This window comes from Colwellia sp. Bg11-12, from assembly GCF_014076955.1.
Lineage (GTDB): Bacteria > Pseudomonadota > Gammaproteobacteria > Enterobacterales > Alteromonadaceae > Colwellia_A.
In genome coordinates this window covers 1-57,671 of sequence record NZ_JACGUZ010000061.1, presented here as the reverse complement: position 1 = coordinate 57,671, position 57,671 = coordinate 1, and the positions used below count along the sequence as shown (strand labels likewise).

The window sequence follows — 57,671 nt, the reverse complement described above, 5'->3', positions numbered from 1 at the left end:
TAATTAATAATGTCATCTGATGACTAAAGACTTTAGAGACCAATTATGAATTTAACTAAAATTGCTTTTACTTACCGAAAATCCATCTTAATGGTGCTGGCATTATTACTCATCAATGGTGTTTTTGCCTATTTGACTTTACCCGCACAAGAAAATCCAACCATTACCATTCGCAAAGCGATTGTGACAACTTCTTATCCAGGGATGGCACCTGAACGTGTTGAGCAATTAATTACCCGAGCCATTGAAAAAGAAATAAGAAAAATCCCTGAAGTTGAAAAATTAACCTCTACCTCGATGACTGGCCAATCAGTGATCCACGTTGAAATTTACGATCGCTATTTTAATCTAGATAACATTTGGCAAGACTTACGTAATAAAGTTAAGCAAGCGCAATTGAATTTACCCGAGGGTACTCGTCCGCCTTTTGTTAATGATTCTTTTGGTGATGTTTCTGTGGTGACTTTAGCCTTAACCGCTGACGGTTTTAATTTAGGTGAAATGTATGATGTTTCTAAACATATTCGCGATAATTTATACAGTGTTTCCGGCACTAAGAAAGTTGATATTATTGGCGCTCAAGCTGAGCGAATATATCTTGAAGTAAAAACGGCTAAACTTGCTCAGCTGGGTATTTCGCCGCGCAGTATTATCAGCGAACTACAAAATCAAAATATTATTAGCCCCGGCGGACAAATTGATACGGGTTTACGTTCAATTGTGGTGGAGCCAACGGGCAACTTTTCTTCCCTTGAAGAAATAGGTAATACCCATATCAGTATTACGGGTACTGACGATACTATCGCGCTAAAAGATATTGTTAATTTGCGCCAAGGCTATATTGATCCGCCAGATAAACCCGCATACTTCAATGGTGAACCAGCCATTATGTTTGCCGTTTCAATGCTTGAAAAATATAACTTATTGGAATATGCGCCAAGAGTCAAAGACATGGTTTCGCAGATTGAGAACACTTTACCTATAGGTTATAAAATCAATATTGCGACGTATCAAGCCGATCAAGTTCAAAAATCTATCCAAGGTGTATCAATCAATGTAATACAAACATTAGTCATTGTTTTATTAGTTGTTATCTACTTCTTAGGATTACGTACCGGTTTAATTGTTGGCTCGATTGTCCCTTTTGTAATGTTAACGACTTTGGCAATTATGCAATTTACCGGCATGACATTAGAGAAAATGAGCTTAGCGACACTTATTATTGCGCTGGGTTTACTGGTTGATAACGGTATTGTCATCGCTGAAGATTTTAAAAGACGAATCGAGCAGGGCATAGACCGCTTTGATGCTATGTGCCAAGGGGGTAAAGAGCTTGCGATGCCTTTACTCAGCTCATCAGTGACGACCATTTTATTCTTCTTACCGTTAATGCTTGCTGAACATGTTGCAGGTGAATTTACCCGCTCGGTATCGCTTGTTATATTAATTACTTTAATGACTAGCTGGGTTTTAGCCTTGTGCGTAACTCCCACACTTTGTTACTTCTTTATTAAAGTTGAAAATAATGGCGATAAAGCGGTAGATAAACCGACAGAAAATTCAACAACATTTTATCAAGTATATGAAAAGTTCCTGCATTGGGTTTTAGCTCATAAAGCGCTTTTTATGGCAATGATGGTCATCACGTTAATCATATCTCTTAGTGGCTTTGGCTTGTTAAAAAAGCAGTTCTTTCCTGACTCTGACCGCACTCAAGTAATGATGTACATAGATTTACCTAACGGTACATCAGCGAGAGAAACTAATCGTCAAATGCACGATGTGTTTACTTGGTTGGACGATAAAGCGCATTTTCCTGAAATTACTAACTATTCTGGTTATTCTGGTTTTAATGGTCCACGTTTTGTCTTAACACTGAACCCCGAAGATCCAGCAAATAACAAAGGCTTCGTTGTTATTAATGTTAAAGATGGCACACAATTAAATACTTTTGTGAATAAACTTCATAACGGTATTATTGAAACTTTCCCCAATGTTTCAGGCCGTGTTAAGCGTATGTTTGCGGGACCTTCTGATTCTAGTTCTATTAGTATTCAAGTAAAAGGTCCTGATAAAGACATTTTATATGAAAAAGCTAAAGAAATTATGGCGGTATTACAATCGGTTCCTTACACTAAAAATGTGCGTACTGATTGGGAAAACCGTATTGTTAAAATGCAGGTTAAAATTGATCAACATCGAGCACGTCGCGCAGGTGTAACCTCTTCTGATGTAGCCACTGCATTACAAGGTTATTTCAGTGGTGCTAATGTTACAGAGTATCGCGATGGCGATGATATTATTCCTGTGGTGTTTCGAGCAGAAGAAGAAGAGCGTTTTAATTTAGATAGGCTTAGAACTGTTTCAATATTCTCAAACCAATCAGGATTATCAGTACCTTTATTTCAAGTGGCTGATTTTATACCTGTTAATCAGTATGCAAAAATTCAACGTGAAAACATGTTTACGACTATCACAATTGAAGCCAGTAATACCGAAATGACCGCTGAAGATTTAAAAGTGATTATTGATGCTGATATCGAAGCACTAAAAGCCGATTTACCGGTCAATCATTTAATTGAATATGACGGTGTTATTGTGCAGTCAAAAGAAGCACAACAAGCTCTTGGTGCTAGCATGCCGATGGTTATTGGTTTGGTGTTAGTGTTATTGGTCATGCAATTTAATTCGTTTCGCCGAGCTTCAATTATCGTTCTGACCATCCCTTTGTCACTCATTGGTGCCGTTGTTGGTTTATTAGTGATGAGTGCACCTTTTGGTTTTATGGTGACGTTAGGTATCTATAGCTTGGCAGGTATTATTATTAACAATGCGATTGTCTTAATTGACCGAATTGAAATAGAACGCAAAGAACATAAAAATGACTACCAAGCCATTGTTAATGCATGTTTAACACGCTTGCGACCTATAACGATGACGACAGTAACCACGATTATGGGCTTGTTGCCGTTGTTAATGGACTCAATGTCAATGTTTTATGGTATGGCTACAGTATTAGCCTTTGGCTTAGGTGTTGGCACTATTTTAACGTTAGCCGTTGTGCCTGTATTGTATGCCAGTTTCTTTAAGATCAGTCGATGATAGTGCATGTCTTACTCGTTGAAGATGACTTAGACTTAGCGACAACCGTTATTGATTATCTCGAATTGGAAGGTATAACCTGTGATCACGCAGCTAACGGTATTGCGGGACTAAAGCTTATAAACACTCATCATTTTGATGTCATGATCCTCGATGTTAATATGCCGCGCATGGATGGCTTAACGGTTTGTAGAAAAATGCGAGAGCAGGGCAACAACACACCTATTTTGATGTTAACTGCTCGAGATACATTAGATGATAAACTGGCTGGCTTTGCGGTAGGTTCAGATGATTATTTAGTTAAACCATTTGAAATGAGAGAACTTATTGCCCGTATTCATGTGTTAGCAAATCGCCGCAGTGGTCAAACGAACCTATTATCACTGTTCGGTCTTGACGCTGATTTTGGCGCTAAAACATTAAAACGGCAACAACGTACGTTACAATTGTCACCAACAGGTTGGAAAATCCTTGAAGTACTGATGCGAAAATCGCCTGAGGTTGTTTCAAAAAAACAACTATTACAATCTGTTTGGGGACATGAGCTACCAGACAGTGACAGTTTGAAAGTCCATTTATTTAAATTGAGACAACAAGTCGATACCATCAATGAAATTAAGCTTATTCATACGGTGGCGGGACAAGGTTTTGTTTTTCGTGCATGATGAGATTAATGAACATTATAATAGATACTTTATAGTTAATAATTGATATGAGTAAAACTAAGAAAAAACCGCAAACCCTTCGTCGATACGTTTTAAAAGTACAAAGCATGATTGCCTTAATTATCGTGCTTAGTTACACCTTAGTGATTAACTTTTATTTTATTCATGGGCTTGATGAAGCTAACTTTCAGGATCTTCATTTAGAAAGTAATGATTTTGCACGTCAATATCAAAAAAATATCGACCATCCACTGCCTAATACAATTCACTTTCAAGGTTTCTTAGGTTGGAAAAATCTTCCCATCGAAATACGAGAGCACTTTGCTGTCTTTGAAAATGTAAAAAAAATGGCGATGGATAACATTCGACTATTCAGTGAAGACACTTTTATTTCATGGCCAGAGCAGGCTATTTTTGTTATTGCACAGCCATTATTTGATGGTAAAATTTTTTATTTAGTACGAAAAATAAATATTAAACAATATGATGCCTTAAGCCAAATGGGAATCAGTAAAATGTTCCAGCTAACGTGGCCAATCGCATTAATATTCTTGTTAGTGATGCATTTCTCTGTCCAGTTATTACTTAAACGAACGTTAAAACCCTTTTACCGTATTGGTGATTGGGTTGAAAGTTTAACCCTTGAAAATGTTGAACAAGATACGCCAAACTTTGAATTCTATGAATTAACAGCGATCGCTGTTCAACAGCAAAAAGCGCTATTAAGGCTCAGTGCTATGATTGGTAAAGAACAAGACTTTTTACGACATGCAAGTCATGAGTTACGAACCCCGATAGCGGTTGTTAAAAGTAACAGTGAATTATTAACCCGAATATTCTCTAGCGAAAATAATAAAGACAAAGGTGAACAGTCTTTAGCCCGTATCAGTAGGGCAGCACTCAATATGCAACACACCACAGAAACACTATTATGGCTCAGCCAGGAACACTCCATTGAGCAAAGCAATCAACATACATTGGCTTTAGTCGAAATAGACTTAAATTTGATGATTAACAACTTGGTTGAAGATAATGCGTACTTATTACAAAGTAAAAAAGTTGAAATAACACTTAAACTAACGCCTACTCATATTAAGGTACTTGAAACACCTTGTCGTTTGATCCTCAACAACTTAATTCGCAATGCATTTCAATATACAGCGGAAGGCGAAGTTATTATTCAATGTAGCCAAGGCCTCGTTATCGTTGAAAATATTAATATAAGTGAAGGTGACTTTGATCACAGTGGTGCTGATTACGGTTATGGTTTAGGTTTAAGGTTAGTTGATAAAATCGTCAATAAGATGCATTGGTCATACCAAAATAATGATGTAAGTGGAGGCCGTAAAGCGATCGTTGATTTTCGAACCCCTATTTAATTTACCTGATTTCATCTTTATCGAGATGGGTTAATGTCTTGGCGTAGTACCTTAATGCCCTTTAGGCTAAGTCACACAAACTTATTACACCCTATTCATCGCGAAGTTAATTATTAGATAATAACATCCATATCGACTAATCATTATCAATGGAAAATAACATAAAGTAGAATTAATACACCAATTACCTAATACCCATACCACTTAAATAACTCATCTGCTAACGTTTATTTCAGTAACCACCATACAAGTTCTTCACCATCAATGAGTTGAGTTAGCTCATCTACTAAAGAATATCAGTAAAATATTGTTATTAAGCGATCAGTGACTATAATTTTATAGATATCTTTTATAGGACTAACTTAATGAAAAAACATTTAATATTGGTAACTACTTTACTTACAATGTCTTCATCTGCGTTCGCTGACTGGTCATCAACAGTTACAGTAGCAAGCGATTATCTTTTTAATGGTGTTAGCCAAACAGATGAGGGACCAGCACTTCAAGGAAGTCTTGATTGGTCAGGTGCGGGTGGTTGGTATGCGGGTGGTTGGGCGTCAAATGTTGATTTTGGTGATGATACGAATATTGAAGCAGATGTTTATCTTGGTTATTACACGGCGGTAAATGATATCGTTAATCTTGATGTTGGCGTTGCTCAATATACTTATAACGGCGCAAGCTATAGCTCTGACGGTAACTATACTGAGATATATACTAAATGGAATTTTGGCGCTACCGATTTAAACTTTTGGTATGCTTGGGATTACTTTGGAACAGGTGCAGGTCATTACATTGTTATGTTAAATCATACTTTTACCATTAATGATGAGTTAACTTTATTAGTGGGTATTGATAGATCGACCAGCTTAGATGATGACAAATGGCAATGGGAGCTCGGTGACGATAGTTATAACCACTGGCAAGTCACCAGTAATTTTAGCACGAATGGTTTCGATTTTTCTTTGGGCATTCACGGAACTGATTTAGACACTTATGGTGACACTGCTTTACTGCTTACTGTTGCCCGTACCTTTCAATTTTAGGAGTTTTCATGTTTCATAAATTAATAAAAACTATTTTGATTTTATCTTTTAGTGCACCCGCGTTTAGCGATACCGTCCATCTAACCTCGTTAACTTGGCCACCATATTCAGGAAAGACTTTAAATGAACAAGGCGCTTCAGTTGCTGTAGCTAAGGCTGCGTTTAAGGCAATGGGGCATGAGTTGAAAGTTGATTTCTTCCCTTGGAGCCGTGCTGTAAAACTTGCATCGCAACCAGACTCAAAATATGCAGGTTACTTTCCTGAGTATTACTATGAGTCAAATGAGTTTTCATTTTCTAATCCGATGGGGAAAGGCCCTTTAGGATTAATTGAAAACAAGAAAAAACCGATAGTATGGTCTGCGGTTAAAGATTTAACGCAATACAAAATTGGCGTAGTGCAAGACTATGTGAATACGGCTGAAGTTGATGCATTAATTGCTAGTGGCGAAATAAAAGCGCAAACCGCTACCTCTGATGAAACCAATATTCGTAAAGTTGCGGGTGGTCGAATTGATGCTGCGGTTATCGATACCAATGTTTTTAGTTACTTACTAGCGAATAGCAAAGACTTAGAAAAGGCGCAAGAACAAGTACAGATGAATGCTAAGTTGTTGACAGAAAAAGAATTGTTTGTTGCCTTTAAAAAGAGTACCGAAGGTCAGCAATGGTTAGCTATCTATAATGAAGGGTTAAAGAAGATTGATATTACGGCGGTGATGAAAAAATATTTGAATAAATAGGACCTTATGTCAATTTTACATAAAGAATAGTTTTCAGGCTAACTCAATAGATTGCTGTATTTACGCACTTTGTTCTTAATGAATATGACATCAGTTGATTAAAATCAGATGTGCGTAATTCACACAATTATACACTATACAAGGTTAATACGATGAAACTAGTTATTGGTTTACTTACTATTATTATTTCACTGCCAGCTTCTGCAGCGACAGTTACTATTCGTGCGGACGACTGGTTTCCTATGAATGGCGACCCTAGTAGTGACAAGCAAGGCTATATGATTGATATGGCTACAGCAATTTTTACAGCAGCAGGACATACAGTTGATTATAAGGTAATGCCATGGGAAAGGGCGGTAAACTCGGTTCGTGAAGGTAAATTTGACTGCGTTGTTGGAGCGTACCCTGAAGATGCACCCGATTTTATTTTTCCTTCCTTGAACTGGGGAATGGATGGTACGGGATATTATGTTAATAATACATCAACTTGGCAGTTTACGGGGTTTGATTCGCTATTAACTCAAAAAGTAGGTGTTATTAGTGGTTATGCTTATGGCGAAGAGTTTGATGCGTTAATAAAAAGTCGACCAGATGTTTTTAAAGATGTTTCAGGAACCGATGCTTTGGAAAAAAACTTCAAAAAACTTGTCAATAATCGAATTGATGTTGTCGTTGAATCTGTTTCAGTAGCGAATGCAAAATTAAAAGAACTTGGTTTTAATGAAGCACTAAAAAGCGCAGGGACTAACGTTGAGAAAGCCCCTATTTACATTGCTTGTTCACCTGCAAAACCGACCAGTAAAATGTACATTGAATTAATCGAGAAAGGTACACAAACACTTAGAGAATCTGGACAGCTTAAAGATATTCTAGATAAATATGGCCTGCAAGACTGGCAGTAAAGAGGTATAAAAATTATATGAACGTTACTAAATCTATTTCATTTAAACTTATTTTTTCAGCATTGATTATTGTCACTACACTCGTCATTTCTTTTGGCGTGTATGATTATATGGCACAAAGTAATCTACTGAAAAGTAAGCAAATAAATCAACTTTCTTTGGTCGAATCTCGATTGAAACTTAATTTGCCTTCTGCTGTTTGGAATTATGAAGAAGATCAAATGAAGGGTATTTTAAACTCTGAGCAACAATCAGAAGATATCGCTTTAATAGAAATAACCAATGAAGATAAAAAAACAATATCTCAATCAAAAGGAAAGAAAACAAAGGAAGCGATCACTTTTAAGTTACAACATCTTGAAGACGGTCAAAGTACCAGTGTTGGTAATGTTACTTTGTTTATTGACAGTTCTTCAATAGATATCGAGTTGTCATCTTTAGCTTCTCGCATCATTGTTAAAGGAGTCTTACTTGACGTATTTTTAATTTCAGCGATCTACTTTTTATTCGCTAAACTAGTAACGCAGCCTTTAAGTGAAGTTGCCAATGCTTTAGAGAATATTGCGCGCGGAGAAGGCGACCTAACGCAGCGATTACGCGTTAAACGTGAAGATGAAATAGGTCTTGTTGCAGAGTCATTCAACGTCTTTGTAGATAAAATTCAATTACTTGTTCAATCTATTCAATTATCAGTAAAGCAGACTTCAGAGGTGTCAAAAAATGTATATCAAGCTTCTGAGGCCAGTCGTGGGCATTTAGAGAATCAGCAGTCGGAAACTGACCAAGTAGCGACTGCGATTACAGAAATGTCAGCATCAGCAAAAGAGATTGCCCATAACGTACAATTAACTGCAGGATCAGCAGATCAAGCAAACCAAGATGCACGAGCGGTATCCGCTATTATTAAAGAGTCTATTGAGTCGATAAATGGCTTATCAGATCACCTTAATGAAGCTACCAATGTGGTTGGTGCACTTGAGGATGATGTTAAAGGCATTGTTTCAGTCTTAGATGTGATTCGCGGAATTGCTGAACAAACAAACTTATTAGCGTTAAACGCTGCTATTGAAGCTGCTCGTGCAGGAGAGCAAGGGCGTGGTTTTGCTGTGGTTGCAGACGAAGTTAGAGCTTTGGCCAGTCGAACTCAAGAAAGCACCGCACAAATTCAGCAGACCATTGAACGTTTACAAACAGGGGCTAAATCAGCTGTTCATGTTATGGAAGATAGTCAGGTTAAAAGTAAGGCGTCGGTTGAAAATGCACTCAGTTCAGGTGAGTCTATTAGTAGCATTTTAAGCTCTACAGAACAAATTACTGAAATGGCGACGCAAATTGCCTCGGCGGTTGAAGAACAAAGTACTGTCGCAGAAGAGTTAAGCAGCAACGTCAATAGAATTGTTAGCGCAGGTCATAGCAGCTTAGAGCAATTAAATGCGATGACAAAAAATTCTCAACTGATGCAAAGTTCTTCAGATGAGCTTAATAAATTAACCCAACAATTTAAAGCTTAGTTAAATTTATGGGCGTATGATTCTATTATAGATAGATTTTAATCAAGTAATTGAAGGGAGATGCTTTAATAACCATGGTGTTCCCCTTCGCGCTTAAAGACTGATTATAATTTGCTAACAACAAATTATAATCAGTTTTTTTTATCTGTGTCCTTAAAGTAATCTTAATGATTAAAGTGGCTTTAAAGGTTTGGTGGGAGTGCCATCCTTAATATGCTCAGTTATAGCCACTATGGTCTGTCAAAGTTTTTTGAATTAAGCGCACACAGATGCTGTGTTCGCTATGGGGGCTTTTCTTGATTGCTTTAAGTGATTAAAGCCGTTAAAGTTTGCCTAATTCCTACCAGAGTAATATCCCTTAATGCGCAGATCTTCGTACCCGTCACCTGAAAATACCACCATTAATTGGCGAGTGCTAAAGTCACTTATTCCCTACCTACTTGAATTTAAAGTGCGTATAGGTTTTGCGTTGTTTTGTTTGGTGTTAACTAAACTCGCGAGTGTTTATCTCCCTTTTATCTTAAAAGATATTGTTGACGGACTTGATGCTCAACAAGAAAACAATATTTTCATTGTGCCTTTTGCTTTAGTCGCCGCTTATGGTTTAGTGCGTTTAACTATTGTGTTACTTGCAGAAATACGCGACACCTTATTTGGTCGTGTTACTGAACGAGCGATCCGCCGTATAGGTTTGAAAGTTTTTGAACATTTACATCAACTTGACCTAGACTTTCATTTGAACCGTCAGACAGGTGGACTCTCGCGAGATATTGACCGTGGCACGTCTGGGGTTAACTTCTTAATGCGCTTTATGGTCTTTAATATTGTGCCAACCTTACTCGAAATAGTGATGGTTATTACTATATTATGGGTCAATTATGGTATTTGGTTTGCGTTGATCACAGGTCTCTCTATTACGTGTTACATCGCTTATTCTATTTATGCAACTGAATGGCGAACTAGGTATATTCGAGCGGCAAATAAAGCTGATTCATCGAGCAACACACGTGCAATAGACAGTTTGTTAAATTATGAAACGGTCAAATATTTTACCAACGAATCTTATGAATCAAACGCCTACGATATTCAATTAGCCGACTGGGAAAAAGCCAAGATGCAAAACCGTTTATCGTTGTTTGCATTAAATGGTGGTCAGGCCATTATTGTGTCGTTAGCGATGACGGCAATGTTAGCATTAGCCGCTTACCAAGTGACCCATCAACAAATGACTTTAGGGGACTTTGTCCTGGTTAACGCTTTTATGATGCAATTGTTTATACCGTTGAACTTTTTAGGTTTTGTCTATCGAGAAATAAAAGGCTCTTTAGCAAATATTGAACAAATGTTTACGTTATTACAAAAAGTACCTAAAGTTGTTGATGGTAAAAACGCGAAAGAATTAACGTTAATTAATGGTGCGATTAAATTTGATAATGTTAGCTTTTTTTATGATGAGACAAGACCTATTTTAAAGAATGTTTCATTTGAGGTTAAAGCCGGTCAAAAAGTGGCTGTCGTTGGAGAAAGTGGCTCTGGAAAATCAACCTTGGTTAAACTACTTTTCCGTTTTTACGACTGTCAACAAGGACGAATTGAAATAGACGGTGAAGCTGTAATTGATATAACTCAGCATTCACTCAGAAAAAATATCGGGATTGTGCCACAAGATACCGTGTTGTTTAATGAAAGTTTATTTGAAAATGTTAAATATGGGAATGTGAATGCGAGCAGCGCGGAAGTAGAGGAAGCTGCGAGGTTGTCACACCTCAGTGAATTTATTAGTTCATTACCCAACGGCTTTGATACCGTTGTCGGCGAGCGTGGTTTAAAACTTTCAGGAGGCGAAAAACAACGGGTTGCTATCGCTCGAACTATCTTGAAAAATCCAGCTATTTTAGTGTTTGATGAAGCAACTTCGTCGCTTGATAGTCATTCTGAACAAGCTATTTTAAAAGCAATTAAAGACGTTGCTAAAGATCACACCAGTCTAGTGATTGCGCACCGATTATCTACGATTGTAGATGCAGACAACATTATTGTTCTGCACAAAGGGGAAATAATTGAACAAGGTGATCATCAAACGCTGCTAAGCAAGCAAGGTCATTATGCTAATATGTGGCAATTACAGCAAAACAACGCTTAATCAAAATTTGTGAGTTAAAAATGATTAATAAACAAATGAGCACTGCTGATGTTTTACAAACACAGCAGTGGTTAGAAGAAATTATTATTGGTTTAAATTTTTGCCCTTTTGCGAAAAAAGAGTTTGTGAATAACACTATTCATTATCAACTTTGTGAGGCTAAAAAAATAACCTTAGCGTTAGAAGAGTTAACCAAGCAATTTGAAAAGTTGGTGCACGAACCTAATGTAGAAACAACATTATTGATCTTTAATGAAGGTTTTAAAAGCTTTGAAAACTATTTAGATTTACTCGACCATGCTAATGATCTATTAATAGCATTAGGCTATGAGGGGGTCTTTCAACTCGCTAGTTTCCATCCTGATTATTATTTTGAAGGTCAACCGTTCAATGCAGCTTCTAATTATACTAATCGTTCACCATTACCAACCATTCATTTAATTCGAGAAGCGAGCATGGAAAAAGTGTTGTCTGTTTATAAAAATCCAGAGAATATACCTGATAATAATATTGTTTTGGCTGAAAAAAAGGGCACTCATTACTTTCAAACTATTTTACAGCGCATTGCTAAATCTCACTCATAGTCTCATTATTTCTTGTAGATAATTTATGCTGTTTTCCAATATGAAACCAACTTGCTATAATGTTAAAAATTTAAAGAAAGGTAGTCATTTTTGTGGATGAAAAAAAAGTAGTACAAATGGGTGGTAGTATAGAAAAATCACTAAAGGGTGAATATACCATCGATGTTTCTTCAGTCTTAAAAGAAGCTTGGCAGTTAACACTTCAATCTCGTATTGCTATTAATTTAGGTTTGTTTTTCACCCTTGTGTTAGGTGTTATTGTGTCACTTTTGATCAGTAATGCGATGGGAGGAATTGAACAGGTTATTCAAGACCCGCAGTCGACGACATTATTAAATATCGTGGTCACTATGATCATCTATCCCTTTTTAGTAGGGGTGGAAATGATGGGGGTTTTCCATGCCGTCGGCTTAAAGACCAATAGTAAATTGATCTTTGCTTTCTTAAAAAGAGGAAGTTGGGTCGCTGTTTGTGCGTTGCTAACGTCAGTATTAGTAACCTTAGGAATGAGTTTGTTTTACTTACCCGGTATTTATTTAGCTGTTGCTTTATCACTCACCTTACCTTTAGTGGTAGAGAAGAAACTATCTCCAATAAAAGCGATTGTTTTGAGTTTACAAGTTACACGCTTTCAATGGTTTAAGTTACTCGCCATTTATACATTTTTGTTTTTAGCTTTGTTTTTATCAATATTGCCGTTAGTGATTATTGCTAACACTCAATTTTCAGTGATTGGTGTTATGTTTTTCTTAATCGCATTAACTTTTCTAGCACCACTATTTTATAATGTTAAAGGTATTTTATACCGTGAGATTTTTGGTATGCAGCTGCAAGCAATTGATGTACCAGCGAACCAAACAAGTGACACATTTTCAGCTTAAATCTCTACAGACATCAATATGATTGTCAGTAAAAAGGACACTATGAAAATTCAAACTATTTTAAAAATGTTATTAATAAGTGCATTAGTTATTGGACTTGTTGCACCTTTTACATTTCTCAAACCGACACTTAACCCTCCGCCATTGGTTGTTAATAAAGTTGTACCCGTGGTTGTGGTCAAAGAAAAAGTTGTTGAGCAACCCCTTCATGATGTAAACATACCTAACTTTGCCTCTATTCGTGATGTAAAAGCTAAAAAACGTCAATTTTTTCAATATATTTATCCAGCTATTGTAAAAGAGAATAGAAATTTGCTTGCCTTAAGGCTTGAAGTTTTGACTATGATTGAAGTGCTTTTTCTTGAAGAAAATCTTTTAGACGAGCAACAAGCATTACTTGACCGGTTAATAAAAAAGTATAAAGTGAGTGAGAAATATTCGCCATTACAACAGCTTAATGAGTTACGGTTACGTATCGATGTAGTGCCTATCGAGTTAGCGTTAGTACAAGCCGCGAATGAATCTGCTTGGGGAACATCTCGATTTGCTCGGATAGGTTTGAATTTTTTTGGCATGTGGTGCTATAAGAAAGGTTGTGGCATGGTGCCAAGTGGCAGAGATACCGGTGCTAAACATGAAGTGGCCGCATTTAATAGTGTCGAACATGGTGTGCAACGTTACTTACATAATATTAATACCAACCATGCTTATGGTGTTTTTCGCACTATCCGCGGACAGTTGCGCGCACAAAAGCAGCCGTTGTCTCCGCAAATATTAGCGACTGGTTTAATGCGTTATTCAATTCGTGGCACTGACTACGTGTTAGAAATTACTGAAATGATCCGTCATAATAAAACCTACTTTGACAACATACGAGCAAAGATAAAAACTATTTAGTGGTACTTAGCGATAAACTTACCACTAAAATTTATTGATTTTAGCCTTTTTATAAATGAAGCTTAACTAATAGGCTGACAACGCTTTGATTATCTAATCCGTTAATGCCATATTTATTATGCCAGTAGGAATATTCGATACCAACCTCCATAACTTTTCTCTTTGAGAAGTTATGGCTTAAATCCCATTTCAACTGCGGGTTGAAGTGAAACTCTGCACTGTGGTCATCAACCGCTGACGACCAATCAATAAAACCATCCAACATAAAATCTTGTTCACCGACACTAAACGGATACCCCCAAGAGAGCGTGAGCTGAATATCATTATCCGTATTATCATTGCTAGCATGGTACAAGTTTGTATTTACAAAGGCAAAGCCACTTATATCCCAAGCCGCGCCTAGGCCAAGTAAGTAACTATTGAAAGCAAAACCCACTCCATTATCATTACTGGTGTTATGCTCCCAAGTACTCGCTATATATAAATCTTTAATAGGTCCGAAGGTTAATTCTTTATTGGTTAAATAACTCATACTTAATCGCGGTGACAATTCACCATAGGTTGAGTCGAATTTACCATTGTTTGCATCACTACTCGCTGTAGTTCTATCAACAAAGAAGAAGGTATCACCCCAGTTATGACCTGATATATGCTCAAAAGTGATGACATTAACATTATCATTACCAAGTAGTTCAAAATCACTGGTATTTTTCAAATAGCTAATGCTGTTTTCACTCCATAACGTTTGGGCTGAAGATAAAAATGCTAGTGACGACAATATACTCATAACAGCTAACTTTTTTGAATATGTCAGCAACAAATTATTCATAATAATTGACCCTATAAATTACGCAAAGAAAATAAATTTAACTAAAAATAAACTCGCCAGTATGATTAAACTCATATTAATTTTATGAAAATGTCCACTAAATAAACGTACAGCAACATAGCTGATAAAACCAAAAGCAATACCATTAGCAATAGAGAAGGTTAAAGGCATGGTTATACATATAACCGCAACAGGAACCGCTTCTGATAAATCATCCCAATCAACATTAACAAGTCCTGCAAGCATTAGCACTGCAACGTAAAATAATGGGCCAGCAGTTGCATAAGGCGGTACCATCGCGGCAAGAGGAGAAAACAAAAGTGACAATAAAAATAAAACCCCTACCGTTACTGCGGTTAAGCCTGTTCTACCACCGGCACTAACACCTGCGGTACTTTCTACATAGCTCGTTGTGGTTGAAGAGCCGAGTACTGCACCTGCAATGGTTGCTGTTGAGTCTGCTAACAGTGCTTTGCCCAAACGAGGTAAACTACCATTTTCATCGAGGAGGTTGCCACGTTGTGCCACAGCAATTAAAGTACCTGAGGTATCGAATAAATCCACAAACAAAAAAGCAAATATAACACTTATCATACTCACTTCTAATGCACCAATAATATCAAGCTGCATAAAAGTGGGCAGTACAGAGGGGGGCATAGATATAATACCTTGATAGCTGACATCACCAATGAGTATGCCCAATGCCGTTATAACGAGTATCGATATCATGACAGCACCATTGATACCTCGATTGACCAAACCAACAATAAGAAATAATCCAATGGCGGCAAACACCGCTTGAAAAGACGTTATATCACCTAATGTTAATAGTGTCGCGGGGCTGTCCACCACAATACCTGCATTCTTTAAGGCAATAAAAGCAAGAAACAATCCGATACCCGCAGCAATGCCAAAACGTAATGAATGTGGAATTGAGTTGATGATCCATTCGCGAATATTAAACAGGCTAAGTAATACAAAAAAACAACCAGAGATGAATACACCACCTAAAGCGATTTGCCAGCTATAGCCCATTTCTAGCACTACGGTATAGGTGAAAAAAGCATTCAATCCCATACCAGGCGCTAATGCGATAGGGTAATTAGCTAACAAGCCCATCACAAAACAGCCAATAGCAGCAGCAAGACATGTTGCAACAAATATTGCCCCGTGGTCCATCCCTGTATTTGCCAACATCGCAGGGTTAACAAAAATAATGTAAGCCATGGTTAAAAAAGTCGTCAAACCCGCAATGATTTCTTGTTTTACATTCGTGCCGTGTTCCGTTAATTTGAAAAGTTTTTCAAGCATATTTTTAGCCAGGTATTATTATTTTATTTCGATAATATTCAATGCGTTATTAAATGATAGATTATTTTTTGAATTATGCTCAATATTAATGTTATCGGTTAATTGAGGAGCAACGATAAGTTCATCATCAAAAGCGATATCACCGCCATTGATAACCCCTGATTGAGCATTAATAGCTTTAAAATCAAATAATTCGCTATCGCATAAATGTGAGGGAACAACGTTGCGAATTGCTGTAAACATTGATTCAATTCGTCCTGGGTGATTCACATTCCAGTCTTGTAGCATCTTCTTGATATTTTGACGCTGTAAATTAGGCTGAGAGCCACATAAGTTACAAGGAATAATAGGGAAGGCTTTGAGTTGAGCGTATTGTATTAACTCGGCTTCTTTACAAAAAGCTAAAGGGCGGATCACGACATGTTCGCCATTGTCTGAGACCAATTTTGCTGGCATCGATTTTAATTTTCCGCCATAGAACATATTCAGCATTAACGTTTCAACCATATCATCACGATGGTGGCCTAATGCAATTTTAGTGGCGCCTATTTCTGCCGCGACTTTATATAAAATGGCTCTGCGTAAACGAGAACATAAACTACAAGTGGTTTTACCTTCAGGGATTTTGTCTTTAACAATTGAATAGGTATCTTCTTGCGCTATTTTGTATTCAACCCCCAACGATTCTAGATATGCGGGCAAAATATGCTCAGGAAAACCAGGTTGTTTTTGATCAAGGTTAACTGCCACGATATCAAAATGAATGGGCGCAGATTCTTTCAATAACATTAAAATAGCGAGTAGGGCATAACTGTCTTTGCCCCCAGAGACACAAACCATTATTTTATCGCCATCTTCTATCATATTGTATTGTGCAATAGCTTGACCAACATGGCGTCTTAAGCGTTTTTCAAGTTTACTCAGCTGTATTTTTTGGCTGGCTGTTAAAGTTGTTATTGGTGTCGCTGATTGAGCGCTCATAGTGTTTCCTAGTGCTATTTATAATGAAAAAATATCGATTTTTACGGCGCGTAGTATAGCAAAAAGCCAAGAAAACTCTTGGCTTTTTAATTTATATTTAAAGATCTAAACCTGACGCTAATAGACCTTATGCTAGAGGCGAAATGTAGCCATCAGGTTTAATGGCTAATACATCACAGTTTAGACGGTCAATTACGTGCTCTGCGGTATTGCCGATCAATGCTGCTGAAATTCCTGTACGGCCAATGGTTCCTAAAACAACTAATTCTGCATCGATTTCGTTAGAAATACTTTGAATAACATCTTCAGGTAAACCCTCTTTCACGTGCGTGTTTTCAATGGGTATGTTGTAACTATTTGCATGACTTTCCATTGCACTTCTATGGTGGTTAAACATGGTCTCGTTATATTCGCAGGCATTAAACTCTGGGATTTCAATGGCAATATTTACAGGCGTACCTGGGTAAGAATTAACTAAGTGGATATTAGCCTTAATGAGTGATGAGAAAGCAATCGATTCTTGAGTTAATTTTTTATTAAGTGCTTTGTGCTCTTCATCGTCACTGCCCATGTTAAGTGCGGTAAGCAAATTACCATTGCTTGGCCAGCTATGATCTTTAACAAGTAATACAGGACAAGGGCATTTTCTGAGAATATGCCAGTCTGTTGGCGTAAAAATAACAGATTTTAGCTTATCGTGTTGATGTGTGCCTTTGATAACAATATTAAAATTTTCAGCAAGCACTTTTTTGATTATTTTCTCAAATGGACGGTTATGCCAAATAATACAAATGTCTATGTTAATATTATCGTGATTAATTTCAGAAATTTTTTCTGCTAACCATTGTTGACTATCATTAATAACAGACTGGCGCATTGCTTCACGTTCTTCGCCAGAAAGCATCGTCGTCATTTCATAAGATAAATCATAAATGGTTAAAAATGCGGTGATTTCTCCCCCACTATAGCGAGCTAATTCAATAGCACGCTTTAACGCTTTTTGATTTTCAGTGGTGGGGTCAATAACGGCTAATATTTTTTTATACTTTTCCATACATTTACTCCTAACGCATTAAATACTAATAATATTAACAATAGACTATATTTGGTACATGTTATTTGCGTTACATCATAATATTTCAATAAAAAAAATGCTTAACATGATCAATGTTAAGCATTTTATGTAAATTTCTATAGAAACTAAAGTGAAGCACACTCGTTAAGTTTATCCATATCTAAAATAGTAATAAGCTTACCTTCGACGCCAATCAATTCATTTTTTTGAAAACGATTTAATAATCGGCTAATCGTTTCTACCGTTAGGCCAATATAATTACCAATATCGCTTCGCGTCATGGTTAAGCGAAAGTCTGTCGCTGACATCCCTCGCGCATGATAACGACTCGCTAGTGTTGAGATAAATGTCGCCAAGCGCTGTTCAGCATTTTTACGATTAAGTAAGGTTAACATTTCTTGATCTGAGCGTATTTCCGAACTCATCATACGCAGAATTTGTTTTTTTAACTTCGGCATAGTATTCGATAATGTATCGAGTGTGTTGTAGGGTATTTCACAGACCATTGATGTTTCTAGCGCTTTTGCAAAGCTAGGGTGTTCTGATTCTGCAATAGCATCAAAACCTAATAAATCGCCAGCTAAATGAAAACCGGTAATTTGTTCTTCCCCTTGTTCATTTACCGTGAATGTTTTAAATGTTCCAGAGCGAATAGCGTACAACGCTTGCATTTTATCGCCGTCTTGAAATATTTGTTCACCTTTATGAATAGGGCGTTTACGGTCGATAATACTGTCTAGCGTATCAAGTTCTTTCTCATTTAAAGAAAACGGTAAACATAGCTCACTGATACTACAATTTTGACAATGAATGTGCTGAGATGTAGAACATGGCTTTTTATACATATTAACCTAAATGATTTATTTATCTTTAATAATTTCGATCATATTAAAACAACTGCTGATATGCAATCATTAAACTGTATATTCCATACATAATTATCATAAAGGCCATTGTTTTTTTAAATTTCATGTTAGTTAACAAAGACTTTATTCCAAAAGAACCTAATGAAATACTCAACAATGCCGGCAAGGTACCTAAACCAAAACATGTCATTATCAAGGCGCCACTTAGAGTACTTCCACTCGCTAATGACCAAGTTAAGGTTGAATAAACTAAACCACAAGGTAGCCATCCCCAGATAGCGCCTAATGCTAAAGCTTGTTTAGTATTTTTTACAGGGATAAACCTCTTACTTAATGGTGATAAAAAGCGCCAAAGCACTTTACCTATTTTTTCAACTTTTGATAGCCACATTAGCCATTGACCCAAGTATAAGCCTAGTAATATTAAAAATACTGCGGCGAACAGTCGAAGAAAACCTAAGGGCACACCAATATTTTTTGCAGCAATCGAACTACTAAAACCAACGATACCACCAATTAAGGTATAAGAAAAAATACGGCCAAAATTATAAGCACTGACCAGTTTAAATTGATCACTTACCTTATGTTGAGGAGATATTGCTGATGTTAGCATAGTGGTTATGCCGCCACACATGCCAATGCAATGGCCCGAACCTAATAAGCCAATAATAAAAGCAGATAAATAATCAATACTTAGCATATTAGTTACTTAATACCCGTATCATTGTCTTTTTTTTCTATACTGTTAGTTTCAGTTGAACGCTCAGCGCTTTTATTTTTGTTATCATCAAATAAAATACTCATGCCTTGTTTTTCTAAATCATCAAATTGTTCAGTTTTTACTGCCCAAAAAAATAGATATATGCCTAAGGCCGTTAGTATTATCGCAATAGGGATCAAAATATAAATAATGCTCATTGTCTTTATTCTCTATTTTTGTGTCACGATTATTTTTTGAGTAAACGTAATGAATTGGTGATCACTAATATTGAACTCGCCGACATGCCTATTACAGCCATGTATGGAGTAATGAAACCTGCAACGGCAAGTGGTAATACGATAGCATTATAACCAAATGCCCATAAATAATTTTGCCAAATAATACGGCGTGTTTTACTCGCGACACGTGTCAGCGTTGTTACTGACTTTAAACGATTATTCAATAAAATAACGTCTGCACCGCTTTTGGCTATATCAGTACCACTACCCATCGCAATAGAAATATGAGCTGCGCCAAATACGGGGGTGTCATTTACGCCGTCTCCAACCATCGCAACGGTTGAACCATTGGGTTGTCGCTTAATAATCGCCATTTTATCTGTCGCCGTCAAAGTACTGTGTACTTCATCTAAATGAAGTAACGCTTGAACTTTGTTACATCCCACTGCGTGATCACCTGATAGCATAATGGTATATATATTTTTTTTCTTCAAATTACCTAAGAGTTTTTTAGCATCTTCACGGATCTCATCCGTTAAATAAAATGCCGCCACTAATTTATTATCTTCTAATAATAAACATGAAGCGGTTTCAAATTCAGTTAATTTGTTTGTTTCACTCAGTAACCATTGTGGTTTACCTATCCGATAGTATTTACCATTCACTTTACCCTGAATGCCAAAACCTGATTTAATCTCTACCTGTTCAGTGGTGTATGAATAATCACGAAATGATTTAAACGGTTTGGCTAAGGGGTGTTCTGAATAAGACTCAAGTGCTGCTGCTATAGATAAAACTTGCTGTTTACTATATTTATAATGCTCACTATTAAATAGTTGAGTTCGATTAATAGAAAAATCACCCGAGGTTAAGGTACCGGTTTTATCAAAGGCAATGGTGGTTATCTTAGGTAAGGTCTCCATAACATGTGCTGATTTTATCATGATGCCTTCGCGGTTTAAGCGTGTGGTCGCACAAGTTAACGCAGTGGGTGTGGCAAGAGACAAAGCGCAGGGGCAGGTAGCAACAAGAACAGACAACGTGATCCAAAAGGCTTCCTCAGGTAAATGTTGATGCCAGTATAAAGCGGTACCTATAGCGGTCAGTAAAATAAGAGCAACAAAATATTGTGCTATTTTATCTGATAATTTAGCTAATTTGGGTTTATGTGCTTGAGATGATTCACTTAACCGTATGAGTTGGCTTAAAAAAGAATGTTCACTAGGCTGTTTTACTTCAACGTTAATATTACCGTCACCATTTATAGTACCGGCAAAGACTATATCGCCCACCGCTTTATTTAAGGGTAATTGTTCACCTGATAACATCGCTTCATTAAGCTGGCTACTACCAGAAATAATGGTGCCATCGGCAGGGACAACTTCTCCAGGCTTTATCAAAACAATATCAAGAGGGCAAAGTTTTTTAGCAGGAACCAGTATTTCTTTTTTTATACCGTCTTCATTGATGAGCTTTGTTGCTGTCATTGGCATTAGCTTAAGCAAGTTAGCTGAAACTTCTGCTGCTCGACTTCGTGCTCTAAATTCTAAAAACTTACCAATAAGCAATAAAAAGGTGAACATTGACACCGATTCAAAATACACTTCACCTTGCTGAGTAATGGTCGCCCATGCACTGGCTGAAAATGCGAGAGAAATAGCGATAGCAACCGGTACATCCATCGATAAGCGCTTTATTTTTAACGCATTAATCGCGCCTTTATAAAAGGGTAACGCGCCATAAGTAACAATAGGAATGGTTAAAAATAAGCTTGCATAACGTAAGTATATTAAGTTGTACTCATCCATACCTGAAAAAGCGCCAAAGTATAATCCAAAGGCAATCATCATCACCTGCATCATCAAAATGCCAGAAATACCTAAACGCTTGATGTAATTATTACTTTGAGTTTTGTTCAGTTGTTCTGCGGTACTTGCTTTGAATGGGAGTGCTTGGTAACCAATTTTGGCAATACGGTTAATCAACTCACTCAATTGAACGTTATTATTATCCCAACGAATTGTCGCGCGCTGTGTTGTGGCATTAACATTTATGTTTATTAATCCCTTAACCTTGATAAGTTGCATTTCTATAAGCCAAGCGCAAGCTGCGCAGCTTATGCCATCTACGGTAAGGATAGCTTCATTATAGTCATCGGTTTTATAAGTAAATTCACTTTGTAAGCCGTCATCATCAAGTAGCTTATTACGTTGTAACTGCTCAGGTATAAGCGGTTCACCTTTTTGTGCGGGTGCTGTTCTAAAACGATAATACTCACCTAAACCGTTATCAATAATTGCTTGGGCGACACACTGACAACCAATACAACACATTGGCTGTTGGGTCTGCTCTATTTTCAATGATAAATTTAGGCCATTGGGGACAATTTCACCGCAGTGATAACAAAGTGTTTTCATATATTTAGAGCCAAAAAAATAAGGAGTATTTTATACCTGTATGATGTTTTTAGAGCTTAGGTGAGGTTGCCCTGCACCTAAGTTAGAAGAAGCTATACGATATTAGTTCGCTTCTCTGATATTAGGAATAATATCGATAAACTCACTTTGAGGTAAGGTGATCGTGTTTTGAATTTTCCAGTGGTTTTCAAAAGGGGTAATCGTTAGGCGCCACTTTCCTTTTACGGGTTCATCAAAAACATGTCTAAAACTACCATTGCCATCAGCAGTGAGTGCTAAATAGAAATCTCTATCAGCAAGAGTGGGGTGATAAAAATTAAGATTTAAAACAGGAAATACTTTTTCAATACCTGTAGGTTTGATAACTAACTCGTTATTTACCAGCTTTAATGCAAAACGCATCCCTAATTTTTGTGCAAGCTTTACTTTAGAGACTTCTAAATTAATTGCTTTACCTTTTTTGTAGTAATCTCCAACCACTAATGGGTCAGGGTTAGTGTTAGCGATAATATAAGTTGCAATACCAGCAACAACTGCAGTAGCAGGGAGAATAAAAACGAACCAAGCCCAAGGCTCTTTATACCAAGATGTTTTCATGTAAAAATTTCAGTTGATAAAAGTGATTGTATTATACGACTTTTTTACAATGGGAACTATTAAAAAACCATGATTTAACGACTTTTAGTCAGATAAAAGATATAAAAAAAGCCTTGCAGTAATTAAACCACAAGGCTGTATTTTTAGGTCTAATTGAAAGGTTTATTTTTGAGATAAACTGTAAACATAGGCACTAACAACATGTATCTTTTGCTCGCCTAGAATATCTTTCCATGCTGGCATTACACCGGCGCGGCCATTTTTTATTGACGACTCAACAGCTCGTTGAGAACCACCATATAGCCAAATGTTGTCGGTTAAGTTTGGGGCACCTAATGGAATACCCATCGCTAAACTGCCTTTACCGTCAGCACCATGACAAGCTGCACATAATGCAAATTTTTCTTTACCTGCTGCAGCACTTTCAACGTCAACTTCACGGCCACTCAAACTCAGTACATAAGCGGTAACCTCTTTTACGCCTTGGTCACCGCCTAATGCTGCGCCCCAAGCGATCATGCCATTAGCATTACGACCGTATAAGAGAGAATGTTTAATTGATTCAGGATCACCACCGTATAACCAGTCTTTATCCGTTAGGTTAGGGAAGCCCGTTGTACCACTCGCATTTGAGCCATGACACTGAGAACAGTTTTGTAAAAATAGGCGTTGGCCCACTTTTAAGGCTTCTTCATCAGTGGCAAGATCTTCTATGGTACGTGCAGCATAGCCATCAAAAATTGGACCGTACTTTATGTCAGCGGCTTCAATTTCTCGATCGTATTGCACTAAATAACCATTTTCTTTTGCTGCGATTACTTGTGCCTTTGACTCTGCGAGATTCAAAATCCCTTGGTTAGAACTTTTCCAACCAATAAAGCCTGTCCAATTACCTAAACCATAGAGCGCTAGGTAACCAAAAGCCCAGATAATTGTTAACAAGAAGAATGTACTCCACCATTGTGGTAATGGGTTGTTTAATTCTTCGATGCCATCAAAAGTGTGTCCCATTGACTCACCTTCAGGAACACCTGCAAAGTTCTTTAAACAATAGCGTAGTAGTGTAAAACAACCCACTAAAGTACCTAGGGTTAGAACCCAAACCCATATATTCCAGAAGCTAGACATTTTTATTAGTCTCCTGTTTGCTATTCACGTCATTAAGTTCAGTCTTTTCTTTATCTTCTTCGAAGATAGAGTTCGCTGCTTCATCAAAAGCGTTTTTACGCTTTTTAGAATAAGACCAAACCACAATAATAATAAATAGTGCCAATATTAATAAAGCTATTAACCCTCTGAGGGTGCCATAATCCATCATCATTATTTCAACGCATGACCGAGAGATTGCAAATAAGCAATAAGAGCTTCCATTTCCGTTTTATCTTTAACAGCAGCTTTAGCACCAGCTAAATCATCTGCAGAATATAACGGGATACGATTACCTTGTTCATCTTTATGGCTGCGATTGCGCGTTAAGAAATTAAATGTTGCTAATTTCCTTTCGGTTAATTCACCGTCTAACTTGTTTTCAGCTAACCATTTAAATGACGGCATGTTTGATTCTGGAACCACTGAACGAGGGTCAAGCAAATGAGCTCTATGCCAATCATCACTATAACGACCACCAACACGGGCTAAATCAGGACCAGTACGTTTAGAGCCCCATAAAAAAGGATGCTCCCAAACGCCTTCACCAGCAACAGAGTAATGACCGTAACGCTCTGTCTCAGCACGGAAAGGGCGGATCATTTGACTGTGACAAACGTTACAACCTTCACGGATATAAATATCACGACCTTCCATCTCTAAAGCGGTATAAGGTCTAAGGTTATCAACAGGCGTAGTGGTTGCTTTTTGAAAAAATAACGGCGTTATTTCTACTAAACCACCGATACTTATTGCAAGAACAGTGAAAATAGCAAACAAACCAACGCTTTTTTCAAATTTTTCATGTTTATTTTTCATAGTCGGCCTCCTAACCTATTGCTACAGGCTTAAGACTGTCGTCTTTAGCATAGATAGTTTTGAACATGTTGTAAGCCATTAATAAGAAACCAGCGACAACTAATACTCCACCAACGAAACGGATAAAGTAGAATGGATATGAAGCGGTTAAACTCTCAACAAAACTGTAAGTTAACGTACCGTCTGTATTAACAGCTCTCCACATTAACCCCTGCATAACACCTGAGATCCACATAGCAACTATGTATAAAACGATACCCGTTGTGTGTAACCAGAAATGCACATTGATTAATTTAATACTGTACATACGACCTTGATTAAAGAGTACTGGAATTAAGTGGTACATAGCACCAATTGAAACCATTGCTACCCAACCTAAAGCGCCAGAATGAACATGACCGATAGTCCAATCTGTATAATGAGATAACGCATTTACAGATTTAATCGCCATCATTGGTCCCTCAAAGGTAGACATACCGTAGAAAGACAAAGAAACAATCAGAAAACGTAAGATAGGGTCATGACGAAGTTTATGCCATGCACCAGAAAGCGTCATAATACCGTTTATCATACCACCCCAAGAAGGAAGGAATAACACGATAGACATAACCATACCTACAGACTGAGCCCAATCTGGAAGCGCTGTATAATGTAAGTGGTGAGGACCAGCCCAAATGTATAATGATACTAATGCCCAAAAATGAACAATAGACAAACGATAAGAGTAAACAGGGCGCTCAGCTTGTTTTGGTACGAAATAATACATCATACCTAAGAAACCTGCAGTCAATAGGAAACCAACGGCATTATGTCCATACCACCATTGCATCATTGCATCGATAGCGCCTGAGTAGATGGAATAAGATTTCATCAGAGAAACCGGTATTACCATTGAATTACCAATGTGTAGTACAGCAACGGTAATAATGAAGCCACCGAAGAACCAGTTAGCAACATAAATATGCGATGTTTTACGTTTAACAAGTGTACCAAAGAAAACAATGGCATAACTAATCCATACAACGGCAATTAAAATATCAATTGGCCATTCTAATTCAGCATATTCTTTACTTGAGGTATAACCCATAGGAAGGGTGATTGCAGCAAGTACAATAACTAATTGCCATCCCCAGAAGGTAAATGAAGCAAGTTTGCCGCCAAATAGTGTTGTTTTACAGGTTCTTTGAACAACATAATAGGAAGTAGCAAATAAGGCACTTGTACCAAATGCAAAAATAACCGCATTAGTGTGAAGTGGACGAAGACGGGAGTAGGTTAACCAAGGTGTTTCGAAATTCAACGCAGGCCAAATTAATTGAGCCGCAATTAGAACACCAACAAGGGTACCCACGATTCCCCATATTACTGTCATTACAGTAAATTGACGTACAACATCAAAATTGTAGTCTACTGATGACGCATTACTTTGAGACATGTTATGGTTTCCGCAGTTATAATTATTAACGTAAAACGATTTTTTATTACTAAAAAAAACTAAGTGCTAATGCTAGTTATAGTTGAAAATATAAATTTTACCTAGCGATAAAAAATCTCCGGTATATAGTAATAATTTTGTAGTGAAAAGTCATTAAAATATGCAGTGAATGTTGTTGTAGATCAATAATATTTCAAGGCTTTGTATAAATAATACACATAAAGCATTAAAGAGAGTATTTCCCATTAAAATATCAATCTATAAAAGTCTATTTATCGTTTCTTTTTTATTCAGTAGTGCTGGCTGCGAACCTAATCGTGTCATTGAAGAAACAAAGCGGCCATTTCAATGTATTCCTTCACAAAGTACTTGTGAAGTTGATACTACATTTGGCACGCTTTTAGTTAAGTTTAATGTCGATAAAGTGCTGACAGAACGACCTTTTAATATACGAGTGGAATTTAAAAAAGATCATTTACTTAACGATAACATCCGCCCTGAAAATTCATATACTATCGTTGGCTATATGGAAGGAAAAACCATGTTTATGGGCAAGATACCCTTGTTATTTACCGACAAAGCTAAAAATACCCCCCCTTATTTTATTGCACAAACAATGTTAGGCAGTTGCTCTGAAGATAATATGACGTGGCGGTTGTGGTTAACTATAGAAAATAAAGTCGCTAGTAAAAGCAATGGTTCAACAACTTTTTTTATCGATTTTGATTCTACTCGTTTTTAGTACATTATTAGCCTAATAAAAGCCAAAGTGCGACAATCATCATTAAACAAGCTGATATTTTATTGAGGTGGGATATTTTGTTGTTTTTTGTTAAGTATCGCGCCAATGTTTTGCCACCTGTTGCATATAATGTCATGCAAATAAACTCTGATATAAGAATTATCGCCACAAGAATAATAAGTTGTGGCACTAATGATTGTTGGCTATTTATGAAGGGTGGTAACAAAGACACCATAAAAGCCCAGCCTTTAGGGTTTGATATTGCTGTAATAAAACCTTGTTGTAATAATCCTTTCTTAGATATATTTTGAGTTTTACCACTCTTATCAATTGATAGTTTACCTTTGGCTTGCCACATATTAATAGCTATATACGTTAAGTAACCCGCTCCAAAAATTTTTAAAAATGTAAAAACTTCTGGGTAACTGAGCATTATTTTCGCTACACCTAAAACAGCAGCAATGGCTACAAGAGCAACACCAAGTAATTCACCCCACATCATCCAAAGCGTTTTTTTATAACCCACAGAAATGCCTAGAGTCATTGCTAGTGTCATGCACATACCCGGTGATATAGAAATAAGAAAAATAGTCGGGATGAAAAGTGCAAGTAACGTAAAATCTACCAAAACAGGGTCTCAATAATTGTGCAGAGATAAAGTTATAAGTATTCTAACGTAATTATAAAGCTTTTCCTTTAATTAATTGCCGCCGTTGTTTCAATTTTGGAGGGGTGTTCTACTAAGGTGAATTGTGTGTTGTTATCACCGTAAATAAACTACAGCGTTGCCAAGTAGCAGGGATTTTCCAAGTATTATCTTCTTCAACCGAATAAACATGACGCTTGTTTGCACAACGGACATCCAATTTGTGCAAAGAACCTTTTATATTAAGTAAATTTTATTATCCATTCATTTTAACTACATAAAACAGGCAATCATTTAAAGCGATAGCTTTCTTATCTGTCGCCATAAAAATACGTAAATCAACAGCACACCTTAAAATATTTTTCTGGCAGCTAAAATAATCACTTATAACGTTATTGCCATGCTCATTAATGAGTTCAAAATTATTAAGTCCTTTGTCATCAACCCAGCCCAGCATTTGATCTTCTCGGGAAATTCCATAATTTAGCTGTTCAATATTTGATTTTATACAAACGCCAGTAAACCCTTCATCATGGTCGCCATAAGATAAGCCTGTGTTTGGTTTTAATACCAAACGTAAGGGTTTATAAATAATATCAACCGATCTGTTTTGTTGAAAATTTTTCGACTCTTTATTTAGAGTTAATTGCTTTAAACCTTCATAAGCCACATGATGAGATTGCTCGTCGGTACTACCACCACATTTAACCGTTATCATCGGACAATCGAACTTTTGTTCCATTAACGTGCCTAACTGCAAACCCGATAAAATGATCGTTTGGCAAAAATAAGAAGTTATTGATAATGTTTCAGGGGTGATTATTGGTGCTACCGCAAAGGCTGGACCAGACCCAGCACAGTTATGTAAATCGACTACAATTTCAGGTGTTACCTCTTTAATGGCTTGCTCAATAAGTAAAGCGCGACGACAAAAACCACAATTTTCAGTATCATCATCAGAAAAACAACGATTAATATCTTTCCCTCCATCAAGATAGCGTCGACTAAATATTGGCGACATAGTCGCGGCTTCAACCGAACAAATAATAAACCTAACATGGGTGGTGGGAACAGGTAGTTTGTCGTGAGCTGTTAACCAACGGTGCATAGCAATTAATCCTGAAGGCTCATCCCCATGAAGCAATGTCGTAAAAACACGACATTTATCTTCATCATCACCCGTAATATCAATTACTGTAGGTCCCGTAAGTGTCATTAAGAACTGAATATAGTCAGCTTTTAGTACAAGAGGACTTGGATTTTTCAAATAAGTGATTTCGTCAAAGTCTATGTCCATTAGAATGCCTAATATGCTCTGTATTAAAGTGATAATAATGAACAGCTACCTTACTTTTACAGTAAAGTCTCTGCCGCAGATGGTACGATACAATGAGCATGTCACAACTTGTAGTTAGTCTTTGTTGATTAAGGTCAATAATAATGAAGTAAAGATGAATTAGTTTTATCTATCGAGGAAAATTAATCACTTATTAATCACTTATTAATCACTAATAGGCTACTTGGACTTGTTGGAAGCTTATTTTCTACACACTTTATTTTATGGCTTCATTTGAGTGTTTGGCTATGGCATCGTTGCATTTACCGAGTAAATCGGGTTTCGTTATGACTAAGTTTGTCGCTATTATGAGTTACCTTACTGTGATTGGTTGGTGTATTGCGAGCCTACTTCATAGTTATAATCGGTCAAGTTTTCTACCTTTTATCTAAAGCAATCTTTAGGGCTTATCTTAACTTTTACATTGTTATTTTTTAGGCAAATATTCTCAAGCACATTTATATGTTATTCAATAAAATAAAGATGTTTTTAGAAAAAATAACTCGGTGATTTCGATAGCTTTATTTGTATTGTTATGCTTAAATTTAGCCAGAAAATATTGTCTCTAAGGTCTTCATATTGTTCTATCTTTATCCGGCTAATAAAATGGAAAATTTATTAGCACTTCTTGATAAAATCCAACAGGTTTCACCACTCCCTATCTTCAGCCAAGAAATGATTGTTGTGCAAAATGCCGGTATGCAGCATTGGCTTAACATGTCGTTAGCTCAGCAACGCGGTATTAGTATGAATATTGGTTACGCGTTACCTTCACAGTTTTTGTGGAAGCTTGTTAGAAGTATGGCTAGCGACGATAACGTGCCAGAGCAGTCACCGTTTTCTCGTGAAGTACTTTCATGGCGAATAGATGCCCTTATTGGCAGTAAAATTGTTATCGACGACCCCGATTTTTCCAGTGCAACACAATACTGGCTAGGGACATCTACCGACACCAAAGACGCTGATATAAGCGATAATATTAATGAGTCTCCAGTCACAAAAGAGCAAGATTACTCAACCGTATTTAGTGATAAACAAACATTAAAACGTTATCAGCTGGCGTGCCAATTAGCCGATTTATATGAGCAATATTTAATTTTTAGACCGCAATGGATAAATGATTGGCACCAAGGTAAAGCCAGTAAAAGTTTCTCTCACCAAAAACAAGCGGTAGAAGTAGAGAAATGGCAGGCAAAATTATGGCAATTGTTAACCGAAGAACAAAGCTATGATCCACTCGAACTCGTTAATAAAGCCATTGAAAATATAGCCACGAAAAAACATTTATTACCACCACGCTTATCCTTTTTTGGGATTAATGCCATGGCACCGATGTGGTTGTCTTTCATCGAAGCGGTAAGCGAACATCTTGATGTGCATTTTTTCCATCTCAACCCTTGTTTTGATTATTGGGGTGATATTCAATCAGAAAAGCAAGCGATTAACGTATTAACAAAATGGGTTAAGGGCCACGACGATATTACCGTGAATGTGGGTAATCCGCTGTTGGCTAATTTGGGTCAACAAGGACGTGAATTCATGGCCTTGCTTAACGACTATTCAACCGTAAATATTGAGGTTTTTGATACCATTGTTAAGGGTGATGAAGCAGAAAGTTTATCGGTATTACACCAAGTTCAACAAGATATTCTGACCTTAACCGATCCAAGAGATGCGCCTAAAAATCAGCAAGATAACTCGATTGTCTTTTCCAGTGCTCATAGCGCATTACGCGAAGTACAAGGCTTACACGATTGGCTGCTCCACCAATTTAATGACGATAAAAGCTTAACACCCAAAGATGTCTTGGTTATGTGTCCACAAGTTGAGCAATATGCCCCATATGTCAATGCTGTTTTCGCACGAGGTTGGCAAGACCTAGCAGACAAGATACCGCCATTACCTTGTTCTATTGCCGACAGAGTTAGTAAAGACTCTGAACCTATTGTGGCCGCTTTTACGCAATTACTGAGTTTGCCTGATAGTCGTTTTCAAGTGTCGCAAATTATCGGCATGTTACGTTTACCCGCAATACAAAATAAGTTTTCGCTCAGCCTTGAAGAGCTTGATAAAATTTCTGCTTGGCTCGAACAAGCTTGCGTGCACTGGGGTGTTGACCAACAGCATAAACAACAGGTTTTGCATAGCAAAGAAGTGAATAATGCCTTTACTTGGCAACAAGGTTTATCACGGTTAATGCGCGGCTTTGCTTTTGCTGATAGCCCAATGTTTGTTGACGAACAACTGTATTTGCCTAATGTTGAAGGAAACGACGCTATTTTATTGGGTAAATTAATGCTGATCATCGAGCAACTACAGCATTTTTCCCAGCACCTTGCTCAAGAAAAGTCGGCAAGCAAGTGGCAACAATTTTTATTATCCCTGTTAAATAGTCTGTTCGAGGTTACCGATGAAAACGCTTTTAACGTTATAGATCAAGCCATAGGTGCGTTGGTTGAATATTGCCAACACGCTGATTACCAGCAAAAAATCAGCTTGGGTGTCGTACGAGACTTTCTTACTAATCATTTTAGTCAGCCAGATCCCGGTCGTCAGTTTATGGTTGGGCAAATTACTTTTTGCTCCATGTTACCGATGCGCAGTATTCCTTTTAAAGTCATTGCCATTTTAGGTTTGAACGACGGCGAATTTCCGCGACAGCGTCAACCGTTAGGTTTTGACCTTATGGCCAGTAGCAAAAGTGAATTGGGTGATAGATCGCGCCGTGGCGACGACAGATACTTATTTTTAGAAGCAATAATATCAGCACGCCAGTCATTATACTTAAGCTATCAAGGGCGTAACATTCGTAATAATAATGAAAAACAGCCGTCAATAGTTCTCAAAGAATTAATGGAATACCTTGAAGCGGGTTATGGTTGGCAGCTGCATAATAGCGACAGCGTCATTGAAAAAAACGATAGTGATGATCGATCTTCAGATATTAAACAATTACCCATGCAAGCTTTCAGCGAGCACAACTATTTGGGGCAATTGAAAAGCTTCGACCCTCATTGGCTGAAACTTAAATCAGCTAAAAAATCAGCACAAACCGATACCTTACTTTTACCGGTTGAGATAACACCAGATAACGAAACTAAAGTTGTTGATATAAATGACTTGATCCGTTTTTTTCAGCACCCCGCGAAGGCCTTTGCTCAACGGCATTTACAGTTGTTTTTTGAAAGTCGAGAGACGCAGCTTGATGATACTGAGCCATTTAGTGAAAACTTCTTGCAGAGTTACTTATTACGTCAGCAGCTTTTAGCGCTTTATTTAGTGGGTAGCAACGAGCAAGAGATAACTTCTGCGGTGAGTGCTGCAGGGGTAAGTGGCGTTTTTCCAGATTTACCCAGCACAAATGACAGTTTAGAGCGCTGGCGTGATGACAGTGAGAATTTTAGTGAATTTATTCGCACGGAAAGTCAGCTAACGACAGCTGACGCGCCAATTACTTTTATTAATGCCGAGCTCGACTTGGTTCTTGCAAATAATAGCCACTTCGTTCTTGATGCCAATTTTCCTGTCCAAGAAGATAGTTTGATGTTCTATCGAAGCTCTTCCGCAAAAGGTAAAGACTTATTTGGTCTTTATTTGCATCAACTCATTCTTCAATGTTGGCAAGACCATGCAGCGACATTGAACACCGCTGATCTTACACAAGAGCAAAGCATGCTCGCGCAGGTAAAAATAACCAAAGGTTTTTACTTTGATACAAAAAATCAAAAACCAACCCAATACCGCTTTAGCCAATTAGACAATGCTCAGGCGCATTTAGCTTTTATTGTTGAAACTTATCTCAAAGGGCAGCAGCAAGCTTTACTGCTTAACACCGAATTAGTCGAAAAGTTCTTTAAAGCGAAAGCCTTTCAACAAAGCCACTTTGAAAAAATATGGTCAGACAATAGCAGCATGCTCAGTGTGATCAAACCCTTAGGACAAGACCCTTACATGCATTACTTCTGGCAACAATGTCCTGAGTTTTCTGAGCATCAGCCAACGTTTACTGCACTTTATCAACCGATGTGGCAAGCTCAGGAGCAAATAAAATGAAGATGAATAATCTGATTGCTCACGAAATCCCTCTGGTAGGAAAACATCTCATTGAAGCGAGTGCGGGCACCGGTAAAACCTTTAATATCACCCGTTTATATTTACGATTATTACTCGAAAAGCAATTACCTGTTGAACAAATATTGGTCATGACCTTCACAAAAGATGCGACTGAAGAATTACGTGGGCGTATTGACAACTTTATTCGACAGGCATTAAGCGAGTGGGATGCACTCATTGTTGAAGATGAGTTCTTTAAGTCGATCAGTACACATATTGATGGAAAATCGGCAAAAATACGCTTGCGCCAAGCACTGTTATACCTTGATGAAGCCGCTATATTCACTATTCATGGGTTTTGTAAGCGCGTATTAAGCCAGCATGCTTTTGCCAGCGGTGTCGCTTTTAATGCACAAATGGAAACCAGTTGCCAAGACTTAGTGTTACAAGCTTGCCAAGATTGGTATCGAGTGTTAGCCAAAGATAGCCCCGAGCAGTTTACGCAAGTGATGCAGTTTTGGCAAAATCCGCTCAGTTTTCTCAGTCAATTTTCAAAAGCTATTAGCAAACAAAATACGCTTGATGTTGTTAACGTTGATGAGATAGAGCAACAATTTACCGAATTAACTCAGCAAGCGCTTGATAACTTAGAAAATAACGTACCGCTACTGACTCAGTATCTTATCGATGTTAAAAAAGGCGCAGAAAGGGAGAAACGCCAGCAAGAACTTGATGCGTTAGTGCAATGGTTACATCGCTTGGTTGATGATATTACCGTGGGTAATGAAAAAATGCCTGACGCTTTTATTGACGGTAAACGTTACGCTCGCTCGGCGGGTAAAGTTGAACTGTTAGCGGTATTTGAACCAGTAAAAACCGTTAAAGCTGAATTAAAATCGTTAGCTAAGAAAATTGAAAAAGCGAAAGCACTCGTAATTGTCCGCCAAGGTATTTATCAAATACGCATCAGTATTGAAGAACAAAAAAACAATGCCAATATATTAAGTTTTGACGATCTTATTTCGACACTTGCTCATTGTTTACAAGCAAAAAATAGCAACGCGGAAATACTGGCGCAAACGTTATTTGAACAATATCCCGTGGCATTAGTCGACGAATTTCAGGATACCGATCCCTTACAATTTTCGATACTTGAAGCTATTTATTATCATCAAAATCAAGCCGCTCTGTATATGATTGGTGATCCTAAACAAGCGATTTATGGATTTCGTGGTGGTGATGTTTTTGCTTATTTATCAGCGCGTAAAGATTGCGATTATCAATGGCTAATGGATACTAACTGGCGTTCTACGCCTGCTATGATCACCGGTTATAACCGCTTGTTTTATGGTGAAGCCATTAAAGACGCCGTAGACGTTATAGAGGGAAATAGTCATGTTTTTGGTTACGACATTCCTTATATTCCCGTGAAGGCTTCGCCACCAGCGCTTAAAAAACATCACACTAGTGCAGACAACGCCTTACAGTTTATTCACTTTGTTGATGAAGAAGCCAAAAAATCGGTCGCGCAAAGTTTTCGCCCGGTTATGGCCACGTGGTGTGCTAACGAAATTATTCGTTTACTGAGTACCCCTGCCACAGAAAGTTGTGAGCAATTGACCTCGAAAGATATTGCTATTCTCGTGCGTGATGGCGCTGAGGCCAGAGATATTAAGCAAGCCTTAGAAAATGCCAACTTAGCGTCAGTCTTTATGAGTAATCGCGCTAACTTGATGAAAAGCGAACAAACACATCAATTAATACAGTTACTTAAAGGCATCTTGTTTGTTGAAAATGAACGTTATTTCAGTGCCGCAATTGCTTGTGATTTACTCAATTATCATCCTAAAGCATACCGTGAATTACAAGCTGATGAACTCGCTTGGCAAGCCTTGAAATTTGACTTTGAACAACTGCGTAATGAATGGCTGTATAAAGGTTTTATTTCGATGGCATTAAAATTAATGCATGACCATTTCTGTATATCAGATGAAAACCAAGATCGTATTTTGACTAACTTATTGCATTTATTTGAAATACTGCAAACGGCCAGTCAACGACATCGTCAACCGCAAGAATTATTGTATTGGCTTGAACAACAAAGCCGCGTCGACGACCCTGAAATTGAAGCTGAATTACGTTTAGAAAGTGACGACAATTTAATACGTATTATTACTCAACATGGTTCAAAAGGTTTAGAGTATCCCGTAGTGTTTGTGCCGTTTGCAACAAGGCATAAAGATCCACTTAAGTTTGGTGTAAGCGCTGTTACTTTTATTGAATACCATGACGACAATCTAGAGTTAAAATTAAGCTTAGACGGCTCAGAACATGCTAAGGCGTCAATGGCTAATGAAGCATACGCAGAAGCTATTCGTTTATTGTATGTTGCGGTAACCCGTGCAGAAAGGCGCTGTTATATATTAACGGCAAGCTTTGATAAAGCACAATATTCTCCTCTTGGCAGTGCCTTAAAATGGCAAGCAGAACAAGATATCGAAGAAAACTTATTACAGTTGGTAAATGATGAACCTAACAGCATAAGTTTAGTGCGACTTTCTAGTGTTGAAAATGCGAGCGAACTTATTGCGCAGCAAGCCCCGCTATCTGAAATTAGCCAAATTAGTGGTGAAGTTGCGCATTTTAACGGCAAAATAGAACGTGATTGGTGGCTAAGTTCATTTTCAGCATTAAGCCGAAATTTACGCCACGGCGGTGTATCTTCGCCTGATCGCGACAATTCACTGGAGAAAGTGGCAAGTGCTGAACTGCAGTCAAGTGCGCTTCAAGCCAGTAGTTTATTGCGTTTTAATTTAGCAAAGGGCGCTCATACCGGCAATTTATTACATGATATTTTAGAGCACACAAATTTTAATGCGCCTGACTGGCAAGAAGCCATGCATTGGCCGTTACAAAAGTATGGTGAATTAACGCCAGGTTACCAGGCAGAAGATCTGCAACTTTGGCTTGAACAAATGATCAACGCACCACTAAACTTTGATGCAGCAGGCAATGTTGCAGTTCTCACGGCGTCTTCTAGTGACGCGTTACCTATGCGTGGGGCAGAGGCATTTAGTTTAGGTGATTTACAACAACAACAAACGCTACGAGAAAGTGAGTTTTATTACCCAATGTGCTCAGCGAGCACTGAAAAATTAACCCATATATTGTCTAAACATCGCAATATGCACAGTAAATCATCTCAGCAATCAACGGTACGTTTACCGGCATATCAACAGCTAAAAGGTATGATGCATGGCTTTATTGATTTGATTTTTGAGCACAACAATAAATATTATATCTGTGATTATAAGTCAAGCCACTTAGGTAATGACTTTAGTGACTACAGTCAACAAGCCATGAAAGACAATATTGAAAAAAATCACTATGACTTGCAGTACCTTATTTATGCTTTAGCCCTACATCGTTACTTAAGTTATAGCCTCGAAAATTATGACGTAAACACACATTTTGGCGGTGCTTACTATCTGTATTTACGTGGAATGACAGATGAAGAGCAACATAAAAATTGTGGTGTGTATTATCGAAATATTGGCGTTGAAGAACTTGAAGAACTAGACCAATTGTTTCTAGGAGAAATATAAAATGACCGCGCTATATAAGCAATTTCATTATGCTCAAGAGCAACTTAATAACATTGAAGCGGTTGACTACTTTTTTGCGAAAGAAATTCAACAAAGTCTTGCTAAAAACGATACAAATAATAATCAACAAATTTTTCATTTGCTTATCGCGCTCAGTGAAAGCCTTAGAGCAGGACATAGCTGTTTGCCTATCGCCACTCTGGCTAATACATGCTTTGGCTATAGCTGCGATAAACAAGGCATTGTTACCCATCATGGTTTTACTTTTGACAATGCACCCGATTTGGTTGCGTTATGCCAGAAATTGTCTATGACTGCCCAGGACAATCAAGCGATTGTTTTTCATGATAATAAGTTGTATTTACGTCGTTATTATCACTTTGAACAAGCACTATTACAGTTTATTTCAGCTAAAAGTGCCCAACAGAACGATGTAAACCTACAAGCATTTGACTCAGCTGACATTAAAAATTGCTTAGCGGTATTATTTCCAGCAGAAATGTCAGAGCAGAGTAACGATGAAATAGACTGGCAAAAAGTAGCTGTGGCCAATGCGATTAACAAAAAATTCAGCATTATCGCGGGCGGTCCGGGCACTGGAAAAACCTATACGGTGACCAAGTTGTTAGCTGCTTTGGTGATGTTAAATTCATCTGAACAGTTAACGCCAAATAAGCATGTTAATAAAGAGATAAAAATAGCTTTAGTTGCACCAACCGGAAAGGCAGCCCAACGTTTGTCAGAGTCAGTCACTAATGCTTTGCATGGTTTTAAAGGTCAAATTAGCGAGCAGGTTTTAGCTAAAATTCCCCATGAGGCACAAACACTCCATCGTCTTTTAGGTGTTATTCCCAATAGTGTTAATTTTCGTCACCACCAAGACAATTTACTTAATATTGATGTACTGTTGATTGATGAGGTTTCAATGGTCGACTTAGCCTTAATGGTCCGTGTTTTTAGAGCACTGCCAAATCACTGCCAAGTGATACTTTTAGGTGATGCAGACCAATTGCCATCGGTTGCTGCAGGCAGTGTGCTTAATGATTTAGCCCCTAAGCCACACCGAGGTTATAGTCGCGAAAATCAACAGTATTTATCAGAAACTACCGACTTCCCCAACTTACCCCAGTGGAAAAAATCGCCTAAATCCTTAGCCGTAACGTTGCCCGCTGACCACGTGGTGTTTCTTGAAAAAAGTAGACGCTTTGATGGTGAAGGAGGTATAGGAAAAATAGCGGGGCATGTTATTAATGGCCGTTTTAACGAAAGTTGGCAGTTATTAAATGAACCGTTATTAGTCGGTGATGATAACGAAAGCACGTTTCAACACCAGAGAACTTTACGCTTGCTTGCCGGTAAACCGAGCGAATGGTTGGCTGACTTAGTACAACGTTATTATGTTCCTATTTTCGCACAAAAAACGGTCTCAGCAGCTTTTAAACAATTACAACAGTTTCGTATTTTATGCGCGACTCGTGTTGGTGAACAAGGGGTTGAGTCGTTAAACGAGCAAGTACAGCATATATTAGTTAAACACGGGCATATAAACGCATTTGACACCCGTTATTGCGGTCAACCCATTATGATAAATGTTAATAATTATGCCCTAGGTTTATATAATGGCGATATTGGCTTATTGTGGAAAAATGACGCAGGGCATTTAATGGCTGTTTTTGAACAAGCCAACAATGAATATAAATGGGTTAATCCGGCACGTTTACCCCAACATGAAACCGTTTATGCCATGACTATTCATAAAACACAAGGCAGTGAATTTGAACATGTGGTAATGGTATTACCAGAGCAAACAGACAATAAACTGCTTTCAAGAGAATTAATGTATACCGCGATCACCCGCGCTAAGCAAAAGCTTAGTGTCGCCGCCTTAGCGAATGTTTGGCGACAGGGAGTTACCACAAAAACGATTCGCTATTCAGGTGTCGACCTTTATAAAAAATAAAGCGATGGAAAGCGGTTTCCTCAGAGAAATTACGTTAGAATGTCGCTTGAATTTTAGTGACCCCATTAATAAGTGGTAGCATGACGTTAAAAGACATAAATAAAAAAACGTATCGTAGCAAGCTTAATCAAGTGATTGTTGGCTTCATTATTACCTTAGCGATATTAGCCATTGCCTTTGGTGCAATATTGATTGCAATATTCGCGGATCCATTAGCCCTTGATACGCTCGCTAACGCCACGACAGCTTCAGCTGAACAAGGGAGTAATTTTCGCTATAACTTTTTAGGCGTTATTTTGGCATTACTGGCGTGTGCAGCGATATTACAACAATTAAAAAACACACCATTTTTTAATGAAATTTATTATGTTTGGCAACTCAAGCAAATTCAAAATATTATTTATCGCCGCTTAAAAAAGATTAAGCAAGCGAGTGTTAACGGTGATGAAAAAGCGTTAATTGTTTTAAAGTTTTATTATGCGAGTTTAAAGCAGCTTTATAACCTAGACGACAATACCCTTACCATGTCGTCGTTAGAGGCTGATATTGTTCTTCTTGACCAGTTAATTATTGAACATGGCAAAGAAATTAGTACCGAGCAGTTTACGAAGGTGTTACTTTCAAGCTATAAATAATAAAACGTTAACTTAACATTTTTAACAAAGGGAATTATTATGATTGGTTACGTCACCTTAGGAACAAATGATTTAGCAAAAGCTGTGACATTTTATGATGAGCTGTTCGCTTCAATTGGCGCAGGGCGCTTTTTAGAAACCGACCAGTTTGTCGCTTGGACTACCGCGCCAGAGCAAGCAGGGCTATGCGTCACTAAACCTTTTAATGAACAGCCAGCAACGGTTGGCAATGGTGTGATGGTCGCAATCGTTTTAGATTCAACAGACAAGGTTGATGCTTTTTATACAAAAGCGCTTGAACTTGGAGCCACGTGTGAAGGCAAACCCGGACCTCGCGGTCTTGATGGTTTTTACGCTGGATATTTTCGCGACCTTGATGGCAATAAGTTAAATGCCTTTTACTTTGATATGAAGTCACAATAAAAGAAGTCCCATGAAAAAAACTAAAAAAATGAAAAATGAAACCGCTTTATTAAAAAAAGCGATTGAAGTTGGTGAAAAATATGCAATGAACCGTGGTTATAACGGTTTCTCTGCAACGAATGCTTCAAAAGATAAAGTTGAAAGCTTGTACCGTTTATTAGTTAACGACAAACTTATTCAAGCATCACCTGCCGACGGTGAAGATTTACAAAGTATGAAACACCGATTAGCGATGTGGATAGCAAAGCAGTTACCTGAAGACCATCCGTTACTTAAACCATAAAGACCTTGTTTGTCTGTAGGTCATTATTCACTTAGTTAGCTATTTATAAATTAAAATGTAGAAAGTAAAATGAATCGTAAGAAAAAAATCAACGCCACATTAAAAAGTAAGCAAAAAAAAGCGAATGCTAAATTGCACACCAGTAATAAGCCTCGTTATATTTCAAAAGCTGAACGAGCACTTCTTGAAGAAAAAGAAGTGTCTGCTCAGGTAACCGATGCCCAGTAACGCAGTGAGTCATTATTTGTTATGTTAGCCAAATTATTAGCTCTCACTAAACCGTCTAGCAAACTTGAAATAAGCGATGTTATTGATGCAGATAGTCATCAATGGATCCTCGATACCTTTTCTTGGGCGCTTAGCCATTTTGATGTGTTAGAATTTAAAAATAACAGTAAGCTTGTGCTCCCTAATAATCAATTTTATCAGGGCAGTGTCAGCAGTGTGCATGAAATGGCGCTGAGTATTTTTAAGCAAACAACCCAATATGCTGGCATGCAAGAGTGGCCTATCCTTTTGGTTACTCCAGAGCGATTTTTTGCTGGCAGTCAACAAATAATCATTCCACCGTTTAACATGGTTGACCATTGCCGAGGTGATAACACACCTTTTGCCAAATTGAACGATGAGGATAGCGAAAAGCTGCAACAACAGCCAATCATGCTTTCTTATCGCGCAAACCAAGTCAACCAACCGCAAGACCTTATTTCTTCTATTGTGCAGAATCTTGCCAATATACTGATTGTTCAACAACGAAGTTTACCTCCGGGCGGAGAAGAATACATTCCACAAGCGGTTGATATTATCGCTTGTTTTATGGGGTTTGGCGTTATATTTAGCAACACCGCTTATCAATTTAAAGGGGGCTGTGGTTCGTGTAATAACCCTAATGCTAATCGCCAATCCGCATTACCAGAAAATGAAACATTGCATGCTTTAGCGTTATTTTGTTTATTAAAAGCGATAAAGCCTAAAGTGGTTAAACCTCACCTAAAATCACATTTACGTAAACAATTTTCGCTTTCATACCATGCATTATCAAACACCTTAAAAAATTCTGCCGATCCCGTTTTACTGTCTCTACTTAACGCACGATAGAATCTTTAATAAAGCCTGATAAACCAGGCTATTTACTTCGTATTGTCTATAAAATAAGCACTCAATCATTAAATGATTTATTTTTACTAAATTCATGATTTATTGAATAAAAGCGACTACAGTTATTTTTATCGCATTGCATTTAAATTTTAATTATTGAGGGGCGTTTATGGAAAGCATACAGGTGAAAGATTATATGAACCATTATCCCGTTACGTTTACTGCTGAAATGGTGGTGGAAGAGGCTGCATTGCGCTTTTTAAAAACAAAGCAAATAGGTGGTCCAGTGATCGATGGTAAAAACCGTGTTATTGGTTTTCTCTCTGAAAGTGATGTTTTAGCAACAATGCTACAGACGATTTATCATAATGAACATGTGAGTGATGTTGCTGCGTTAATGCGCAAAGAAGTATTATCAGTTAAACCCTCTGACAGTGTCATAGAACTTGCGCAAAGCATGTTACAGAATAAACCTAAAGTTTATCCAGTGTTAGACGAAGATGGTATTTTACTGGGTACTATATGTCGTAATGATGTTCTATACGGTATTGATCAATATACTCGAAGTACCTTTAAACCTTAGTCAGCTGAGTTAATTTTATACTGTCTATTTGTACCACTTGATTGAAGTGGTACAGACTTAATAAAGCTGGTAAAATTCCCTTTTGCCTTTTTTGTTTGAGTTCATCTTGTCTTCTGAAAAATCTATCACTACCTCACCTGAGTCTCAGCCCAATCAAGCTATTAATATTGATAAGCTTTTTAGCCGCCTTCAATTGTGTCTAAAGTCTGACCAATTTCGTTTCAAAAAACGTTTGATGTCGAGTAAAAAAGCCACTGATTATGAGAAGCAGCAAAAAACACTTAAGCAAATTTCCGCCCATATTGACGAGTCGATTCAGAAAAAGCAGCTTAAAATTCAAAGTGTGCCTAAAATAACCTATCCAGAAAGTTTACCGGTTTCACAAAATGCTGATCTTATTGCCAAGACCATTATGGAAAACCAAGTGGTTATTATCGCGGGTGAAACGGGCTCGGGTAAAACCACACAAATTCCGAAGATATGTCTGGCTTTAGGGCGTGGTATTGACGGAATGATTGGGCACACTCAGCCTCGTCGTATTGCTGCCCGCACCGTTGCAACGCGTATTGCGGATGAGTTATCGACTAAGTTAGGCGACGCAGTCGGTTATAAAGTTCGTTTTAATGATTTAGTCAGCGATAAAAGCTATATCAAATTAATGACTGACGGTATTTTACTGGCTGAAATGCAGCATGACCGTTTACTGAGAAAATATGATACGTTAATTATTGATGAAGCCCACGAACGCAGTTTAAATATAGATTTTTTACTGGGTTACTTGCGAGAAATATTACCGAAACGCCCTGATTTAAAAATCATTATTACCTCGGCAACTATCGACCCTGAAAGATTTTCAAAGCATTTTGCTTCAGCCTCAGGAAAGCCTGCGCCTATTATTGAAGTATCAGGGCGTACCTTTCCCGTTGAAATACTTTATCGTCCGCTTAATGCTGATAATAATGATGAAACGGAAGAAGTGAGCAGCAATGATATCATCAGTGGTATTTTGCAAGCTGTTGACGAGCTGGGTCATATTAGCCAGGGCGATATTCTTATTTTTCTCAACGGTGAGCGCGAAATACGTGACGCAGCTTTAGCATTAGAAAAAGCGAATTTACGTCATACTCAAGTGCTGCCTCTGTATTCACGATTAACAGTGCAAGAGCAAAATAGAATATTTCAACCTCACAGTGGACGTAATATTGTGCTTGCCACTAACGTTGCTGAAACCAGCTTAACGGTACCTGGTATTAAATACGTTATTGATCCCGGTACTGCGCGTATTTCTCGTTATAGTTACCGCACTAAAGTACAGCGACTGCCTATTGAAGCTATATCACAAGCTAGTGCTAATCAAAGAGCAGGGCGTTGTGGCCGTGTTTCTGCTGGTGTTTGTTTACGTTTATACAGTGAAGATGATTTTCTGGGGCGTCCTGAGTTTACCGACCCAGAAATATTACGTACCAACCTAGCCACCGTTATCTTACAAATGCTGGCGCTTGATTTAGGTGAAATAAGCGACTTTCCCTTTGTACAACCACCAGACAACCGCAATATTAATGACGGTGTTTCTTTACTGGAAGAATTAGCCGCGATTGAGAAACAACCAAATAAAATTGTCTTAACTAAAGCGGGGCGCATGTTAGCAAAGTTTCCAACAGACCCACGCTTATCAAAAATGATTTTATCAGCGATTGATTTAGGCTGTATCGAGCAAATATTTATTATTGTCAGTGCGGTCAGTATTCAAGACCCACGTGAACGTCCACATGAAAAGCAACAAGCGGCCGACGAAAAGCATAATCGCTTTAAAGACAAAGAATCTGACTTTATTAGTTTACTTAATTTGTGGCATTACATTGAACAGCAGCAAAAAGCTCTGACCAATAACCAATTTCGAAATATGTGTAAAAAAGAGTTTTTAGCTTATATGCGTATTCGTGAATGGCAAGATATTTTTAGTCAGCTCAAATATTCATTGCGTGATTTAAGTATTCCAATGAGTCGTATTGAATATACGCCACCGTCACTTGATGCGAATAACAATGATGCGGGTAAAAACAAAGCGCCCACAGAAAATAATAATAATGACATTCTTCATCAAGCGATACTCTCTGGCTTGCTTAGCCATTTAGGACAACTTGACGAAAATAGAGAATATAAAGGCGCGCGTAATAGCCGATTCTTTATTTTTCCGGGATCGGGTGTGGCGAAGAAGTCGCCTAAGTGGATCATGGCAACAGAGTTGGTTGAAACAAGCCGATTATTTGCGCGCATGGTGGCAAAAATAGAACCACAGTGGATAGAGCCATTAGCGACACATTTAATTAAGCGAAATTATAGCGAGCCGCATTGGGAGAAAAAGCAGGGCGCGGTAATGGCTTACGAGAACGTTATTTTATATGGTTTAACCATCGTAGCAAAAAGAAAAATAAACTTTAACCATATTGAGCCACATACCTGTCGAGAAATTTTTATCCGTGAAGCCTTGGTTAATGGTGATAGCACAATAAATGAAAAATTCTATCAACAAAACCATCAATTAGTTGCCAGTATTGAAAAGCTAGAGCAAAAAGCACGTCGCAAAGACTTTTTAGTAGATGAAGAGCGCTTGGTTGAATTTTATGATGAAAAACTCCCTGAAACCATTGTTTGTCAACGTAGCTTTTTGTCTTGGTGGAAAAAATCTAAACAAAGCGATCCTCAACGTCTGAGTTTTACAGAAGCCTTCTTACTAAACGAAACCTCTAAAACATTATCTGCTAATGATTATCCTGATGTTTGGCAACAAGGTAATTTGACGTTGCCGCTCAGTTATCATTTTACCCCAGGTGATATTGACGACGGCATTAGTTTGCATATTCCTGTTGGAATTTTGAATCAGATTGAAGACCGTGATTTTGATTGGTTAATTCCAGCACTACGTTTAGAACTTATTATTGCGTTGATCAAAGGTTTACCAAAATCATTACGCCGAAATTTTGTGCCTGCACCTAATTACGCCGAAGCTTGTTTATCAGCCATTAGTGAGTTTAATGGAAAACTAACCGATGCTATTGAAAAACATTTATTAAGAATGACCGGTGTACGTTTACCCGAAGATATTTGGCAAGATGTTGAATTGCCTATTCACTTAACGATGAACTTTAAAGTGATTGACGAAAAAGGGCAGCTTATTAATCAGAGCCGCAACCTAGAGCAGTTAAAAGCATCTTTACAAGGAAAAGTAAAAGCATCGATTAAAAAAGTGGCGGATAAAGGAATAGAGCGAGCACAAATTACCACTTGGGATTTCAAAGATATCCCCAAAGGCTATGAGAAAAATATTGCCAATATTACCATTAAAGCCTTTCCTGCTTTGGTTGATAAAAATAAAACGGTAGCTATTGAGCTATTTGAGCAAGAAAGTTTAGCTGAGCAAGCGATGATCAATGGTGTAAGTCGTTTAATTTTATTAAACATACCTTCTCCGGTGAAATATCTACAACAAAAATTGCCTAATAAAGCGAAGCTAAGTTTATATTTCAATCCGTTTGGTTCAATACCTGATTTATTAGACGATTGTATTGTCGCCGCATGTCAGCACTTGGTTAAAGAGCATGGCGAAATTCCGCGTAACCAAAATGACTTTGAAAAAGCAAAAGACCATGTCCGCGCCGAATTGGCTGACTGTGTGCTCGCATCTGCTTTAAAAGTAGAAAAAGTATTAACGTTAACCCATGAAATAGGTAAAAAATTAAAGGGTCGAATGTCTTTAGAGGTTATTCAAGCACAAGCCGACATCAAAGAACAACTGAGTTTACTGGTGTTCAAAGGTTTTGTGACCGCCTCTGGCCATCAACGATTAGATGATATTGCTCGTTACTTACAAGCGATGTTAAGACGCATGGAAAAGCTGCCTGTTGATCCACACCAAGACCGATTAAAAATGCTAGAGGTTGCGAAAGTGAATGATGTTTATCTCGCGTTACTTGCTAAACAAAATAAAAGTAAACCGGTTGCGGAGGAAATTTTAGCCGTTCGTTGGATGATGGAAGAATTTCGTGTCTCGGTATTTGCGCAAAACTTAAAAACAGCTTATCCGGTTTCAGCAAAGCGAATTTTAAATCATTTGAAAGAAATTTCAGCAAATTAAGCGGGTTTTATCGACAATTTTAACATTGAAAATTTGACAGTAAACACGGCAATGGGTATAAAAGAGTCAGTAAATAAATTCAAATAACAATAGGGAGTAGTAATGGTTAACTTTGATGATAAACGAGACTTCTATCGGATGATGTTAAATAGTGATGTAACAGTAACCATTATCGATGATGAAGCGAATAGCCAAATATTGGCGACTTGTCGTGATTTAAGTGCTACTGGCATGGCCATTGAGATGACACACCCATTAGAGTTGAATACCCATGTTAAAGTTAGCGTGCGCTCTGCGAGTAGTAATGTTCAACCGCTTGAAGTTTTGGGAAAAATAGTACGAGTCACCGAGGAAGGTGATGAGTGCTTTTTAATTGGAATTAATATTGCTGAAATAGATTAGCAATTAGCGGTGTATAATCAAAAAAACGAGCGTAATTCGCTCGTTTTTTAGTTGTTTTTTATTTCGAAAAGTTAACTGACTTGGCAAACTAAGCCTTTCAAATAATAGCCTTCTGGATAATTACTTGAAATAGGATGATCGCCTGCTTGCTGCAAGCGTTCTACAAAGTGCACTTCACGGCGCGCATCAAGCGCAGCGTCAGCAACCACCTTTTGAAATAGACTTGCCTCCATTAAACCTGAACACGAAAAGGTCAGTAGTATGCCATTTGGTTTGAGCAACTGCATCGCTAACATGTTGATGTCTTTATAACCACGACAAGCACCCGTTAATTGCGCTTTAGATTCAACAAACTTTGGTGGGTCTAAAATGATCATATCAAACTGACGTTTTTCTTCACGGTATTGTCTGAGTAACTTAAATACATCCGCTTTAACAAAAGAAACATTCTTATCCTGAAGATTATTAAGCACAATGTTTTCTTGGGCTAAATCGAGTGCTGATTGAGAAACATCAACGTTAATAACCTCTTTGGCATCATTTGCTGCACAATGTAAGGCAAATGTACCCGTATAAGAAAAACAATTAAGCACTGATTTATTCTTAGCATACCGACCGGCAGTTACTCGCGAGTCACGTTGATCTAAATAAAAACCTGTTTTATGACCCTTGGCAATATCAACATTAATTGACAAGCCATGCTCTTTAATAATGCATGCTGTTGAGTCAAGGGGTTCAGTTAACCAGCCTGTAACGGGCTCTAAACCTTCTTTTTTACGTACATCAACATCAGAACGTTCATAGATACTACATTCAGGGTAAAGCTCTTTAATGACTTCAACGAGGGTGTAACGTTGAAAGTCAGCACCTGCACTGAGTAATTGGCAAACAATTAAGTTGTCGTATTTATCAATAGTAATACCGGGTAAACCATCAGATTCACCGGCAATTAAGCGGTAACCGGTTAAGCCACCTTGTTCAATAAACCATTCACGTCTAGATTGAGCGCTTAATAATTTATTACGAAAAAATTCACTGTCAATTTCTTCGCTTTCATTAAAGCTCCACACTCTGACGCGAATTTGCGATTCTGGTGAATAGGCACCGCGAGCAAGCCATTTTTCCCGGTGATCAAAAACATCTACGGTATCGCCCAACATCGGGTTTCCTTTGATTTTATTGATCGCTTGAGAAAATATCCAAGGATGTTTTCGTAATAAAGACTTCTCTCGGCTTACTTTTAAATAAATTCTTGCTGACATGTGACTATACTTAATAAATTGGAAAATGAAATTGCGCAGAGTGTAGTCAATGCAAAGCTCTGGCGCAATCTTCAAATTAAGTTATTTCAGTCTACGTTAAGGAACAGCAAGTATGAATGTAAGTTATATCGCTCATGTTAGTGGAAAAGTTCAGGGTGTTTATTTTAGAGCGTCTAGCCAACAAGTGGCTATTGATCATGGTTTAAGTGGCTATGCAAAAAATTTAGATGACGGAGATGTAGAAATTTTAATGAGTGGTGAAGAAAAAGATGTCGATAAAATGTTAGCATGGCTATCTCATGGACCGCCAGAAGCTGAAGTCGCGAGTCTAGAAAAAAAACAGGTAAAATGGCAACCACATCACTTTTTTGCGATTAGTTAGCGAATAGCAAACGTAAAAGCGCTTAACAACGTAGAGGTTTATTTGAAGTATATTTCTGTTACCCACGAACAACAGCTCGTATTTGCTGAAACGATATTACCTGAAGTTTTTGCAGATGAATGTTTAATTAAAGTAAAAGCAATCGGTGTAAACCGTGCAGATATTTTACAGCGACAAGGAAAGTACCCAGCGCCTAAAGGTGAGTCATCTATTTTAGGTCTTGAGGTTTGTGGTGAAATTGTTATTTGTGGCAGTGGCGTGCATCAATGGAAAGTGAATGACAACGTATTCGGTTTGGTTGCTGGTGGTGGTTATGCAGAATATGTTGTTATAAAGTCTAGCCAGTTATTTTATCTACCTGCTACCTTTACTTTTGAACAAGGTGCGGCTTGCGCAGAAACGTTTCTAACAGCCTACCAAAGTCTATTCTCAATTGCTCAGTTACAACCTAAACAATCAGTGTTGATACATGCTGGTGCCAGTGGTGTTGGCTGTGCTGCTATTCAACTTGCCAAAGCGAGTGACTGTTTCGTTGTTGTTACTGCAGGTAGTGAAGAAAAGTGTCAAGCGTGCTTAACATTGGGTGCTGATATTGCCATTAATTATCATCAAACAGCTTTTGAGCAATGGCAAAAAGAGTACGTTCATGATGGTTTTAACGTGATTGTAGATTTGGTGGGAGGTGACTATTTGCAAAAAAATATACAGGTTGCAGCAATTGACGGACAGATTGTTTTATTATCAATTATACGGGGCCGCTACTGTGAAAAAGTTGATATGGGTATGATGCTCTCCAAGCGAATTAAATTGAGTGCTTCAACCTTAAGAAATAGAGATTATGATTATAAGGCTGAGTTAGTTGTTAAGTTTAAAGAAGACTTTGGTGAGTTATTCAGTGCAGGACAGTTATTGCCAGTTATTGATACTTGTTACCAATGGCAAAATGCCGATAAAGCCCATCAACAGATGTTGGAGAATGGGAATATCGGCAAGTTAGTACTAACAGTTTAGTTTTTCAGCTTAGCTTTTTACTCAAAGCACTTTATTTTTTAATGCGCATCGCTTGTTTACGGCGAACACCTAAGCCAATAATACCTAAGGCAAAAATGGCTAAAGTAGTAGGCTCTGGTACTACAATGCCTGGATTTGGCGGAGTATCACAATCAGGTCCGGTACATAAACCACCGAAGAATGTGAGGTGAGATAAGCTGCCGTTAGGAGAGACCCATTGACCATTTGTAACCGATACCGCTAAATTCATACAATCAAAGTTTAGATTATCAATTGATGAAGCGTTATTACCCGCAATACAAAAATCATCAGTGGTGTCGGCTGTATCTTCAATGACCCAAAATAAGCGAAAACCATTACTAGATTTTGCGGTCCAAAAGCGAATGTCAGGGTAAGTGTGAACGTCTTCGTTATATGTCCAGGTTCCCGTTGGATTATTAGCAACGTTGTCTGTAAAGACCCAGTCTGATTTAACCACGTTATAGGTGCTACTGGCTGTAAACCCTGAGTTTGCTAAATTAGGACCATCAGTATCGAATTTAGCGATGGTATCCGATAAATATTGTTTAGTGCCATTACTGTCTTCAACAAAAATCTTACAATTATCAAAGCCAGACTTACCATCATAAAAGTATTGGTTATTCTTACCGCCGCCACAATCATTGAAACCGGAAATTAATGCTGATACTTGTGTATAACTAGCAAAACTATTAAATGAAACCATCGCTATCGATGATAAAACTAACAATGTTGTAATATATTTTTTGAGAGCATTAGAATTCATGCGAAATATCCATAAAATTAGATTGACGTGCTATTTATATGAGTTGTTATTGCAAAATTCACGCCATTTAAAATTATTTCATATTATACAATAGCTAAGGTGAGTACTTTTACTAACAACAACATTATTATTCAATAGTTGTAAAGTAACCTGACACAAAGTAAAGGATAAACAGTATGTTGATGACGCTATCAATGTAAACAGAATGATTTTTAATGTAATGAATCTGTTGTTTTGTAATAAATTGGGGTTAATTGTTGAAATATCAATAGATATAAAACACTATCTATACTGTTTATAAATTTCCGAGAAATTAATGTTTCATAAAATGCCAATGACCAAAATATATGTTTTTTTAATGTTGACTGTTCTAAGTCAATTGGTGCATGCCAGTGAACTTGAACAAGCTAATATTGCGTTTAAAGCAAATAATTATAATGAAGCCCTCATACATCTTAAAAACTTAACCCAAAAAGATCCCAATAATTTAGCGGCAAGACTACTTATGGCTGACGTACTTATAGGTTCTTCTAAAGGTGCAGCTGCTGAAGTTGAGCTAAACCTTGCTAAACAACTCGGTGCAGACAAAAATATAACCCTATTATTATTTGCTGAAGCTTACTTACTTCAAGGCAAGTATAGTGAGGTTATCGACCATTTAGATGAATCTGTAAAAGATGAGATGCTGGCGGCTAAAATTTATGTATTAAAAGGGCACGCGCAGCTGGGGTTACGCCAGTTGAAATTATCGGCTGCAAGTTACGAACAAGCATTATCTTTAAATGCAAATAATGTTGATGCAACATTAGGTTTAGCCCAAGTCGCCTTAAATTACTATCAGTTCGATGAAGCACTGGTTCATGTAAATGAGGTACTGAAGGGGTATTACCCTCCAGTAAAAGCTTGGGTATTAAAAGCGAGTATTCACCAAAATATGGCGGAATTTGAGCCCGCGGTAAAAGCGATTAATAGAGCACTGATTGAAAACCCTAGGTACATACAAGCTTTAGTTATACGTGCGAGCCTATTACTTGAATTGCGCGATTATGCTAATGCTCAACTTGATGTTGATACTATTTTAAAACTTTCCCCAAATGAACCTAAAGCACAGTTTTTAGCGGCATTGATAGCGTCAAATAAAAATAATAATATAGACCGTAAGCAGCGACTTTCAAAGCTGAGTGAGACGCTTTCACGGTTAGACAACGATACTTTAACAAGCAACCCAAGTTATTATTATTTGGCGGGTGTTGTTGCCTTTGGACAGGGAAGTTATTCCGCTGCCGAACAATACATCAAAAACTATTTAGAAATTGATCGTTTAAATATTAAAGCAATGACATTTTTAGCCACTATTCATATGGCGATGAATAATTATTCTTCAGCGCATTCCATTTTAAATAAAGCAAATTTACAAGATCAAAACAATCCGAAAGTTCTTTCTCTGCTCGGTTTAGTGAGTACTGAGCTTGAACAATTTGATAAAGCAAAATATTATTTTGAAAACGTTGTTAATTTATTACCTGATTCTTCAATTGCTTCTCAGCAACTCGCTAAAAACAGTATAAATATGGGGCAGTATCAACAAGCCATTGATACATTATTAACGATAAATGCTTCAGCGCAATACCAGTCAACAATTAGTTTTTTACTTGTCCAAGCCTATGTAAAGTCTGGTCAAATCACTAAAGCTTTATCACTTGCTGAAAAGTTGGTACAAGTTGAGCCCAATAATAAAGAATTCATTCATCACTTAGGTTTTATTTATCAAATAGCTGCAAAGTATCCAGAGGCAAAGCAGGCGTTTGAAAAAGCTCTGCTCATTGATAGTACACATACTAAATCAATTGTGAGCCTTGCAGAAACAATGCAGGCGATGGGTGAGACTCAAGAATCTTTTGATATTTTAGAGCAGGCGTTACTGATACAAGCAAATAATAGTCAACTTATTAATGCTTTAGGGAAAAGCTATGTGAGAAATCGCCAATATAAGCAATCAGTTATATGGTTTGAAAGAGCTTATCAGTTAGATAATAATATAGTGTTGCTTAAGCAGTTGTCTTTTAGCTACATGGCTGCAGGAAAGGCAATTGAAGCGATTGAAATTATAGAAAGCTACTTAATCAATAATGAAAAAACAGCTGATTTATATATCTTACTCTCCCAATATTACCAACATCAGAAAAATATAGATAAAGCGCTACAGAGTTTTAATAGCGCCTTAAGACTTGAAGGTGATAAAGGTGAAATATATTACTTGATGGCTCAATTTTATCAAAGGCAAAACAAGCAGAATGATGCTATTGAAATGTATAAAAAGTCTGCGGTTTGGTCTGAGAACAAAGAATTACCCCTTGTTGCGGTAAGCCAATTACTAAATCAACAGAGGAATCCTCTCGAAGCCATTAATGTAGTTGGACAGTTTTTAGAAGAAGAGGATTATTCAATAGAATTAACTCTCGTTGTAGCAAACGCCTATTATTTGTCAGGTCAATATAACAAGGCAGAGAGAAGCTATAAGAAGTTATTGCCGATAGTTCAAACGACAGAAAAATTTCGTGACAATACTATTGTTGGATTAAGTCTAGTTTACCAAGCAAAGAAGCAAAAAAGTAGAGCGATTGACCTACTTGTTAATGCCGTAGAGCAATACCCTGATAGTTTCTTAATCAACACTTCACTTGCTGAAATACATATAAATGAAAGTGAATGGAAACTCGCCTATGCTATTTATCTTAAACTATTAAATAAACATTCTCAGCAAGCTGTTTTACTTAATAATGCTGCGTTTGTAGCTTCAAAACTATCACGTTTTGAAGAGGCAAAAATGCATGGTTTAGCATCTCTGAAAATTATAAATAATCACCCTGACTCTCTTGATACCTTAGGTTGGATTTATTATCAAACACAAGAATTTGATAAAGCATTGCCTTTATTTAGGCAAGCGCTTGCACTAGATTACTCTAAAGTTGAAATTAAATATCATTTAGCGTTAACCCTCAAAGCTCTTAATCGAGAAAAAGAGGCTTTTAATACCTTATTAGAAGTGGTTAATAGTAAACGTGATTTTCCAGAGAAAAATGAAGCTCAACAATTGTTAAAATTATGGGCTGAGGCTTTACGTACTGATAATGATATTTAAATATCATTATCATGTTCTAAAGCAAGTCAGATAAAGGACTTCTAACGCCATTAGCCCCGTGCTCAAGTACATGGGTGTATATTTGTGTTGTGCGCAGATCACTATGACCGAGTTGCTCTTGAACTGTTCTTATATCTGCGCCACGTTGTAACAAATGAGTGGCGAAGGAATGCCGTAAAGTATGACATGTTATTCTTTTATCTAATTTTAATTGATCTCCCGCTTTCTTTACTGATTTTTGAATACTACTCTCATTTAAATGGTTACGTCTAAGGCTGTTTGAATTTGGGTCAATACTTAAACGTGTAGAAGGAAATAAATATTGCCATTTTAATTCTTTTGCTGCTGATGGGTATTTACGACTAAGTGCATTAGGTACCCAAACACCTTTATATTCAATGTTTTGTAAATCTATATTATGATATTTTTTCACACTGTTAATTTGCAGGTAAAGTTCAGGTATAAGCTCTGTTGCTAGGGTTACTCTTCGGTGCTTATTTCCTTTACCATTCCAAACAGCAATACAGTGATAGTCAAAATCGATATCTTGAACTCTGAGGCGAATAGCCTCCATAAGCCTTAAACCACTGCCATATAAAATGCTTACTAATAAATGATGCTGTGGTGGAACTTGAGACAATAATTTCATTACCTCTGTAGGTGTAAGTACATCGGGTAATTTTCTAGACCGTCGACTTAAGTTAAAGTTTAGCTTTAAACTTAATTCGTTTTTTAAAACTTCTTTGTATAAAAAAGCTAAAGCGTTAAGTGCTAGTGACTGTGTTGCAGATGAGACATTTTGTTGATTAACCAAATAACTTAAGAACCTTTCTACTTCAAAATCGCCCATTAGAGCGGGATGCGTTTTATTTGAATAGTTGATAAAGTATTTTATCTAATGGATATAAGTTTCTATTGTTCTTTTCGCATATCGTAAGTTTCGCATATGCTCGATAACACTCATTAAAAAAGGCGATTTTGCTTCCATAATATCAAATCCGTGTACTGTGCTTATATACAGCTTAGGCTGTGTTCAGTTCTTTTGCCAATAAAACGATAATTTCTTTGTTGACCATTGGAAATATTTAAAAACAAAAAAATGGTATTGTTGTTATTAGGTTATAAAATATGATAATAATAACCCCACTATAAGAGGAATGAGAGGGAGCGGACAATGCTTACTTATTCTTCCTAATAAACTGTTAGGTATACAACCAAAGGGGTAGGTTTGAATTATTTAAATTGGATGAAAAAAACATTTCCTGAGCTAACTGAAACTCCAGAAGAGACCTTTCAATCTTATATACAGAAAGCAGAATCTGATACCGAAATTTTAAGATTATGTATTATGTATGCTGGAACTCTTATTTTTTTCATTCCGTTTAGCTTGTACCAAGCTATAACGGAAGTACCGTTTTACCTTGATCCATGGTATTGGTTATTGCCAATAGCTTTTTTTAAAGTCGGCGGTTTTATTTATCTTTATTGTGAACAAAAATTAATTAAAAACCGCCTGAAAAAAATAGTTCAGTTAAAGTATACCTAACAAGGCACTCAAGAGGGAAAATTTACAGTTGGCTGTTTTCACTCCGTATCAACATTTTAGCCAACTGCAAATTTCCCCTTAGTGGGGCGTTATGTGCACTATGAAGTTTAAATGGAATTACGGATGTCTAATAAAAACAAAATGACTGATGCTCAATTCTCTTTGATGATCTCTTTAATTTCGCAATACACGGAATCAGAAATGGATCAATTTGAGCTTTGGAAATTTAAAAGTAAATTTGGGGAAACGTTCGTAAATATTTCTTTATCACCATTAGGTGATGGTTCAGCATATACTGATGTATCGAACGCTATAAAGCCAAATCCTAAATAGACGGCACATAACAAGTTACTCAAACGGACGCTAAACAGTTGGCTAGCTTCGTTCCTCGCAATTTTAGCCAACAATTTATCGCCGCTTAGTAAGGCGTTAGGGTGTCAATGTTACGTAAGTTCTCTATTCACATAATAGCTTTGAGTTTTTGCTCACTGACGCCAACGTTATTGGTTGTTGCATATTTCATAATTGGTGCATTTTTTACTTCATCATTAGATTCAGTTGGTCAGCAGCTTCTTAGTATGTCTATGTTTATTACATTTGTTGCAGCAGGCCACGCTGTTATTTTGGGTTTGCCAACTTCTATTATAGTTAAATGTTATATGGGTTTTACCTACAAAGTAGCTGCTCTGTGCGGTTTTCTGGTTGGGGTTCTTCCTATAGCCATATTCACTTGGCCCTTGCAATATGGTTTAGATTCATCTTCAACAATAAATGGTGTCCAAACGTTGGTTAATGGAATACCTACAATGGCAGGTTGGTTATCTTACATTCAAGGTGCTGTAATCTTTGGTTTTCTTGGTTTAGTAAGTGCATTGGTGTATAACTATTTAATAATTGTGCAAGAACACCCTAACAAGCAAATCAACAAGGACACGTAACAGTTGGCTACGTTTCGCTTCGCTACACAATTTTAGCCAACCATTACTTAGCCTGTTATTTGGGCGTTAGCTTTCTTTGTTGCTATGGTCACTTATCGAGGAATATATGGTTATATTTATCACATCAAAATCTGCTTATTCTGAGATGAAAAGTTTAATTTTGAGTAAAGAGCATCCTATTTGGCTAACTTGTAATGTCCTTACGGATAAAGAATATGAAGCGTTGTGGAAAAGTGGAGTCAATGCATCAGTTTTAGATTATGAAGTAGATACTGAAAACAATGACGATATGGATTGTGCTATGTCTACAATAAAAGAACACCATTTTGGTCAAAATATTTGGGTTCAAATAAATAACGAAAGCTAACAAGAAATTCAACAAGGACAAAAAACAGTTGGCTTTTTGTTCACTACGTTCACTTATTTTAGCCAACAATTTTTTGCCTGTTAATTAGGCGTTATATGCCAGGGAACTCGCGTTGATTGAACATTCAAATTTAACTAAATTACTTGCATACACTTGTGCGATTATCCTAACCCCTATATTTATAGGCGGATCGTTTGGATATCCGTACATTATGATTACTAATGATGTAAGTTATGAATTAGGCCCTTTATTGCTACTGATTGTGATTTGTATAGGGCTGGCATTTTATTGTCTGAGGGTTTTCTATTTATTGATGCGTTTTTTAACCACTCTCAACCATAAAGTAGAGTACGACGATATTGGAATCACATTATATCAAAGCTCTCAGACATCAAAATTAACTTGGGATAAATTGGCTAAGTCTAAAGGTTATAAAGACTGCCAAATATTTTGTTTAATAGATGAGTCAGGTAATCACTTAATGTCTATTTGGGAGTTAGCGAACAATTACAGTGACTTTCGCGAGAGAGTGGCTGAAAAACTTGGCATATAACAAGCCATTCAAGCAGGACAAATAACAGTTGGCTATTTGCTCCTTCGTCGCTTATTTTAGCCAACTATCATTTGCCTCTTAATGAGACGTTAGGTGTTTTCAGATGGTTCCGTTTAGCGATATCCTATTTAAGCAACAAGCATATTGGATTTCTGAATTACAAGTGGATACATTAGTGCCATCTGTATTTTTACAGTTAATCTGTAATCCTGAAACTAACGATAAGGAATGCGACGTCATTTTTAAGTCCGTATCAGATGTTAATATCAACTATTACGGTGATTCTGATGAAACTAAAGAAGAGTATCTATGCACGTTAATCGATGTCTCGGATAATATAAAAGATGGCAAACACTACTATTTAATACTTACTGATACTATCGAGCTTTCGTTCTGTACACCTGAAACGCCAATTATTTATTGGCAAAATCCTGATAAACCATATCAGACATGGGAATCAGAGAAGGTAGTGTGGAATAAAATCACCTAACAAGCCATTCAAGCAGGACTTTTAACAGTTGGCTAGGTTCCGCTTCGCTTCACATTTTAGCCAACAATTAAAAGCCTCTTAATGGGGCGTTAGGTGGCACCACTTTTCTGTTTTAATGGTTAACCAACTTATGTGTTTATATACTTAGTTTGGTGGTAATTCTGTTTCGTGGGTTTTCGCCAAAGCATTTATAAAATGTCGCGAATCATTGTCGAGAGTCCAGCAATAACATTTGTGTTGTGCGCTAAAACTCCTTTTGTGTCATGGCTCAAAATAATGTTTTGGCATTTAGCCGTGGTGCGGTTATATTAACTTTCGAAGTTTGCTTTAACTATTTGGTTTCATATTAAATTTAACCTAACAAGCAATTCAAACGGACAAAAAACAGTTGGCTGTTTTCATTTCGTTCAACATTTTAGCCAACTAATTTTTGCCGCTTAATATGGGCGTTATATGCAAAGGATGTTATGCAGTCATTCAAATACTTAATCTCAGCTCTAGTAATTTCATCTTCTAGCAGTTTTGCTCAAGATACCAAATGTGAAATATCAGGAACTTGGAAACATGCAGATAAAAATGCTTGGCTAGAAATTAATTTAACGACTAAAACGGTTAACGTTAAATCTCACTTAGATAATCCGAAAGCTAACGGCCTTACTGTAATAAAAAACTTAAAGCCAAATTGGTCAGGCCAAATGTATAATGCAAGCACTGGTGGTTATGTTCCTGTTCGTCTAACTTTTAATAGTTGTGAGCAGCTTAAAGTAACTGATAATGGCGTAAATATTCTTACGTTAAACCGAGAGTAATTGCATATAACAAGCCACTCAAGCAGGACAAATAACAGTTGGCTTTGTTCGCTTCGCTCTCTATTATAGCCAACTATTATTTGCCTCTTAGTGGGGCGTTAGGTGTAATCGCCACTTCGTTTTAATTGTTTAAAGCATTTGCCAATTTAATCTAGCGTTTGTGTTTTCTAAATATGGTTTTGGAGTGTTTCGCCAAGCTCTACGTCATTTACGCCAAT

The 57,671-nt window shown here is 37.3% G+C and carries 52 protein-coding genes (1 of these 52 running past the window's edge); 34 read left to right on the top strand and 18 right to left on the bottom strand.

Annotated features, from left to right (window positions below; all coding sequences use genetic code 11):
- From H4J39_RS08215 to H4J39_RS08160, 12 genes are all read left to right on the top strand, one after another.
- Positions 1-7, top strand: the 3' portion of a protein-coding gene (locus H4J39_RS08215; RefSeq protein ID WP_182227274.1) for an efflux RND transporter periplasmic adaptor subunit. 1,097 nt of this gene lie to the left of the window's left edge; 7 of the gene's 1,104 nt are visible here — the last part of the coding sequence; its start codon lies beyond the left edge, outside the window; the stop codon is at positions 5-7.
- Between the two features lie 38 nt (positions 8-45).
- The gene (locus H4J39_RS08210; RefSeq protein ID WP_182227272.1) at positions 46-3,102 is read left to right on the top strand and encodes an efflux RND transporter permease subunit; all 3,057 of its coding nucleotides are present in this window, start codon (positions 46-48) and stop codon (positions 3,100-3,102) included.
- Positions 3,099-3,767: a response regulator transcription factor gene (locus H4J39_RS08205; protein ID WP_182227270.1), complete on the top strand. Its 669-nt coding sequence runs from the start codon at positions 3,099-3,101 to the stop codon at positions 3,765-3,767. The genes H4J39_RS08210 and H4J39_RS08205 overlap by 4 nt, the downstream gene beginning before the upstream one ends.
- 47 nt (positions 3,768-3,814) lie before the next feature.
- The gene (locus H4J39_RS08200; RefSeq protein WP_182227268.1) at positions 3,815-5,146 is read left to right on the top strand and encodes a HAMP domain-containing sensor histidine kinase; all 1,332 of its coding nucleotides are present in this window, start codon (positions 3,815-3,817) and stop codon (positions 5,144-5,146) included.
- A gap of 365 nt (positions 5,147-5,511) precedes the next feature.
- A complete protein-coding gene (locus H4J39_RS08195; protein WP_182227266.1) occupies positions 5,512-6,192 on the top strand; it encodes a TorF family putative porin in 681 nt (226 codons plus the stop codon).
- 8 nt (positions 6,193-6,200) lie between these two features.
- Positions 6,201-6,935 carry an ABC transporter substrate-binding protein gene (locus H4J39_RS08190; RefSeq protein ID WP_182227264.1) on the top strand — a complete coding sequence of 245 codons (735 nt, stop codon included), beginning with the start codon at positions 6,201-6,203 and terminating at the stop codon, positions 6,933-6,935.
- Between the two features lie 152 nt (positions 6,936-7,087).
- Complete coding sequence (locus H4J39_RS08185) at positions 7,088-7,837, top strand: ABC transporter substrate-binding protein (RefSeq protein ID WP_182227263.1); 750 nt, start codon at positions 7,088-7,090, stop codon at positions 7,835-7,837.
- A gap of 17 nt (positions 7,838-7,854) precedes the next feature.
- Positions 7,855-9,348, top strand: a complete 1,494-nt coding sequence (locus tag H4J39_RS08180) for a methyl-accepting chemotaxis protein (RefSeq protein WP_182227262.1) — start codon at positions 7,855-7,857, stop codon at positions 9,346-9,348.
- A 361-nt stretch (positions 9,349-9,709) separates the two neighbouring features.
- Complete coding sequence (locus tag H4J39_RS08175) at positions 9,710-11,491, top strand: ABC transporter ATP-binding protein/permease (protein ID WP_182227261.1); 1,782 nt, start codon at positions 9,710-9,712, stop codon at positions 11,489-11,491.
- 20 nt (positions 11,492-11,511) lie between these two features.
- The gene (locus H4J39_RS08170; RefSeq protein WP_182227260.1) at positions 11,512-12,075 is read left to right on the top strand and encodes a DUF1415 domain-containing protein; all 564 of its coding nucleotides are present in this window, start codon (positions 11,512-11,514) and stop codon (positions 12,073-12,075) included.
- 92 nt (positions 12,076-12,167) lie between these two features.
- Complete coding sequence (locus tag H4J39_RS08165) at positions 12,168-12,956, top strand: hypothetical protein (protein ID WP_182227259.1); 789 nt, start codon at positions 12,168-12,170, stop codon at positions 12,954-12,956.
- Between the two features lie 42 nt (positions 12,957-12,998).
- A complete protein-coding gene (locus H4J39_RS08160; protein ID WP_182227258.1) occupies positions 12,999-13,853 on the top strand; it encodes a glucosaminidase domain-containing protein in 855 nt (284 codons plus the stop codon).
- Positions 13,854-13,902: 49 nt separating this feature from the next.
- Here the strand turns inward: H4J39_RS08160 and H4J39_RS08155 are convergent, their stop codons facing one another.
- The 13 genes from H4J39_RS08155 to ccoN all read right to left on the bottom strand — a co-directional run bounded on the left by H4J39_RS08155 (position 13,903) and on the right by ccoN (position 26,268).
- On the bottom strand, positions 13,903-14,640 hold the full coding sequence (locus tag H4J39_RS08155; RefSeq protein WP_182227257.1) for an outer membrane protein OmpK: 738 nt from the start codon (positions 14,638-14,640) through the stop codon (positions 13,903-13,905).
- A 60-nt stretch (positions 14,641-14,700) separates the two neighbouring features.
- On the bottom strand, positions 14,701-15,993 hold the full coding sequence (locus tag H4J39_RS08150; protein WP_182227255.1) for an NCS2 family permease: 1,293 nt from the start codon (positions 15,991-15,993) through the stop codon (positions 14,701-14,703).
- An 18-nt stretch (positions 15,994-16,011) separates the two neighbouring features.
- The gene (gene ttcA / locus H4J39_RS08145) at positions 16,012-16,974 is read right to left on the bottom strand and encodes a tRNA 2-thiocytidine(32) synthetase TtcA (RefSeq protein ID WP_182227253.1); all 963 of its coding nucleotides are present in this window, start codon (positions 16,972-16,974) and stop codon (positions 16,012-16,014) included.
- A 127-nt stretch (positions 16,975-17,101) separates the two neighbouring features.
- Positions 17,102-18,028: a universal stress protein UspE gene (gene uspE, locus H4J39_RS08140; protein ID WP_182227251.1), complete on the bottom strand. Its 927-nt coding sequence runs from the start codon at positions 18,026-18,028 to the stop codon at positions 17,102-17,104.
- A gap of 146 nt (positions 18,029-18,174) precedes the next feature.
- Positions 18,175-18,894, bottom strand: coding sequence for a fumarate/nitrate reduction transcriptional regulator Fnr (gene fnr / locus H4J39_RS08135; protein WP_182227249.1), 720 nt, complete (start codon positions 18,892-18,894; stop codon positions 18,175-18,177).
- Between the two features lie 43 nt (positions 18,895-18,937).
- Positions 18,938-19,615 carry a sulfite exporter TauE/SafE family protein gene (locus H4J39_RS08130; RefSeq protein WP_182227247.1) on the bottom strand — a complete coding sequence of 226 codons (678 nt, stop codon included), beginning with the start codon at positions 19,613-19,615 and terminating at the stop codon, positions 18,938-18,940.
- 5 nt (positions 19,616-19,620) lie between these two features.
- Positions 19,621-19,833 (bottom strand): cbb3-type cytochrome oxidase assembly protein CcoS, encoded by a 213-nt coding sequence (ccoS, locus tag H4J39_RS08125; protein WP_182227245.1) that lies wholly within the window; start codon positions 19,831-19,833, stop codon positions 19,621-19,623.
- Positions 19,834-19,862: 29 nt separating this feature from the next.
- Positions 19,863-22,271 carry a heavy metal translocating P-type ATPase gene (locus H4J39_RS08120; protein WP_182227243.1) on the bottom strand — a complete coding sequence of 803 codons (2,409 nt, stop codon included), beginning with the start codon at positions 22,269-22,271 and terminating at the stop codon, positions 19,863-19,865.
- A 102-nt stretch (positions 22,272-22,373) separates the two neighbouring features.
- Positions 22,374-22,868 carry a FixH family protein gene (locus H4J39_RS08115; RefSeq protein ID WP_182227241.1) on the bottom strand — a complete coding sequence of 165 codons (495 nt, stop codon included), beginning with the start codon at positions 22,866-22,868 and terminating at the stop codon, positions 22,374-22,376.
- A 162-nt stretch (positions 22,869-23,030) separates the two neighbouring features.
- The gene (gene ccoP, locus H4J39_RS08110) at positions 23,031-23,996 is read right to left on the bottom strand and encodes a cytochrome-c oxidase, cbb3-type subunit III (protein ID WP_182227239.1); all 966 of its coding nucleotides are present in this window, start codon (positions 23,994-23,996) and stop codon (positions 23,031-23,033) included.
- On the bottom strand, positions 23,989-24,189 hold the full coding sequence (locus tag H4J39_RS08105) for a cbb3-type cytochrome oxidase subunit 3 (RefSeq protein WP_404842688.1): 201 nt from the start codon (positions 24,187-24,189) through the stop codon (positions 23,989-23,991). The genes ccoP and H4J39_RS08105 overlap by 8 nt, the downstream gene beginning before the upstream one ends.
- Positions 24,189-24,833 carry a cytochrome-c oxidase, cbb3-type subunit II gene (ccoO, locus tag H4J39_RS08100; RefSeq protein WP_182227237.1) on the bottom strand — a complete coding sequence of 215 codons (645 nt, stop codon included), beginning with the start codon at positions 24,831-24,833 and terminating at the stop codon, positions 24,189-24,191. The genes H4J39_RS08105 and ccoO overlap by 1 nt, the downstream gene beginning before the upstream one ends.
- 10 nt (positions 24,834-24,843) lie before the next feature.
- Positions 24,844-26,268, bottom strand: coding sequence for a cytochrome-c oxidase, cbb3-type subunit I (gene ccoN / locus H4J39_RS08095; RefSeq protein WP_182227235.1), 1,425 nt, complete (start codon positions 26,266-26,268; stop codon positions 24,844-24,846).
- A 454-nt stretch (positions 26,269-26,722) separates the two neighbouring features.
- On the opposite strand from ccoN, the gene H4J39_RS08090 reads away from it, so the two are divergent.
- Positions 26,723-27,010, top strand: coding sequence for a hypothetical protein (locus H4J39_RS08090; RefSeq protein ID WP_182227233.1), 288 nt, complete (start codon positions 26,723-26,725; stop codon positions 27,008-27,010).
- A gap of 7 nt (positions 27,011-27,017) precedes the next feature.
- On the opposite strand, the gene H4J39_RS08085 is transcribed toward H4J39_RS08090, so the two are convergent.
- Together H4J39_RS08085 and H4J39_RS08080 are read right to left on the bottom strand one after the other, a co-directional pair.
- Entirely contained in the window at positions 27,018-27,638 is a 621-nt protein-coding gene (locus tag H4J39_RS08085) for a LysE family translocator (RefSeq protein ID WP_182227231.1), read from the bottom strand.
- Between the two features lie 274 nt (positions 27,639-27,912).
- Positions 27,913-28,953 carry a succinylglutamate desuccinylase/aspartoacylase family protein gene (locus H4J39_RS08080; RefSeq protein ID WP_182227229.1) on the bottom strand — a complete coding sequence of 347 codons (1,041 nt, stop codon included), beginning with the start codon at positions 28,951-28,953 and terminating at the stop codon, positions 27,913-27,915.
- 618 nt (positions 28,954-29,571) lie between these two features.
- Between H4J39_RS08080 and recC the strand changes: the two genes are divergently transcribed.
- The 11 genes from recC (at position 29,572) to H4J39_RS08025 (ending at position 46,169) form a co-directional block, all read left to right on the top strand.
- On the top strand, positions 29,572-33,045 hold the full coding sequence (gene recC / locus H4J39_RS08075; RefSeq protein WP_259368790.1) for an exodeoxyribonuclease V subunit gamma: 3,474 nt from the start codon (positions 29,572-29,574) through the stop codon (positions 33,043-33,045).
- Positions 33,042-36,650 (top strand): exodeoxyribonuclease V subunit beta, encoded by a 3,609-nt coding sequence (gene recB, locus H4J39_RS08070; RefSeq protein WP_182227225.1) that lies wholly within the window; start codon positions 33,042-33,044, stop codon positions 36,648-36,650. The genes recC and recB overlap by 4 nt, the downstream gene beginning before the upstream one ends.
- 1 nt (position 36,651) lies before the next feature.
- On the top strand, positions 36,652-38,610 hold the full coding sequence (gene recD / locus H4J39_RS08065) for an exodeoxyribonuclease V subunit alpha (protein WP_182227223.1): 1,959 nt from the start codon (positions 36,652-36,654) through the stop codon (positions 38,608-38,610).
- An 80-nt stretch (positions 38,611-38,690) separates the two neighbouring features.
- A complete protein-coding gene (locus H4J39_RS08060; RefSeq protein WP_182227221.1) occupies positions 38,691-39,245 on the top strand; it encodes a DUF3087 family protein in 555 nt (184 codons plus the stop codon).
- A gap of 39 nt (positions 39,246-39,284) precedes the next feature.
- Positions 39,285-39,668 (top strand): VOC family protein, encoded by a 384-nt coding sequence (locus H4J39_RS08055; RefSeq protein ID WP_182227219.1) that lies wholly within the window; start codon positions 39,285-39,287, stop codon positions 39,666-39,668.
- A gap of 10 nt (positions 39,669-39,678) precedes the next feature.
- Positions 39,679-39,951 (top strand): DUF5062 family protein, encoded by a 273-nt coding sequence (locus H4J39_RS08050; protein WP_182224420.1) that lies wholly within the window; start codon positions 39,679-39,681, stop codon positions 39,949-39,951.
- A gap of 69 nt (positions 39,952-40,020) precedes the next feature.
- Entirely contained in the window at positions 40,021-40,179 is a 159-nt protein-coding gene (locus tag H4J39_RS08045) for a DUF2986 domain-containing protein (RefSeq protein WP_182227217.1), read from the top strand.
- A 21-nt stretch (positions 40,180-40,200) separates the two neighbouring features.
- Entirely contained in the window at positions 40,201-41,049 is an 849-nt protein-coding gene (locus H4J39_RS08040; protein WP_182227215.1) for a hypothetical protein, read from the top strand.
- Positions 41,050-41,218: 169 nt separating this feature from the next.
- A complete protein-coding gene (locus H4J39_RS08035; RefSeq protein ID WP_182227213.1) occupies positions 41,219-41,632 on the top strand; it encodes a CBS domain-containing protein in 414 nt (137 codons plus the stop codon).
- A 106-nt stretch (positions 41,633-41,738) separates the two neighbouring features.
- Positions 41,739-45,767, top strand: coding sequence for an ATP-dependent RNA helicase HrpA (hrpA, locus tag H4J39_RS08030; protein ID WP_220462160.1), 4,029 nt, complete (start codon positions 41,739-41,741; stop codon positions 45,765-45,767).
- Between the two features lie 102 nt (positions 45,768-45,869).
- The gene (locus H4J39_RS08025; protein WP_182227211.1) at positions 45,870-46,169 is read left to right on the top strand and encodes a PilZ domain-containing protein; all 300 of its coding nucleotides are present in this window, start codon (positions 45,870-45,872) and stop codon (positions 46,167-46,169) included.
- A 71-nt stretch (positions 46,170-46,240) separates the two neighbouring features.
- Here H4J39_RS08025 and H4J39_RS08020 read toward each other — a convergent pair whose 3' ends face one another.
- On the bottom strand, positions 46,241-47,431 hold the full coding sequence (locus H4J39_RS08020) for a class I SAM-dependent methyltransferase (RefSeq protein WP_182227210.1): 1,191 nt from the start codon (positions 47,429-47,431) through the stop codon (positions 46,241-46,243).
- Between the two features lie 112 nt (positions 47,432-47,543).
- On the opposite strand from H4J39_RS08020, the gene H4J39_RS08015 reads away from it, so the two are divergent.
- Both H4J39_RS08015 and H4J39_RS08010 read left to right on the top strand, forming a co-directional pair.
- On the top strand, positions 47,544-47,813 hold the full coding sequence (locus H4J39_RS08015) for an acylphosphatase (protein WP_182227208.1): 270 nt from the start codon (positions 47,544-47,546) through the stop codon (positions 47,811-47,813).
- 42 nt (positions 47,814-47,855) lie between these two features.
- Positions 47,856-48,824, top strand: a complete 969-nt coding sequence (locus H4J39_RS08010) for an NAD(P)H-quinone oxidoreductase (RefSeq protein ID WP_182227206.1) — start codon at positions 47,856-47,858, stop codon at positions 48,822-48,824.
- 31 nt (positions 48,825-48,855) lie between these two features.
- Here H4J39_RS08010 and H4J39_RS08005 read toward each other — a convergent pair whose 3' ends face one another.
- Positions 48,856-49,608 (bottom strand): PEP-CTERM sorting domain-containing protein, encoded by a 753-nt coding sequence (locus H4J39_RS08005; protein ID WP_182227204.1) that lies wholly within the window; start codon positions 49,606-49,608, stop codon positions 48,856-48,858.
- Positions 49,609-49,966: 358 nt separating this feature from the next.
- Here H4J39_RS08005 and prsT point away from each other — a divergent pair, with 358 nt between their 5' ends.
- Entirely contained in the window at positions 49,967-52,750 is a 2,784-nt protein-coding gene (gene prsT / locus H4J39_RS08000; RefSeq protein WP_182227202.1) for an XrtA/PEP-CTERM system TPR-repeat protein PrsT, read from the top strand.
- Positions 52,751-52,766: 16 nt separating this feature from the next.
- Here the strand turns inward: prsT and H4J39_RS07995 are convergent, their stop codons facing one another.
- Positions 52,767-53,645 carry an integron integrase gene (locus H4J39_RS07995; RefSeq protein ID WP_310649731.1) on the bottom strand — a complete coding sequence of 293 codons (879 nt, stop codon included), beginning with the start codon at positions 53,643-53,645 and terminating at the stop codon, positions 52,767-52,769.
- A gap of 333 nt (positions 53,646-53,978) precedes the next feature.
- Here H4J39_RS07995 and H4J39_RS07990 point away from each other — a divergent pair, with 333 nt between their 5' ends.
- The 7 genes from H4J39_RS07990 to H4J39_RS07960 all read left to right on the top strand — a co-directional run bounded on the left by H4J39_RS07990 (position 53,979) and on the right by H4J39_RS07960 (position 57,453).
- Positions 53,979-54,296: a hypothetical protein gene (locus H4J39_RS07990; protein WP_182227200.1), complete on the top strand. Its 318-nt coding sequence runs from the start codon at positions 53,979-53,981 to the stop codon at positions 54,294-54,296.
- A 111-nt stretch (positions 54,297-54,407) separates the two neighbouring features.
- Complete coding sequence (locus tag H4J39_RS07985) at positions 54,408-54,629, top strand: hypothetical protein (protein ID WP_182223112.1); 222 nt, start codon at positions 54,408-54,410, stop codon at positions 54,627-54,629.
- Between the two features lie 101 nt (positions 54,630-54,730).
- Positions 54,731-55,234, top strand: a complete 504-nt coding sequence (locus H4J39_RS07980) for a hypothetical protein (RefSeq protein ID WP_182227198.1) — start codon at positions 54,731-54,733, stop codon at positions 55,232-55,234.
- A 160-nt stretch (positions 55,235-55,394) separates the two neighbouring features.
- Positions 55,395-55,601, top strand: coding sequence for a hypothetical protein (locus tag H4J39_RS07975; RefSeq protein ID WP_182227196.1), 207 nt, complete (start codon positions 55,395-55,397; stop codon positions 55,599-55,601).
- A gap of 211 nt (positions 55,602-55,812) precedes the next feature.
- On the top strand, positions 55,813-56,154 hold the full coding sequence (locus H4J39_RS07970) for a hypothetical protein (protein ID WP_182227195.1): 342 nt from the start codon (positions 55,813-55,815) through the stop codon (positions 56,152-56,154).
- Positions 56,155-56,257: 103 nt separating this feature from the next.
- Positions 56,258-56,644, top strand: a complete 387-nt coding sequence (locus H4J39_RS07965) for a hypothetical protein (protein ID WP_182227193.1) — start codon at positions 56,258-56,260, stop codon at positions 56,642-56,644.
- 467 nt (positions 56,645-57,111) lie between these two features.
- Positions 57,112-57,453 (top strand): DUF2147 domain-containing protein, encoded by a 342-nt coding sequence (locus H4J39_RS07960; protein WP_182176838.1) that lies wholly within the window; start codon positions 57,112-57,114, stop codon positions 57,451-57,453.
- The last annotated feature ends 218 nt before the right edge of the window (positions 57,454-57,671 follow it).

Bases quoted from the DNA above. Each gene is read 5' to 3' on its own strand.
- H4J39_RS08020 (WP_182227210.1), bottom strand. From the start codon at position 47,431: ATGTCAGCAAGAATTTATTTAAAAGTAAGCCGAGAGAAGTCTTTATTA.
- H4J39_RS08025 (WP_182227211.1), top strand. From the start codon at position 45,870: ATGGTTAACTTTGATGATAAACGAGACTTCTATCGGATGATGTTAAAT.
- H4J39_RS08015 (WP_182227208.1), top strand. From the start codon at position 47,544: ATGAATGTAAGTTATATCGCTCATGTTAGTGGAAAAGTTCAGGGTGTT.
- H4J39_RS08055 (WP_182227219.1), top strand. From the start codon at position 39,285: ATGATTGGTTACGTCACCTTAGGAACAAATGATTTAGCAAAAGCTGTG.
- H4J39_RS07985 (WP_182223112.1), top strand. From the start codon at position 54,408: ATGGAATTACGGATGTCTAATAAAAACAAAATGACTGATGCTCAATTC.
- H4J39_RS08160 (WP_182227258.1), top strand. From the start codon at position 12,999: ATGAAAATTCAAACTATTTTAAAAATGTTATTAATAAGTGCATTAGTT.
- H4J39_RS08175 (WP_182227261.1), top strand. From the start codon at position 9,710: ATGCGCAGATCTTCGTACCCGTCACCTGAAAATACCACCATTAATTGG.
- recD (WP_182227223.1), top strand. From the start codon at position 36,652: ATGACCGCGCTATATAAGCAATTTCATTATGCTCAAGAGCAACTTAAT.
- H4J39_RS08150 (WP_182227255.1), bottom strand. From the start codon at position 15,993: ATGCTTGAAAAACTTTTCAAATTAACGGAACACGGCACGAATGTAAAA.
- ccoN (WP_182227235.1), bottom strand. From the start codon at position 26,268: ATGTCTCAAAGTAATGCGTCATCAGTAGACTACAATTTTGATGTTGTA.
- H4J39_RS08130 (WP_182227247.1), bottom strand. From the start codon at position 19,615: ATGCTAAGTATTGATTATTTATCTGCTTTTATTATTGGCTTATTAGGT.
- H4J39_RS08045 (WP_182227217.1), top strand. From the start codon at position 40,021: ATGAATCGTAAGAAAAAAATCAACGCCACATTAAAAAGTAAGCAAAAA.
- H4J39_RS08035 (WP_182227213.1), top strand. From the start codon at position 41,219: ATGGAAAGCATACAGGTGAAAGATTATATGAACCATTATCCCGTTACG.
- H4J39_RS07965 (WP_182227193.1), top strand. From the start codon at position 56,258: ATGGTTCCGTTTAGCGATATCCTATTTAAGCAACAAGCATATTGGATT.
- H4J39_RS08200 (WP_182227268.1), top strand. From the start codon at position 3,815: ATGAGTAAAACTAAGAAAAAACCGCAAACCCTTCGTCGATACGTTTTA.
- H4J39_RS08115 (WP_182227241.1), bottom strand. From the start codon at position 22,868: ATGAAAACATCTTGGTATAAAGAGCCTTGGGCTTGGTTCGTTTTTATT.
- ttcA (WP_182227253.1), bottom strand. From the start codon at position 16,974: ATGAGCGCTCAATCAGCGACACCAATAACAACTTTAACAGCCAGCCAA.
- H4J39_RS08080 (WP_182227229.1), bottom strand. From the start codon at position 28,953: ATGGACATAGACTTTGACGAAATCACTTATTTGAAAAATCCAAGTCCT.
- H4J39_RS08195 (WP_182227266.1), top strand. From the start codon at position 5,512: ATGAAAAAACATTTAATATTGGTAACTACTTTACTTACAATGTCTTCA.
- H4J39_RS08060 (WP_182227221.1), top strand. From the start codon at position 38,691: ATGACGTTAAAAGACATAAATAAAAAAACGTATCGTAGCAAGCTTAAT.
- H4J39_RS08180 (WP_182227262.1), top strand. From the start codon at position 7,855: ATGAACGTTACTAAATCTATTTCATTTAAACTTATTTTTTCAGCATTG.
- uspE (WP_182227251.1), bottom strand. From the start codon at position 18,028: ATGGAAAAGTATAAAAAAATATTAGCCGTTATTGACCCCACCACTGAA.
- ccoS (WP_182227245.1), bottom strand. From the start codon at position 19,833: ATGAGCATTATTTATATTTTGATCCCTATTGCGATAATACTAACGGCC.
- H4J39_RS08005 (WP_182227204.1), bottom strand. From the start codon at position 49,608: ATGAATTCTAATGCTCTCAAAAAATATATTACAACATTGTTAGTTTTA.
- H4J39_RS08170 (WP_182227260.1), top strand. From the start codon at position 11,512: ATGATTAATAAACAAATGAGCACTGCTGATGTTTTACAAACACAGCAG.
- H4J39_RS08040 (WP_182227215.1), top strand. From the start codon at position 40,201: ATGTTAGCCAAATTATTAGCTCTCACTAAACCGTCTAGCAAACTTGAA.
- fnr (WP_182227249.1), bottom strand. From the start codon at position 18,894: ATGTATAAAAAGCCATGTTCTACATCTCAGCACATTCATTGTCAAAAT.
- prsT (WP_182227202.1), top strand. From the start codon at position 49,967: ATGTTGACTGTTCTAAGTCAATTGGTGCATGCCAGTGAACTTGAACAA.
- H4J39_RS07970 (WP_182227195.1), top strand. From the start codon at position 55,813: ATGATTACTAATGATGTAAGTTATGAATTAGGCCCTTTATTGCTACTG.
- H4J39_RS08190 (WP_182227264.1), top strand. From the start codon at position 6,201: ATGTTTCATAAATTAATAAAAACTATTTTGATTTTATCTTTTAGTGCA.
- ccoP (WP_182227239.1), bottom strand. From the start codon at position 23,996: ATGTCTAGCTTCTGGAATATATGGGTTTGGGTTCTAACCCTAGGTACT.
- H4J39_RS08105 (WP_404842688.1), bottom strand. From the start codon at position 24,189: ATGATGATGGATTATGGCACCCTCAGAGGGTTAATAGCTTTATTAATA.
- H4J39_RS07960 (WP_182176838.1), top strand. From the start codon at position 57,112: ATGCAGTCATTCAAATACTTAATCTCAGCTCTAGTAATTTCATCTTCT.
- H4J39_RS08185 (WP_182227263.1), top strand. From the start codon at position 7,088: ATGAAACTAGTTATTGGTTTACTTACTATTATTATTTCACTGCCAGCT.
- ccoO (WP_182227237.1), bottom strand. From the start codon at position 24,833: ATGAAAAATAAACATGAAAAATTTGAAAAAAGCGTTGGTTTGTTTGCT.
- H4J39_RS08210 (WP_182227272.1), top strand. From the start codon at position 46: ATGAATTTAACTAAAATTGCTTTTACTTACCGAAAATCCATCTTAATG.
- H4J39_RS08155 (WP_182227257.1), bottom strand. From the start codon at position 14,640: ATGAGTATATTGTCGTCACTAGCATTTTTATCTTCAGCCCAAACGTTA.
- recB (WP_182227225.1), top strand. From the start codon at position 33,042: ATGAAGATGAATAATCTGATTGCTCACGAAATCCCTCTGGTAGGAAAA.
- H4J39_RS08050 (WP_182224420.1), top strand. From the start codon at position 39,679: ATGAAAAAAACTAAAAAAATGAAAAATGAAACCGCTTTATTAAAAAAA.
- H4J39_RS08120 (WP_182227243.1), bottom strand. From the start codon at position 22,271: ATGAAAACACTTTGTTATCACTGCGGTGAAATTGTCCCCAATGGCCTA.
- H4J39_RS08205 (WP_182227270.1), top strand. From the start codon at position 3,099: ATGATAGTGCATGTCTTACTCGTTGAAGATGACTTAGACTTAGCGACA.